This is a genomic window from Methylobacter sp., assembly GCF_030680395.1.
GTDB lineage: Bacteria > Pseudomonadota > Gammaproteobacteria > Methylococcales > Methylomonadaceae > Methylobacter_A.
On record NZ_JAUXVR010000029.1, the window covers coordinates 57,672 to 115,342 of the forward strand.

Annotated in this window: 55 protein-coding genes (1 of these 55 only partly in view); 19 read left to right on the forward strand and 36 right to left on the reverse strand. The window is 49.1% G+C overall.

Features of this window, described 5'->3' with window-relative positions; all coding sequences use genetic code 11:
* From Q8L79_RS12650 to Q8L79_RS12695, 10 genes are all read left to right on the forward strand, one after another.
* Positions 1–799, forward strand: partial view of a YncE family protein gene (locus Q8L79_RS12650; RefSeq protein ID WP_305271802.1) — the 3' portion only. 251 nt of this gene lie to the left of the window's left edge; the window shows 799 of its 1,050 coding nt (coding positions 252–1,050); its start codon lies off the left edge, out of view; its stop codon occupies positions 797–799.
* A 144-nt stretch (positions 800–943) separates the two neighbouring features.
* On the forward strand, positions 944–2,332 hold the full coding sequence (pabB, locus tag Q8L79_RS12655) for an aminodeoxychorismate synthase component I (protein ID WP_305271804.1): 1,389 nt from the start codon (positions 944–946) through the stop codon (positions 2,330–2,332).
* 30 nt (positions 2,333–2,362) lie between these two features.
* Positions 2,363–2,938: a uridylate kinase gene (locus Q8L79_RS12660; protein ID WP_305271806.1), complete on the forward strand. Its 576-nt coding sequence runs from the start codon at positions 2,363–2,365 to the stop codon at positions 2,936–2,938.
* A 206-nt stretch (positions 2,939–3,144) separates the two neighbouring features.
* The gene (locus tag Q8L79_RS12665; protein ID WP_305271808.1) at positions 3,145–4,101 is read left to right on the forward strand and encodes a bile acid:sodium symporter family protein; all 957 of its coding nucleotides are present in this window, start codon (positions 3,145–3,147) and stop codon (positions 4,099–4,101) included.
* A 46-nt stretch (positions 4,102–4,147) separates the two neighbouring features.
* A complete protein-coding gene (locus tag Q8L79_RS12670; protein WP_305271811.1) occupies positions 4,148–4,336 on the forward strand; it encodes a type II toxin-antitoxin system HicA family toxin in 189 nt (62 codons plus the stop codon).
* Positions 4,336–4,734 carry a type II toxin-antitoxin system HicB family antitoxin gene (locus Q8L79_RS12675; protein ID WP_305271812.1) on the forward strand — a complete coding sequence of 133 codons (399 nt, stop codon included), beginning with the start codon at positions 4,336–4,338 and terminating at the stop codon, positions 4,732–4,734. The genes Q8L79_RS12670 and Q8L79_RS12675 overlap by 1 nt, the downstream gene beginning before the upstream one ends.
* A gap of 212 nt (positions 4,735–4,946) precedes the next feature.
* Complete coding sequence (locus Q8L79_RS12680; protein WP_305271814.1) at positions 4,947–6,179, forward strand: SIR2 family protein; 1,233 nt, start codon at positions 4,947–4,949, stop codon at positions 6,177–6,179.
* Positions 6,180–6,446: 267 nt separating this feature from the next.
* On the forward strand, positions 6,447–6,782 hold the full coding sequence (locus tag Q8L79_RS12685) for a type II toxin-antitoxin system RelE/ParE family toxin (RefSeq protein ID WP_305271816.1): 336 nt from the start codon (positions 6,447–6,449) through the stop codon (positions 6,780–6,782).
* A gap of 7 nt (positions 6,783–6,789) precedes the next feature.
* Positions 6,790–7,110: a DNA-binding protein gene (locus tag Q8L79_RS12690; RefSeq protein ID WP_305271818.1), complete on the forward strand. Its 321-nt coding sequence runs from the start codon at positions 6,790–6,792 to the stop codon at positions 7,108–7,110.
* Positions 7,111–7,174: 64 nt separating this feature from the next.
* On the forward strand, positions 7,175–7,489 hold the full coding sequence (locus Q8L79_RS12695) for a helix-turn-helix domain-containing protein (RefSeq protein WP_370869960.1): 315 nt from the start codon (positions 7,175–7,177) through the stop codon (positions 7,487–7,489).
* Between the two features lie 36 nt (positions 7,490–7,525).
* On the opposite strand, the gene uvrA is transcribed toward Q8L79_RS12695, so the two are convergent.
* From uvrA to hemP, 14 genes are all read right to left on the reverse strand, one after another.
* The gene (gene uvrA / locus Q8L79_RS12700; protein WP_305271820.1) at positions 7,526–10,342 is read right to left on the reverse strand and encodes an excinuclease ABC subunit UvrA; all 2,817 of its coding nucleotides are present in this window, start codon (positions 10,340–10,342) and stop codon (positions 7,526–7,528) included.
* A 456-nt stretch (positions 10,343–10,798) separates the two neighbouring features.
* Positions 10,799–12,895, reverse strand: a complete 2,097-nt coding sequence (locus Q8L79_RS12705; RefSeq protein WP_305271822.1) for a TonB-dependent siderophore receptor — start codon at positions 12,893–12,895, stop codon at positions 10,799–10,801.
* 357 nt (positions 12,896–13,252) lie between these two features.
* On the reverse strand, positions 13,253–13,552 hold the full coding sequence (locus Q8L79_RS12710) for a hypothetical protein (RefSeq protein WP_305271824.1): 300 nt from the start codon (positions 13,550–13,552) through the stop codon (positions 13,253–13,255).
* Positions 13,543–14,169 (reverse strand): pyridoxal-phosphate dependent enzyme, encoded by a 627-nt coding sequence (locus Q8L79_RS12715; RefSeq protein WP_305271826.1) that lies wholly within the window; start codon positions 14,167–14,169, stop codon positions 13,543–13,545. Before Q8L79_RS12715 ends, Q8L79_RS12710 begins: the two co-directional genes overlap by 10 nt.
* Positions 14,166–14,552: a hypothetical protein gene (locus Q8L79_RS12720; protein ID WP_305271828.1), complete on the reverse strand. Its 387-nt coding sequence runs from the start codon at positions 14,550–14,552 to the stop codon at positions 14,166–14,168. Before Q8L79_RS12720 ends, Q8L79_RS12715 begins: the two co-directional genes overlap by 4 nt.
* A gap of 149 nt (positions 14,553–14,701) precedes the next feature.
* Positions 14,702–15,823 (reverse strand): 2Fe-2S iron-sulfur cluster-binding protein, encoded by a 1,122-nt coding sequence (locus tag Q8L79_RS12725; protein WP_305271830.1) that lies wholly within the window; start codon positions 15,821–15,823, stop codon positions 14,702–14,704.
* Positions 15,820–16,557: a PepSY domain-containing protein gene (locus Q8L79_RS12730; protein ID WP_305271832.1), complete on the reverse strand. Its 738-nt coding sequence runs from the start codon at positions 16,555–16,557 to the stop codon at positions 15,820–15,822. The genes Q8L79_RS12725 and Q8L79_RS12730 overlap by 4 nt, the downstream gene beginning before the upstream one ends.
* 376 nt (positions 16,558–16,933) lie before the next feature.
* Positions 16,934–17,236, reverse strand: coding sequence for a hypothetical protein (locus Q8L79_RS12735; protein WP_305271834.1), 303 nt, complete (start codon positions 17,234–17,236; stop codon positions 16,934–16,936).
* A gap of 78 nt (positions 17,237–17,314) precedes the next feature.
* Positions 17,315–19,390, reverse strand: a complete 2,076-nt coding sequence (locus Q8L79_RS12740) for a TonB-dependent receptor (RefSeq protein WP_305271836.1) — start codon at positions 19,388–19,390, stop codon at positions 17,315–17,317.
* 250 nt (positions 19,391–19,640) lie between these two features.
* Complete coding sequence (locus Q8L79_RS12745) at positions 19,641–20,069, reverse strand: biopolymer transporter ExbD (protein ID WP_305271838.1); 429 nt, start codon at positions 20,067–20,069, stop codon at positions 19,641–19,643.
* Complete coding sequence (locus tag Q8L79_RS12750; protein ID WP_305271840.1) at positions 20,066–20,809, reverse strand: MotA/TolQ/ExbB proton channel family protein; 744 nt, start codon at positions 20,807–20,809, stop codon at positions 20,066–20,068. Before Q8L79_RS12750 ends, Q8L79_RS12745 begins: the two co-directional genes overlap by 4 nt.
* Before the next feature lie 6 nt (positions 20,810–20,815).
* On the reverse strand, positions 20,816–21,574 hold the full coding sequence (locus Q8L79_RS12755) for an energy transducer TonB (protein ID WP_305271842.1): 759 nt from the start codon (positions 21,572–21,574) through the stop codon (positions 20,816–20,818).
* Positions 21,564–21,812, reverse strand: coding sequence for a hypothetical protein (locus Q8L79_RS12760; protein WP_305271844.1), 249 nt, complete (start codon positions 21,810–21,812; stop codon positions 21,564–21,566). Before Q8L79_RS12760 ends, Q8L79_RS12755 begins: the two co-directional genes overlap by 11 nt.
* 257 nt (positions 21,813–22,069) lie before the next feature.
* Complete coding sequence (gene hemP / locus Q8L79_RS12765; RefSeq protein ID WP_370869964.1) at positions 22,070–22,228, reverse strand: hemin uptake protein HemP; 159 nt, start codon at positions 22,226–22,228, stop codon at positions 22,070–22,072.
* A 584-nt stretch (positions 22,229–22,812) separates the two neighbouring features.
* On the opposite strand from hemP, the gene Q8L79_RS12770 reads away from it, so the two are divergent.
* Together Q8L79_RS12770 and Q8L79_RS12775 are read left to right on the forward strand one after the other, a co-directional pair.
* Complete coding sequence (locus Q8L79_RS12770) at positions 22,813–25,185, forward strand: phosphoketolase (RefSeq protein WP_305271847.1); 2,373 nt, start codon at positions 22,813–22,815, stop codon at positions 25,183–25,185.
* 190 nt (positions 25,186–25,375) lie between these two features.
* Positions 25,376–26,434 carry an acetate/propionate family kinase gene (locus tag Q8L79_RS12775; RefSeq protein ID WP_305271849.1) on the forward strand — a complete coding sequence of 353 codons (1,059 nt, stop codon included), beginning with the start codon at positions 25,376–25,378 and terminating at the stop codon, positions 26,432–26,434.
* Positions 26,435–26,534: 100 nt separating this feature from the next.
* Here Q8L79_RS12775 and Q8L79_RS12780 read toward each other — a convergent pair whose 3' ends face one another.
* From Q8L79_RS12780 to Q8L79_RS12820, 9 genes are all read right to left on the reverse strand, one after another.
* Positions 26,535–26,831, reverse strand: a complete 297-nt coding sequence (locus Q8L79_RS12780; RefSeq protein ID WP_305271851.1) for a hypothetical protein — start codon at positions 26,829–26,831, stop codon at positions 26,535–26,537.
* Entirely contained in the window at positions 26,831–27,064 is a 234-nt protein-coding gene (locus Q8L79_RS12785; RefSeq protein WP_305271853.1) for an addiction module protein, read from the reverse strand. The genes Q8L79_RS12780 and Q8L79_RS12785 overlap by 1 nt, the downstream gene beginning before the upstream one ends.
* Positions 27,065–27,275: 211 nt before the next feature.
* On the reverse strand, positions 27,276–27,482 hold the full coding sequence (locus tag Q8L79_RS12790) for an addiction module protein (RefSeq protein WP_305271855.1): 207 nt from the start codon (positions 27,480–27,482) through the stop codon (positions 27,276–27,278).
* A 254-nt stretch (positions 27,483–27,736) separates the two neighbouring features.
* On the reverse strand, positions 27,737–28,828 hold the full coding sequence (locus Q8L79_RS12795; protein WP_305271857.1) for a bifunctional diguanylate cyclase/phosphodiesterase: 1,092 nt from the start codon (positions 28,826–28,828) through the stop codon (positions 27,737–27,739).
* A 321-nt stretch (positions 28,829–29,149) separates the two neighbouring features.
* The gene (locus Q8L79_RS12800) at positions 29,150–30,961 is read right to left on the reverse strand and encodes a GGDEF domain-containing protein (RefSeq protein ID WP_305271859.1); all 1,812 of its coding nucleotides are present in this window, start codon (positions 30,959–30,961) and stop codon (positions 29,150–29,152) included.
* Between the two features lie 394 nt (positions 30,962–31,355).
* On the reverse strand, positions 31,356–33,674 hold the full coding sequence (locus Q8L79_RS12805; protein WP_305271861.1) for a methyl-accepting chemotaxis protein: 2,319 nt from the start codon (positions 33,672–33,674) through the stop codon (positions 31,356–31,358).
* 892 nt (positions 33,675–34,566) lie between these two features.
* Positions 34,567–35,199, reverse strand: a complete 633-nt coding sequence (locus Q8L79_RS12810; protein WP_305271863.1) for a response regulator transcription factor — start codon at positions 35,197–35,199, stop codon at positions 34,567–34,569.
* Positions 35,192–37,408, reverse strand: a complete 2,217-nt coding sequence (locus Q8L79_RS12815; protein ID WP_305271865.1) for a PAS domain S-box protein — start codon at positions 37,406–37,408, stop codon at positions 35,192–35,194. The genes Q8L79_RS12810 and Q8L79_RS12815 overlap by 8 nt, the downstream gene beginning before the upstream one ends.
* A gap of 425 nt (positions 37,409–37,833) precedes the next feature.
* The gene (locus tag Q8L79_RS12820; RefSeq protein WP_305271867.1) at positions 37,834–38,793 is read right to left on the reverse strand and encodes a helix-turn-helix transcriptional regulator; all 960 of its coding nucleotides are present in this window, start codon (positions 38,791–38,793) and stop codon (positions 37,834–37,836) included.
* Between the two features lie 375 nt (positions 38,794–39,168).
* Here Q8L79_RS12820 and Q8L79_RS12825 point away from each other — a divergent pair, with 375 nt between their 5' ends.
* The 3 genes from Q8L79_RS12825 to smbP all read left to right on the forward strand — a co-directional run bounded on the left by Q8L79_RS12825 (position 39,169) and on the right by smbP (position 43,429).
* Positions 39,169–41,373, forward strand: coding sequence for a TonB-dependent receptor domain-containing protein (locus tag Q8L79_RS12825; RefSeq protein ID WP_305271869.1), 2,205 nt, complete (start codon positions 39,169–39,171; stop codon positions 41,371–41,373).
* Between the two features lie 358 nt (positions 41,374–41,731).
* A complete protein-coding gene (locus Q8L79_RS12830) occupies positions 41,732–42,970 on the forward strand; it encodes an amidohydrolase family protein (RefSeq protein ID WP_305271871.1) in 1,239 nt (412 codons plus the stop codon).
* Between the two features lie 114 nt (positions 42,971–43,084).
* Entirely contained in the window at positions 43,085–43,429 is a 345-nt protein-coding gene (gene smbP, locus Q8L79_RS12835; RefSeq protein ID WP_305271873.1) for a small metal-binding protein SmbP, read from the forward strand.
* 113 nt (positions 43,430–43,542) lie between these two features.
* Here the strand turns inward: smbP and Q8L79_RS12840 are convergent, their stop codons facing one another.
* Entirely contained in the window at positions 43,543–43,854 is a 312-nt protein-coding gene (locus tag Q8L79_RS12840) for an integration host factor subunit beta (RefSeq protein WP_305271875.1), read from the reverse strand.
* A gap of 349 nt (positions 43,855–44,203) precedes the next feature.
* Here Q8L79_RS12840 and Q8L79_RS12845 point away from each other — a divergent pair, with 349 nt between their 5' ends.
* A complete protein-coding gene (locus Q8L79_RS12845; protein ID WP_305271877.1) occupies positions 44,204–44,887 on the forward strand; it encodes a hypothetical protein in 684 nt (227 codons plus the stop codon).
* Positions 44,888–44,944: 57 nt separating this feature from the next.
* On the opposite strand, the gene Q8L79_RS12850 is transcribed toward Q8L79_RS12845, so the two are convergent.
* The 12 genes from Q8L79_RS12850 to Q8L79_RS12905 all read right to left on the reverse strand — a co-directional run bounded on the left by Q8L79_RS12850 (position 44,945) and on the right by Q8L79_RS12905 (position 54,848).
* Positions 44,945–45,136, reverse strand: a complete 192-nt coding sequence (locus tag Q8L79_RS12850; RefSeq protein ID WP_305271879.1) for a hypothetical protein — start codon at positions 45,134–45,136, stop codon at positions 44,945–44,947.
* A 182-nt stretch (positions 45,137–45,318) separates the two neighbouring features.
* A complete protein-coding gene (locus tag Q8L79_RS12855; protein ID WP_305271881.1) occupies positions 45,319–46,359 on the reverse strand; it encodes an MJ1255/VC2487 family glycosyltransferase in 1,041 nt (346 codons plus the stop codon).
* Positions 46,356–46,880, reverse strand: a complete 525-nt coding sequence (locus Q8L79_RS12860; RefSeq protein WP_305271884.1) for a phosphatase PAP2 family protein — start codon at positions 46,878–46,880, stop codon at positions 46,356–46,358. The genes Q8L79_RS12855 and Q8L79_RS12860 overlap by 4 nt, the downstream gene beginning before the upstream one ends.
* Positions 46,881–47,021: 141 nt before the next feature.
* Positions 47,022–47,819, reverse strand: coding sequence for a UDP-2,3-diacylglucosamine diphosphatase (locus Q8L79_RS12865; RefSeq protein ID WP_305271886.1), 798 nt, complete (start codon positions 47,817–47,819; stop codon positions 47,022–47,024).
* Between the two features lie 90 nt (positions 47,820–47,909).
* The gene (locus Q8L79_RS12870) at positions 47,910–48,686 is read right to left on the reverse strand and encodes an alpha/beta fold hydrolase (RefSeq protein WP_305271888.1); all 777 of its coding nucleotides are present in this window, start codon (positions 48,684–48,686) and stop codon (positions 47,910–47,912) included.
* The gene (locus tag Q8L79_RS12875; protein ID WP_305271890.1) at positions 48,679–49,695 is read right to left on the reverse strand and encodes a M14 family zinc carboxypeptidase; all 1,017 of its coding nucleotides are present in this window, start codon (positions 49,693–49,695) and stop codon (positions 48,679–48,681) included. Before Q8L79_RS12875 ends, Q8L79_RS12870 begins: the two co-directional genes overlap by 8 nt.
* A 101-nt stretch (positions 49,696–49,796) precedes the next feature.
* Complete coding sequence (gene pssA / locus Q8L79_RS12880) at positions 49,797–50,309, reverse strand: CDP-diacylglycerol--serine O-phosphatidyltransferase (protein ID WP_305271892.1); 513 nt, start codon at positions 50,307–50,309, stop codon at positions 49,797–49,799.
* A gap of 73 nt (positions 50,310–50,382) precedes the next feature.
* Positions 50,383–51,177: a 1-acyl-sn-glycerol-3-phosphate acyltransferase gene (locus tag Q8L79_RS12885; protein WP_305271894.1), complete on the reverse strand. Its 795-nt coding sequence runs from the start codon at positions 51,175–51,177 to the stop codon at positions 50,383–50,385.
* Between the two features lie 7 nt (positions 51,178–51,184).
* Positions 51,185–52,045, reverse strand: coding sequence for a GNAT family N-acetyltransferase (locus Q8L79_RS12890; RefSeq protein ID WP_305271896.1), 861 nt, complete (start codon positions 52,043–52,045; stop codon positions 51,185–51,187).
* Positions 52,046–52,341: 296 nt separating this feature from the next.
* The gene (locus Q8L79_RS12895) at positions 52,342–53,871 is read right to left on the reverse strand and encodes a carbon-nitrogen hydrolase family protein (protein WP_305271987.1); all 1,530 of its coding nucleotides are present in this window, start codon (positions 53,869–53,871) and stop codon (positions 52,342–52,344) included.
* A 55-nt stretch (positions 53,872–53,926) separates the two neighbouring features.
* Positions 53,927–54,364 (reverse strand): hypothetical protein, encoded by a 438-nt coding sequence (locus tag Q8L79_RS12900; protein WP_305271898.1) that lies wholly within the window; start codon positions 54,362–54,364, stop codon positions 53,927–53,929.
* Between the two features lie 154 nt (positions 54,365–54,518).
* Positions 54,519–54,848 carry a cupin domain-containing protein gene (locus tag Q8L79_RS12905; RefSeq protein ID WP_305271900.1) on the reverse strand — a complete coding sequence of 110 codons (330 nt, stop codon included), beginning with the start codon at positions 54,846–54,848 and terminating at the stop codon, positions 54,519–54,521.
* A gap of 182 nt (positions 54,849–55,030) precedes the next feature.
* Between Q8L79_RS12905 and Q8L79_RS12910 the strand changes: the two genes are divergently transcribed.
* The 3 genes from Q8L79_RS12910 (at position 55,031) to Q8L79_RS12920 (ending at position 57,531) form a co-directional block, all read left to right on the forward strand.
* Positions 55,031–56,290, forward strand: a complete 1,260-nt coding sequence (locus Q8L79_RS12910; protein ID WP_305271989.1) for a TIGR03862 family flavoprotein — start codon at positions 55,031–55,033, stop codon at positions 56,288–56,290.
* Between the two features lie 173 nt (positions 56,291–56,463).
* Complete coding sequence (locus tag Q8L79_RS12915) at positions 56,464–57,306, forward strand: PA4780 family RIO1-like protein kinase (protein ID WP_305271902.1); 843 nt, start codon at positions 56,464–56,466, stop codon at positions 57,304–57,306.
* A 3-nt stretch (positions 57,307–57,309) separates the two neighbouring features.
* The gene (locus Q8L79_RS12920; RefSeq protein ID WP_305271905.1) at positions 57,310–57,531 is read left to right on the forward strand and encodes a VF530 family protein; all 222 of its coding nucleotides are present in this window, start codon (positions 57,310–57,312) and stop codon (positions 57,529–57,531) included.
* Positions 57,532–57,671 lie beyond the last annotated feature (140 nt).

Consider the following 57,671-nt stretch of genomic DNA (forward strand, 5'->3'; position numbering starts at 1 on the left):
TGCCGGTAAACCGGCTGGCGTTGCGGTTGCACCTGACGGCAATAAAGTTTATGTCAGTACGCCGGAAGCCAAAGGCTTTGCCGTTGTCGATACTCAAAAACGCGAAGTCATCGCCAACGTTGCTGTAAATGACGGCACATTGGGTATTGCTGTGGGACCGGACAGCAAGCGGATTTATGTGGCAGACTGGTACAAGAACACCGTTTCGGTTATTAATGCGGACAGTCTGCAGGTAATTAAAACGATTGGCGTCGGCGAATCGCCATCAGGCTTGGTTGTCAGTCCCGATAATCGCTGGTTATATGTCGCCAACCGGATCAGTAATTCAGTTTCCCAGATCGACTTGAAGACATTGACGGTCAAGAAAACCGCACAGGTTGGTACGCACCCGTTTGGACTTACTATTGATTCAAGAGGCGAACGCATTTATGTCGCCAATGTAAAAAGCGATGATGTAACGGTTGTGGAAACGGCAAGGATGAAGCCTATTGCTACCGTAAAGGTCAATATGTTGCCTTATGCAACAGCACTGGCGCTTAACGACAGCCGCCTGTTGGTGACTAATCAGGATGACGGTTCGGTTTCTGTGATCGATACGGAGACGCTAAAGGAAATCGCCCTGATTACTGTGGGTACCAAACCCGAGGGTATCAGCACCCATCCGGATGACCGGCATGTCTACGTGGCTAACTGGTTTGACGGCAATGTTTCGGTAGTCGATGCCAGAACCCTGAAAGTGATCGATACTATTCAAACCGGCGAAGGCAGTCGTGCCTTTGGGCAGTTTATGAGCAAATGATTATGAATAAGCAATAAATAATTTTTTGTAGGGGATTTAGAGCTATGGCCATTAAGGATAGCTCCCCTACAGCCTAACTATTTGAACAATCCCGATTTATTTCGCATTGTTAATGCAAAGCTCATCACAAGCCCCCCAATATAAATGCCGTCACCAAATCAACTCATCGCTCCCCTACCTTATTTTTCCGACAGTGCAGAACTGTTTTCCGCCTGCGTAGATAAAGCTTGGGCCGTTTTTCTGGATAGCGGTTTTCCTCACAGCAATCAGGGTCGATACGATATTATTGCGGCCGAGCCGGTATGCACCTTAATCACGCATGGCGAGATTACCGAGATTACCCGTAACGGCGCGACACTAAAATCAACTAAAAATCCGTTCGATTTAGTTAAGCAACAGCTTTGTTCGTTCCCGGATTTTAAGCTGGAAGCGGGTCTTGACGATTTGCCGTTCAACGGCGGCGCCATCGGTTATTTTGCCTATGATTTAGCCCGCCGACTGGAAGCGCTGCCGACTATGGCCGAAGATGCAGAGCATATTGCCGAGATGGCGGTAGGGATTTACGAGTGGGCCGTCATCGTCGATCATCACCGGCAAAAAAGTTATCTGGCAGGGCATTGCAATCAGCAAAAATGGCAAGCTTTGATCAAGCAGTTCAGCCAACTATCGGCAAGACAGGATCATCATGAGTTTAAGGTCGTCAGCGAGATTAAGTCCAATATGGACAGGGATTCTTATGTTCGTGGCTTTAACCGGATCAAGCATTACCTTAAGGAAGGCGACTGTTATCAGGTGAATCTGGCGCAGCGGTTTGTAGCCGATTGCGAGGGCGATCCGTGGGTAGCCTATCAAGCCTTGCGTAGATTAAATGCAGCCCCGTTCAGTTGCTATCTTAATCTGCCCGAAGTGCAGATTTTAAGCTCATCCCCGGAGCGTTTTTTAAAACTGACCGATGGCGTTGTCGAGACCAAACCCATTAAAGGAACGCGGCCGAGAAAGCAGGATTATGCGGAAGATCAGCAGCAAATAAAAAACCTGGAAGCCAGCAACAAAGACCGGGCGGAAAACCTGATGATCGTCGATTTGCTTAGAAATGACATCAGTAAAACCTGCAAGAACGGTTCAGTCAAAGTGCCGAAGTTATTTGATGTGGAAAGCTACGCCACCGTGCATCATCTGGTCAGCACAGTAACCGGCATACTGGCTGATAATCAGCACGCACTGGATTTGTTAAAAAGCTGCTTTCCGGGCGGATCGATTACCGGCGCACCCAAAATCAGATCCATGGAAATCATAGAAGAGCTTGAGCCCAACCGGCGCGGCATTTATTGCGGGGCTATCGGTTACATCGGTTTCAATGGCAATATGGATACTAATATCGCTATCAGAACACTGGTGCATTCGGAAAACACCATCCGTTTCTGGGCCGGTGGCGGTATCGTCAACGATTCCGTAGCAGAAGAAGAATATCAGGAAAGTTTTGACAAGGCGGCAGCCATGCTCGATTTGTTGCAGAGATTTACGGTAAGGTGATGCACAGTTTAATCGTCGTACGAAGGTAGCGTGATTATTATCAAACTGGGCGGTAGTCTGTCCCGCTCGGATACCCTCGTTAACTGCCTGAGTGCGGTGGAAAAAAACTATCAGGGCAGGGCGGTGGTTATCGTCCCCGGCGGCGGCGCGTTTGCCGATCAGGTTAGATTAGCGCAACAACAGTGGCAATTCGACGATACCACCGCGCATCACATGGCTCTCTTAGCCATGCAGCAAATGGCCTTGATGTTTAAAGGGCTTAAACCGGATTTCTCTATTGTCCCGTCTGTCGAGGCGATTCAAAACCAACTGGACCGGCAAAAAACCGTCATTTGGTCGCCGGATATTATTGAACTTGATAACGCAGGTATTGAGGCAAGCTGGGATATAACCTCAGACAGCTTGGCGGCATGGTTGGCCAAGACACTATCGGCAACCGAACTTATCCTGATAAAGTCAGTCGCTATTGATACCCGCCTTAGTCTTAATCAACTCGCAGAACAACATATAGTCGATAAAACCTTTTGTGAATTTGTCGCGAAGGCCGGGTTTAAAGTACACATCGTTAATGCCCGAAACTATGGGGCTGGAATAATTTTAATCTAAGCCGTTATTCCGGCAGGGAATCACTCCGGGCTATCCTGCCCGGAGCCCTTCGGGTAAATGCAAATCCGTTCCAGACGGATTTGTGCCGGAATCCACGACTGCATGGACAGGAAATGATCCAGTCATTTCTCTGCATTCCCCACATTCATGTAACTTAGCAGTTGCCGAGAACACATGGATGTGAAAAGAAAACTAAAAGGATCTTCATGTTAAATGTTTGGCAAAAAACCTGCATAAAAATAGCCGAATGGTTTTTGTTGTGGATTGTAGCAGGCTGCTTGTGGGCATGGTGGCAACCCGAAGCGTGGATATGGTTCCAGCCTTACATCACAATCGGGCTGGGTGTGATCATGTTAGGCATGGGCCTGACCCTGCGGCTGTCCGATTTTTCAGAAGCATTGCGTATGCCGAAAATTATCGCTATCGGCGTTTTGGCACAGTTTGTCATCATGCCGCTGGCGGCTTACTTTTGGGCAAAAGCCATGGATTTGGAGATAGGTTTGGCGATAGGCTTGATACTGGTCGGCTCCTGTCCCGGCGGCACCGCATCCAATGTAATTTGTTACCTGGCGCGTGCCAATGTGGCCTTGAGCGTCCTGTTGACCATGTGCTCCACTTTCGCCGCCGTAGTAATGACACCGTTACTGACCCAATGGCTGGCGGGCTCCTACTTGCCGGTTGACGGTTGGGGCTTGTTTCGTTCGATGGTTCAGGTGGTATTGATCCCTTTAATCGCGGGATTGTTAATCAATACTGCGCTGGATCGAATACAGCAGCATAAACGCCACACCGTGCGTGCCGCCATACATACAGTCGGTCCTGTCGTCAGCATCGCAGTGATTGTGCTGGTGGTGAGCAGCATTGTGGCGGGCAACAAAATGACGATTGAGCTGGCTGGGCCAAAATTATTCTGTTCGGTTTTTTTACTTCACACCACCGGCTTTGCCTTAGGTTATTTTGTGATGCAGTGGCTGGGTTACGGCAAGGCAGAAAGCCGCACCGTATCAATCGAAGTGGGCATGCAAAACAGCGGACTTGGCGCATCGCTGGCTAAAACGCATTTTGCCGATATGGTGATGGCTCCGGTTCCTGCCGCGATTTCGGCGGTATTTCATTGTTTGATTGGTAGTGCGCTGGCGGGGATTTGGGGTAGAAAAAGATAGCTGCCTTAGATGTCTTGATTTGTGTATTTTTGTGTATAATTAAAATATGAACAGCAAAGACGTGATTAAGCGGTTAGTTCAAGAAGGCTGGATAAATGTGGGCGGTAAAGGCGACCACATCAAATTCAAGCATCCGGATAAGCACGGTCATGTGGTCGTGCCGCATCCACGTAAAGACGTGGCGTTAGGCACATTAAGAAATATTTACCGGCAAGCCGGTTGGGAGTGGCAATAATGTTATATTCAGTTTATGTGCATTTGGGCGATGATAAACACGCGCATGGCGTGACCATTCCCGATTTTCCGGGTTGTTTCTCGGCGGCGGATGATTGGGATTCGTTGCCGGCTAACATTCAGGAGGCTATCGAATTGTATTGCGAAGGGGAAGATATGGACATTCCCGTACCGACCCCGCTGGAACAATTGGTATCCCGCCCGGAATATGAAGGCGGAGCATGGCTGCTGGTGGATGTTGATGTTTCACGTTTATCAACCAAGCCGGTACGAATCAATATTTCCTTGCCGGAAAATTTGGTGCAAAACATCGATAGCTACGCCAAGTCACATCATCTTACCCGTTCCGGTTTTTTGGCGCGTGCGGCGTTGGCGGAAATACAAAAAGGGGGGGCGTAACTTAGCCTGCGTTGTTTAAGCGTTGATGTGCCGGGAATGCATGTTATGCCGAGCATTCTCATGTTTTAACAGGCAGGTAGATTTCGGGTTTGCCAGCCGCTGTTTCAGCATCGGATGTCTTAAATATATCGGGCAACGCAAAGCTGTTGCCCGAGCTATCCGTCCGGAAATGCGGTATTTTACAATAATAAGCAAGAGTTGAGGTTGTGGTAATGTCTCGAAAGAAAAAGATTTTAGTTGTAGTTGGGGCTGGTGCTTCAATAGATTTTGGAATGCCCTCAGTAACAGAAATCAATAAGTTGTTTATCAAATGGGCAAAAGATGAGTTCCCCCTAGCTAGCAATCAGGACGATAACCTTTATTCATTTTTTGAACGAGAAATTGAGAGATATAAGAGGGATCATTTAGCTGGCCACCTTAGGACATGCACTAATTTCGAAGAGGTTTTATATAATATGTACCTCATGCCAGCTTTTTACCCCAACGGAGTTTTTACCTCGTCGATTGGAGCTTTTCTAGGGGTTAGGAAGTTACCGGATATTCGTTATCTTGGCTGGCACAGAACGACTGATTCTCATGTTTTAGGGAGGCTAGCAGAATATTTAATTGAATCATTGCTTAAAGAATTTAGAAAGAGATGCCAAGAAGTTGATAAAAATAAAACAGCTCAATGGAATGACTTTTTGACCAAACTAGACGAAGATTTTGAGTTAGCTATTGTTAGCCTTAATTACGACAATCTTGTGTACCAAGCGTTATCTTCATTGAATACAGGATTCGACCCAGTTGCCAAATTGTTTAAACCAGAAATGATTTGGCAACGCAAAAGTTGGCGATGCTTATTACACCTTCACGGTTCGGTACATTTTGATTTTTGGGAGGGTTTGCGATGGATAGACGATTTAGCTAAAACTTATAACCCAGATTTGGGGGAAGCCAGAGGACGTTCTTCTATAAATACCAAAGAAGGGGCGGTTTTTCCAAGTTCTGAAATTGTGGCTGGATACGGGAAGTTGTCGCGACTATCAAGCCAGCCATTTAGAACGTATTATGCGGAACTGGATAGATTAGTGCATGAGTGTGAAGGGGTTTTATTTCTGGGTTACGGCTTTGCGGATAATCACCTGGACCAAGCATTTTCAAATTTTCGTAACGATCCTAGACGTCCCGTGGTCGTTATAGACAAGGCTAATGGTGACACCATGACGATTCGATCTTCATATGATGTGTCGCCTACTGCTAAATCCGCTGTGCGTCTTTTTTGTAAAGACCCTCTATCAATGAAATGGCTCGATAATGATTTTTCAGAACGGGTTGAACGGTTAAATGAAATAGATGAATTTGAAAGTTCAAATGATCCAAACATACCTTTATCTATTTGGTATGGCGGCATGCAAAAGGCATGCTGTAATTATGAAAAAATTAAGCATATTCTTACCAGCTAGCCCTGTTTGTTGGGCATGCTGTTTATGTTCGAAATTCTCTTGTTGTTGCCGTTCCCACGCTCCGGAGACTGTGAAAGTATTCATGTGGGAAGGGCTTTAGCCTCGACCTTCGGGGCTAAAGCCCTTCCCACGATTAATAAAACAATGATTTACAAGTCACTAAAATATTATGTGTCATATTTCAAGAATACTTTCACAGTCTCTCCGGTGTGAGAACGATAATCTTCGGCCGGTTTGTTTTGAGTCAATGGAAACATATATGTTACTATGAGCTACCAAATCAGAGAATTATTGCTTTCCGATGGAAAAAGCCCCTATGCCGAATGGTTCGCTTCGCTGGATGCTTTGGCTGCTGCCAAGGTTCGGGTAGCTGCTGCCCGCATGGAGCAGGGCAATCTATCCAACGTGGAGTGGTTTCGGGGTATTGGTGAATACAAAATAGATTGGGGCCCAGGCTATCGCATTTATTTAGCAAAAGATGGCTTAAAAATCATCATATTGCTGGGCGGCGGAAGCAAAAAGAGGCAACAGCAAGACATTGATCAGGCTGTCTCACTGTGGGAAGACTACAAACAACGTAAGTTACAAACGCCAAAAAGGTAGGTGAACTATGGCATTGACTCGTGATTTCAAAGAAACTGTTGCTGCACGTGTGCAGACTGATCCGGCTTTTGCGCAAGCACTATTGGATGAGGCTGTGGCTCTGTTTTTCAATGGTGAGCCGGATACAGCCAAATTGATCCTGCGTGACCTGGTGAATGCCACTATGGGTTTTGAATCACTGGCAAAAGACATTCACAAACCGGCCAAGAGTTTGCACAGGATGCTTTCCAAGTCAGGCAATCCGACGATGAGTAATATCTCGGCGATTTTTGTCGCCATTAAACACGCGCTCAAGGTGGAAATCCATACCTCCGTGGTAAATGCCTGATTGATAAAATTAGCCAAAGCCGAGCATGACTCGATGACCGCCAAACAACTACTGGAGATTAAACATGCCCTCGACAACTAAACCAATGACCGACAAAGAACTGGAAGCCTTCGAAGATGGACGTGATTTTCACGCCGACTTGTTGCAGTCCATTCATGAAATGAAGGCCGGACGCGGCACAGTGGTTCACTCCCAAGCGATTGCGGCACGCACAGCCTCAGGCCTGTCGCAGGCTCAATTTGCCGCGCTGTTGGGCGTTTCGGTGCGCACCCTGCAAGAGTGGGAACAGGGTCGCCGCAAACCTACCGGTGCGGCGCAGACACTGCTGCGTGTGGCAGTGGCTCATCCGGAAATGTTGCGTGAGTTAGTGGCTGGATAAAGAGAAGAGCCGCTCCTACTTCTTCGCATATTCCCATCACTTAAAAAACTGCTTCAAATACTCACCAGTATGCGAAGCCACATTCTCGGAAACCTGCTTAGGCGTCCCCTCGGCAACCAACGTTCCGCCGCCATCGCCGCCTTCGGGCCCCATGTCGATAATCCAGTCTGCGGTTTTTATTACATCCAGGTTGTGTTCGATGACGATGACGGTATTGCCGTGATCGCGCAGGGTATGCAGCACAGTCAACAGTTGCTTGATGTCGTGGAAGTGCAGGCCGGTGGTCGGTTCATCCAGTATATATAGGGTTTTGCCGGTGTCGCGTTTGGACAGTTCTTTGGCGAGTTTTACCCGCTGCGCTTCGCCGCCGGACAGGGTGGTCGCGTTCTGTCCCAGAGTGATATAGCTTAAGCCGACCTCAACCAAAGTCTGTAGTTTACGGGCCAGCACCGGTACCGGTTTGAAAAATTCGGCCGCATCTTCTACGGTCATGTCCAGCACTTGGTTGATGGTTTTGCCTTTGTAGCGTATCTCCAGCGTCTCCCGGTTATAGCGTTTGCCGCCGCAACTGTCGCAATGGACGAAAATGTCCGGCAAAAAATGCATTTCGACTTTAATCACGCCGTCGCCTTTGCAGGCTTCACAGCGACCGCCTTTGACGTTAAAACTGAACCGGCCGGGCGAATAACCGCGCGAACGTGCTTCAGGCGTCGCCGAGAACAATTCGCGTATCGGCGTGAACAGGCCGGTATAGGTGGCCGGATTAGAGCGTGGCGTGCGGCCGATCGGGCTTTGGTCTATATCGACGACTTTATCGAAATGCTCCAAACCTTCGATTACATCGCAGGGCGCGGGAATGACGCCGGCACGGTTGATTAACCGTGCCGCATGACAATACAAGGTGTCGTTGATCAGCGTCGATTTGCCGGAACCTGATACGCCGGTGATGCAAGTCAGCAAACCGATAGGGAAAGAAATGTCGACATTTTTCAGGTTATTGCCATGTGCATTGCGGATGACGATCTGTTTATCTTGATCGACAGGCGTTAGTTTTTCAGGCACGGTAATGCCGATTTTTCCCGATAAATACTGGCCGGTTAACGAGTCCGGGTTGTTGATAATGTCATCCAGCGTGCCTTGCGCGATGATTTGCCCGCCATGCACTCCGGCGCCGGGGCCTATATCGACAATATGCTGCGCCGAACGGATCGCATCCTCATCATGTTCGACCACGATAACGGTATTGCCCAGATCGCGCAGGCGAAACAGGGTGTTAAGCAAACGTTGGTTGTCGCGTTGATGCAGGCCTATCGACGGTTCGTCCAGCACATACATCACGCCGACCAGACCTGCGCCGATTTGGCTGGCAAGGCGAATGCGTTGCGCTTCGCCGCCGGAAAGCGTATCGGCGCTACGATCCAGTGTTAAATAGTCGAGGCCTACATTGACCAGAAACTCCAGCCGCTCCTGAATTTCCTTGACGATTTTTGCCGCAACTTCGCCGCGTTTGCCGGTCAGGTTCAGGTGCTTGAAAAAGTCCAAGGATTTGCGGATAGGGAAGCGGGTCAGATGGTGTATCGGCAAATCTTCAACAAACACGTTTCTGGCCGACACGTTAAGCCTTGCGCCCTCGCAAACGTTACAGGGTTTTTGGGATAAATATTTAGCCAGTTCTTCGCGTACCATCTGCGAATCGGTCTCGTGATAACGCCGTTCCATATTGGCGATGATGCCTTCAAAACTATGGCGTTTCTTTTTGACTGATCCTGCTCCGGTCATGAACTTGAATTCAATGGCTTCATGGCCGCTGCCGTAAAGAATAACAGCCTGATGTTCTTTGGACAGCTCGGAAAAAGGCGCTTCCGGGTCGAAGTTATAGTGCTTGGCCAGCGAACAAATGATTTGATAATAATAGGCGTTGCGTCGATCCCAGCCGCGAATCGCGCCTCCGGCAAGACTGATGTCGGGGTTATGGATAATCAGGTCGGGATCGAAATGCTGGCGCACGCCCAAGCCGTCGCAACTGCTGCATGCGCCTTTGGGATTGTTGAACGAGAAGATGCGCGGTTCCAGTTCGGACAGTGAGTAGCCGCAATGAGGGCAGGCGTAGCGCTCGGAAAACATCAATTCGCTTGCGTCATCGATGCAGGCGGCGATGGCGATGCCGTCGGCAATGCGCAGAGCGGTCTCGAAAGATTCGGATAAGCGCAAGGCGATATCTTCGCGGATTTTAAAACGGTCGACGATGACCTCGATAGTGTGTTTCTTTTTTAAATCCAGCACCGGCGGCTCGTCCAGGTCGTACACCGTGCCGTCGATCCGGGCGCGGATGAAGCCCTGGGCGCGCAGGTCGTCAAGCAGCTGGATATGCTCGCCTTTGCGGTCGTTGACCACCGGAGCCAACAGCATCCAGCGCTGGTCTTGAGTTTGCGAGAGCACATGGTCAACCATCTGGCTGACGGTTTGCGCTTCCAGCGAAGCCTGATGCTCGGGGCAACGCGGCGTACCGGCACGGGCATACAGCAGTCTTAAGTAATCGTAGATTTCGGTGATGGTGCCGACGGTGGAACGCGGGTTGTGCGAAGTGGATTTTTGTTCGATGGAAATAGCCGGTGACAGGCCTTCGATGTGGTCGACATCGGGCTTTTCCATAATCGATAAAAACTGGCGGGCGTAGGTAGAAAGGGATTCTACATAGCGTCTTTGGCCTTCGGCATAAATGGTGTCAAAGGCCAGCGATGATTTACCCGAACCGGAAAGCCCGGTGATGACGATGAGTTGATCTCTGGGCAGGTCAAGGTCGATATTTTTCAGGTTATGGGTTCTGGCGCCACGAATGCTGATCGTATCCATTAAATAATTCCGGCAATTTAAACAACCATATAATATACGAGCAAAGCCGTATTAACACAAACGACGCACGCTATTGCAAGGCAGCCTGAAAGGCTTTTTTGTCGTTCAACATTACACAAGGCGCAGACCGGATGTTGCCGGCTTGTGCTCAAACAGGCTTATTCCTTTTGCTTTGGATTGGTAATAAAGCCGATTTTCATAACCCCGGCGCTTTGTGCTGCTGACATGATCCCGGCCGGTTTCCGGTACTACGGTGTAGCTCGCTCGGCGCGTAAATGCAATTCGGGTTGGTTTTTTTTGCGCCTCCGCCACCAGTCGCGAGGCAAGTTCCGCTTCTACAAAGAATGCTCCTGCAACGCGGTACTTTCACCCTCCTTGGCGGTCGAAACTACGCGCTCCGCCAAGAACTATGCTGCATATAACGCCTGTGATTGTCGGCAACGTTGGCAGCGACGATCAGAATTCGACCTTGGCTGTGAGCTTCAGCGCGATCGGTGCGCCGACCCCCAGCAAGCCATTACCTGCGGTGCTCCAGTAATTATTGTTGGTCGCATTGTCGAGCACCGCCTGAACCGTGGTGAGTTTGCCTGCAACCCGGGTCGCATAGCGCGCGCCTAGCGACAGCACTGCGTAATCATCGACGAAAGCCTGGTTTTCGTTGTTGACCGGACGCTTGCCCACGTAATGCACCCCGCTGCTGAGCGCCAGTCCCGGCACGCTTTGCAGGCGATACTCTGCGAACAGGCTGGCGGTTTGCTCCGGCGTGTTATCAGGTGTCTTGCCGAAAGTTGCCGTATTGGCGGCGTTCAGCTGCTTGGCGTCCATGAACATGGCCGACCCGATCAGCGACAGTTGCGGGGTCACTTCGCCGGCGGCCGACAATTCCACGCCCCTGTATTGCGCCATGCCGTTCAGCACAAAGCGGTTGGCCGAGTCTACCGTAGTCGATGCGCGCTTGATGTCGAAATACGCCGCCTGCAGCAATATCCCTTTTCCAAGCTCCGCCTTCACGCCGGCTTCCTTCTGCTCCGACACAGCCGGGGCCAATATCTCGCCATTATTGGCCCGGTTGGCCGGCGCCTGCCCGCTTTCCTCAACCCCTTCGATGTAACTGCCGTAGATAGACACGTTAGTAAGAGGTTTATACATCAGCGCCAGCGATGGATTGATGGTGTCCGCCTTAAAACGCGAGGTAGCCCCGACGCTCTCATAGTCGCTGCCGCGCACTCCCAGCATGGCTTGCCATTTCTCGCCAAGCAAAACGTGATCGGATAAATAGGCGCCGAGGTCCGTTATTTTCGACGGATTTGAAGTGAATGGGACGGTCGGAGAGCGTTGCGCGATGTCAACCGGATTGTACAGGTTTTGCGCCACGTCGAACGTGGAGGAGGAGCGGGGATCCTGGCTGCGCTCATTGCCGGTAACGCCCAGCGACACTTCATGCGTGATCCACTCGCCCGGAAAGCGGGCGAACACTTCGCCGCGAATATTCTCGTTATTCCACTCCGCTCCACGCTGGAAGAAAGTGCGCAGGGTACCCTGGCCGGTGGCGAGATTATAATTTTGGAACTGGGAGAAATTCCGGTCGCGCAAGGTTTCCGCCTTACCGGCCTCGAATAGCAAGGCCCAATCGTCATTGATCGCATAATCGGCCCGCAGCAGCAGATTAGTGGCCTCGGCGTCGTATTTCTGCCATTCTCCGGCGAGATTTTGGCGCGCAACCGGCACGCCGGGCAAAGTGATAACGCCGTTGACCGCCGCAGGCACCTGGATTCCCGCCTGCTCGGAGGCTTCTTTGCGGTAATGTTCAATATCGAATTTCAGGGAAAGTTTATCGTTGACCAGCCAGTCGAAAGCGCCCGAGGTCAGCGCACGGTAACCGGAAAAATTGTCGATGCCGATGTCCTCGCGGCCGCCGAGCAGGTTGACGCGCGCGCCGAATTGCTGCCGGTCGCCGAAGCGCCGCCCCAGATCAATGTGTCCATTTGTCCCGCCGTATTGATTGGCCAGCACCGAAACATTGGTAATGGGGGCATTGCCTGCGCGTTTGGTAACCATGTTGACGATACCCGAGGGCGGCACGAAGCCATAGTAAAGCGACGAAGCGCCTTTGAGCACTTCGACGCGTTCCTTGTTCTCCAGCGGAATGTCGATTAGATTGATGACCGGCAATGATCCGTTCAGCCGGTAATTGCTACGGTTTTCCACCAGAATGCCGCGAATCGAAATATTGTCGTAAGTCGAACCATTCAATTGCGCGCGGGTAACGCCCGCGGTATTACGCAGGGCGCCGAACAGCGTGCTTGCCGCTTGGGCATCGAGCACCTCGCGCGTGACCACGTTGCTGGTCTGCGGAACGTCGAGCGGCGCCATGTCCCGGAACGTGCCGACCTGAACGACATTGGACTTGAAGCTCTTGTTCTGCCCGGTTGTCACATTCACGGTGGAAAGCTGCGTGGCCGGTTCGGCCTGATCCGGCGTCTGGGCGTTTACCTGGGGAAGCAAAAATGCCAGCGTAAGCCCGCTTGCTAGGGTGGGTAAATGAAATTGCATGAATGATACCTCTTTAGGTTGATGCGTATGAAAAATAAGGTGCGCGTGCAAAGTAAGCAGTCGGTTATGGAGCGCGGCTAGGGAAGGTTCCCTGATCGAGTGACAAACCTGGGCGGCAATACTGTTGACTTAAGAGTGCGGGCACCTTCTCCCTTGAGGGAGAAGGTGGGGATGAGGGGGATAAAATAAGCTTTTTTCCTTATTCTGATTTCCCCTCGGCGACTGCTCCCTGCTTTGCTCTACCTCCTGCATAACCCACAAGGATGGGGGGAATGCAGAGAAATGACTGGATCATTTCCTGTCCTTGCAGTCGTCACCCAACCCTCTCCCTCTGGAGAGGGCTTTGTATCGATTAAGTCAACAGCATCGAACCTGGACGGTACCCCCCGTTCGGCGGACTTCCTCATCGTTTTGCCGCAAGCCGATCAACGGGTCGTACTGTGGACGAGAAAAGCGGCGATGCGCTCCGGTCTTGCAGCAGCCATAACGAAATATTGCAATCGGGTAGCGGCGACGGAAACCGATGGCGGGTCGTTTTGGGCGGGTATAAGTCTCCGGTCCGGGCGCGGCGATAAGCTCGACGGATAGTGCCGCCGGAGTCGAGCAAAACAGCCCGTATAACGGATCATTCAGTTGCAAGCGGGCTTTCAGGCGCATGGCGGCTTACCCTCTTGCGCTAATGGGATAGGTGCAAGCCGCGTACGTAAACGGATTTCCTGCCGGAAACGGCGGCTGACGCCCAGCACCAGGTAATCCACCGGCCGATCCAGAGACTTCAAGATCTCTTCGCCCTCGCCGTGGTAGTGGCTTTGCCAGTTACGTTTATTGGCATACTGGTTGATCCATACCGCATCCGGCTGCTCGCGCAACAGGTGTTTGACACGCTCGATACGGGTTTCCAGGTAGCCGTTTTGGCTGTCTTTCTCGGTCACGAGTTCGATATTGCCGCCGTAGCATCGAATGATCTTTAAATTGATCGGCGAGATTTTCGGATCGACTACCGCCGTAAAACGCAAGCCGTGAATGCGGCACGTCATCGCCAAGGCAATGGCGAGGTTGCCCGACGAGCTTTCGATGATATGCGAATCCGGCTGGATAGTGCCTTCGTCCAGACCGCGTTCGATAATATAGCGCGCCGGTCTGTCCTTGACGCTGCCGCCGGGATTGAGCATTTCCAGCTTGGCGAGAACCTCGCATGGCGAATTGCGGAACAAACGCGACAGGCGGACGATGGGCGTTTCCCCGATGCCGTTAAGAATGCTGTGCAAGATCATTGGGCCGCCTTGCTGCGCAATACATTGAGGCCGGGCGCGCCGATGTGGAAGTGGGTGCTGCCGAACCGGCGTAGATTGCGAGCAACCACCGCTCCGGGATTCTTACGGAAGAAGTCAGCCTCTTCAGGCGGCAAGCGCCGCTTTAATGCGCGATAATCTCGTGCGCTAATAGTGACCGGAATATCATTAACGGCGGCTTCGCTACGGAGTAGCTCCGCCGCTTCTTTATGACAGGTTGATTCTTGCATTGCGGTAAAAGTACCTGAGCTTTTCGCTTTCACGGCAGAACGCGGCTGCGGAGTAATCTCCGTAGCTTTGGAATAGGGTGCGTCCGGTAATGTAGCGGTGGTTAGCGGCAGTACTTGATTTTGGTAATAGCGCATAAACATTTTCCTCGTTGAGGTTGTGTTGTTTCTGGCTGGCTATTCACACCCAAGTGATGGCTGGCTAAATAAGGGGATTTCTATCTGTTTAATGTTTGCCTGTTAACGCTGTAGGTGCGACAAATCCGCACCTGAAAAGGACAAGATGCTCATGGTCTAACCAAGCTCAAGTCGCTTTGCGGCGTCACGCAGCAGCTAAGGATTTCATCTTCGGCCAATGCTGCCTCCTTCGGCAATAGCCAGCGGACATTTCCGCTCAGAACCTTGACTCGGCAAACGCCGCAGTGCCCGGCACGGCAATCGCTTTCAACCGCGATTTTTGCCTGCTCCAGTCCGTGCAGCAGGGTTGGCGCTCCTTTAAATTCAAACGCTTCGTATCCCTCCAGAGTAATCCGATAGGTCGTATCGTCGGCGTTGAATTCACCGGGATTGAATCGTTCGAAATGAATGCGTCCGGTTATAATCCCGGATTCTTGGAGCCCTGCGCTAATAGCGTCCATCATCGAAGAACCGGCGCAGAGATAAAAATCCGTTTGCGAAAAATCATTAAGCCGGTGCAGCACAGTTTGCGCATCGAGCCGCCCGCATTGGCCCTGCCAGTCCGGCCCTGGCTTGGAAAGGATCGGCAGGTAGCGGAAGTTTGCGTGTTGCCTTGCGGCGGCAATAAACTCTTTGTGGTAAAGCAAGTCGTCGAAATATCGCGCCGCATAAAAAAGAACGATGCGGCCTTGTTTTAAATCGTTGTCGGCCAGCAGTGCATGCAGCATGGCGCGGATAGGCGTGATACCGATGCCTCCGGCGATCAGCGCGACATCGCCGGATGACTCGTGCAGCGTAAATTCCCCGCGCGGCGGTAACACCCGGATGTTGGAACCGGACTGCATATTCCGATGCAGCCAAGTTGATACCCGTCCGCCGGATACTTGCCGGATTGCAAGTTCATAGCAGGCCGGATTAGGTTGCCAGGAAGCGAGCGAATAGCAGCGCTTAAGCGATGACCGGTTGCCATCCGCTTCAATCAGCAATGTCAGGTATTGCCCGGGCCGATAGCCGGGGAGCATCCGGCCATTGGGATGAGCCAGTGTCAGCGTAAACAGCCCGTCGTTGAAATCTTTGCGCTTCAGGACGGACAGATTGATGGGCATTGCAAGCCGACGGGCGCAGTGCTTGCGCCGGTGAGGTTGCCATGTCAGCCATAGGCCGTGAGCCAAGAACAGGAATAGAGCGCAACCGACAGTCAGGCTCACCGCCCCCAGAATTGCCGCAATCATAAATGCTGCCATCCTGCCGAAGCTAAAGCCTTGCGCCGCTGCCCCATCCACCACAGGTACACACCGGTCAGGGAAAGAAAAATCATGATCCCTCCGAGAATATCGATCCACAGCCATTCCCAGTGTTTGCCCAGGAAGGCCTTGCCCGTGTGTAAATCCATGATGAGCCTGTTCATGGTCAGCGTCTCCTCGCGGACGGCAGGCAGCAAAGCCAGGGCATCGATTGTGACGGCATCTTTTGACCAAGTGCCCCCGCCGTCCCGGCTGACTACCAGTCCGCCGGTTGTCGGGGCAGCGAAAATCGCACCATCCGGCAGGGTGCCTGCCGTGAACACCTCGGTGTCATGGATCCTTCGCCAATCGTTGCCGCCGCCCAGCCAAACACCGGTCTTGGCGCCTACCACGAGCTTATCGGTTGCGCCTGCGATACTGCGCACGTCGCCGCCGCGCAGCGCTTCCACTGCTTCGGCTCGGCCTGCTCTAAGGATGAAAAGGCCGGTCTTTCCGCCGACATACCAAACGCCATCGGCCGCAAGTGCCACCTTAACGACAACCGGCTCCTTCTTGCTTACTGCCATAGCGTAGCCGGGCAGCCAAAGCGCATCAATATCCATCTTGCTTAGTCCAAGCGTTTTGCCGTGTGCGATAAATACGGCAGTGACACCGATAATAAATAGGGGCAGGCTTAATATCACGCTGAGCCATGCATGCCAAGTTCGCCAATTGATTTTCATAGGTTTCCTCTTTGAAGAGTGTTTTTGGTGATTTACTGTCTAAGGTCACCGCTCACCGCTCGTCCGCACAAAAATGGAACACGGATCCGCGCTCCCAGACTCCAGCTCTCATCGTTATACACAGCTTCGTCAAAGAGTCGCGATACCGCATGGATGCTCTCGTTCCCACGCGCTGCGTGGGAACGCCGTCAAGGCGCGCTGCGCCGCGAGTCACAGCATATACGGGACGCAGCGCGTCCAACACTGCATTCCCACGCAGCGCGTGGGAACGAGGGGTAACCTAGGTTTGTACTCCAAACTCCTGATACTTTCACATCAAGGGGGCTTGCCTGTTGCGCAAGCAAATCCCCCTCAATGTATGAACTGAATTCAGGTTTTATTTATCACAGTCTTTTGCTTTTTTGTGACCGTGATGTTTATGCTTCTCCTCCATCGTGGACAGTTGTTCCGGTGTAAGAACTTGCTGCATTTGCGCATGAACTTCATCGCGTAACACTTTGCTCTTCTGTTCTTTCTGTTCAAAAATGGTTTTAACTTTGGCTTGTTGTTCCGCGTTAAGGCTCAGGTCTTTGGTTAAACGTTCGAGTTTTTTATTGACTTCAGCCTGGGTATCCTCAACAGCCATCGCAGTCAGAGGAATGCTTAAAGCCAGTACGATACCGATCAGTTTTTTGTTCATTTTTATTTACCTTTGTTGTTGAAAATGAGTTGTTACAGCAGGGTTTAGTAGGGGCAACCACAAGGGATTGCCCCTACGTTAAAATTGCCATTTCACGCCCGCCAGGAATGTTCGGCCGTAGGTTTCCACTTTTTCGCTGCTCGTCGATCCGTTCACAGCATATTCGTTTTCGGCGCGATGCTCGTCGGTCAGGTTATTGATTTCGGCGAATGCGGAAAATCCCTTGTAGATGTGCTGGTAGGCGGACAGGTCGAAAGTTGATGACGGCAATATGGCTTTAGCGGTGCCATCCGGTTTATCTTCCCACTGCTCGGGAATGTAGTTCCAGGCCAGCGTAAAGGTGGTGCCCCAGGGCGCGTAGTTATAATCGACCCCGGCATTGGTCAGGAAACGCGGTTGGTTCTTGAATGGTCGTTGCTTGCCGGTTTTGTCGGTGAGTTCCGATTCCAGCAGGGTTTCGTTGGCCCAAAGTTTAACGCCGCTCAGAGCATCCAAACCTGTCCAGCCAAGGCCGAGCCGTTGTTCGAGTTCGATGCCGCGGGTCCAGCCATCGCCGACATTTTCCACCTGGAAGATGTCTTTAGTGCCCCGGTTGACGCCGGTATCCACTTCCTCGATGACATCGGAGACCTCCTTGTGAAACAGGTTGATGGCGAAAAACAGGTCGGCAATCGAGTACTCGCCGCCCACATCGAAATTCCAGGAGCGCGCCGGATCCAGATCGGGATTGCCGATTACGATCTTGGTATTGCCGTCGTCCTGTTCGAAAGGCGACAGCTCGTCGAATTTCGGTCGGCTCAGCGATTTGGAAAAGGCGGCGCGCAGACTGAGATCGTCGCGAACCCGGTACAAAAAATGTAATGACGGATTAAGGTCGGTGGTGTTTTTCGAGGCGTTCGCGCCGTCGCCGGTGGCGGACAGCAGCGCCACATGCTCGGCCCTGATGCCGGGCATCAGGCTGATGCGGTCGGTAAACCAAAGATTATCCTGGATGAAAGCCGCATAGTAAGTTTCCTCCAGGGCGTACTTGTCCTTCGGCTTGGTGGCATTGGTCAGCTTGCCCGCTTTGCTGACTTCCTGGGCGAGCTTGCCGCGATCCCGTTCGCGCTGGCGGAATGCCACGCCGAATTTCAATTCCTGCGGCAATCCCAAGGTAAAAGGCGTACGCAGTGAGCTGGCGACATCCCAGGTTTTGTCTTGTTTGTCTTCTTTTTCCAGGGTGGTTTTGTCCAGGGCGAACAGGCCGCTATTGAGCTTGGTCTCCTTGAACACCGGTTTGGTTTTATCCTTGTCTTCCTCGCTTTGATAAAAGCCCGCGCGGGATTCCCACACCGAACCTTGCTTGAAGGTATGGCGATGACTTAGGCCCAGGCCATAGGTGCTCTGAAGGGCGTCTTCATGTTCATTTTCCTGGGTGGCGACTTTGCCCTTTTCCCGCACCGTTTTCGTTTTGGTCGTGTCCTTGTCGAGTTCCAAAACCATCGGCTTAAAATGAAATTCGCCGCCGTCATAAAAGGTAGCCAGATCGCCGAAAAAATTGGTCGATTCCTGGCGTCCGGTTTCATTTTCGTCTTCGGTTTTTCCGGTAGAAAATAACTTGAACTTAGGGCGCACCACGGTATTGTCCTGATAATCGAAAGCGCCGCTGCCGCCGAACCAATCGACCGGCCGGTAACCGAAGCCCAACGAACCGTGAATGATGTCGCCGTCCAAACCGTCATCATGGCCGCCGTAGCCCAGACGCGCTTCCGCCTGGGGTTTGCCCTTGGGTACGGTGCGGGTTTTGACATCCACTTGCCCGGCCAAACCGTCGCTTTCGTACTCCGCGGTTTGATTGCGAATCACCGTGACTTTCTCGACCAGAAAGGACGGAATGCGGTTGACTTGAAACTCGCGCTTTTCGCCTCCGTCCGGCAAACGAACGCCGTCCACCTGAGTGCGGGTGAATTCCTTGTCGAGTCCACGCAGTTGAATATCCTGTGGCTGTCCGGGCGGGCCGCCCATCTGTACGCCCGGCAAGCGCTGAAGCACATCCCCCAGGCGGCGGTTGTTGCGTTGTCCGAATTCCTCGCGCGCGATGCCGGCTTGCGGCACTTCGTTAGACAATCTTTGGTGTTCCAGCAATGTCGATGAAGTTACCCTGGTTTCGGCCAAGGTGATTTCGGCGGCTTTGTAGTCCGTTTGATGCTTTTCTTTTTCGTGTTTTTTCTCTTTGCGGTGCTTCTTTTTATCCTCTGTTTCTTCCGCATCGGATAAAGCAGCAATGCCGCGTTGACGTGCCTTTGCCTGAGTTGGATTGAAGGTTTCATGTAAGAGCCTGTATTTTGTAATAGTTGCTGGCTATACAAGCGATAAGGGCTCTTTGGCTGGCTGGATGTAAGATTGAAAGTGAGTTAGGGCGGTTTTATTTCTTTAGATTCGGATCGGTAATGAAGCCCAGTTTTTCTATTCCTGCATTTTGTGCTGCGGACATCACCATGGCTAATTGCTGATAGTTTGTGGTTTTGTCGGCGCGTAAATGCAGTTCGGGTTGAGGCTTTTTCTGCGCCGCCGCCGTCAGTCGCGAGGCAAGTTCGGTCTCTTCAAATGCCGTGTCATTCCAAAACAGTTTGCCTTCCGCATTAATCGACAGGGTAACAGTGTCGGGCTTTTCCGGGTTAGTTTGGCTGCCGGCTTGCGGCAGGTCGATTTTGATCGAATGCGTCAGCAGCGGCGCGGTAATGATGAAAATGACCAGCAGCACCAGCATGACGTCCACCATCGGCGTGGTGTTGATTTCCGCCATCGGCTGGCTATGGTGATTATCGCTGCCGAATCCGCCTGAACCCATCATAATAAAACCTCCGTTGACGCTAATTCGGTAGCCAATGGTATGCCGGTGGTCAGGTAGGTATGCAGATCGTGCGCGAAAGTCTCTATTTCTCCCATTAACAGGCGGTTGTCGCGTACCAGGGCGTTATAGGCCAGTACGGCGGGAATGGCTACCGCCAGACCGAACGCGGTCATGATCAGGGCTTCGCCGACCGGGCCTGCGACTTTGTCTACCGTCGCTTGACCGCCGACGGCGATAGTGCCGAGGGCATGATAAATTCCCCAGACGGTACCGAACAATCCGATGAAGGGAGCAATACTGCCGACCGAAGCCAATAAGGTGAGGCCCGTTTCCAGTTTCATGGCTTCCTGGCCGATCGTGCGGCGGAGCGCCTGGGCGATAAACTCATCGTGCCGCGAGTGCTGTTGCGGTGCGGTAGCTGTCTGTTCCGCCAGAAGTTGCGTTGTGTAACGCTTATGATGCTCGGCAGCGTTGATGCCTTGTACGGCAAGACGTGCAAACGGATTTTCCGCTTTCTTTAAATCTTCAGTCATGGCGGTTGAGGGTAGGGTTGAAGCGTCCCAAAAACGCGCCAAGAAACGCATACTGCTGCTTTTTAAACGCCGTGACTGTATCGCTTTGATGACCATTAAAGTCCAGCTTCCTATGGACATGGCTAACAGCCCCACCGCTACGGTAATAGACACGGCGCCGCCTTGACTGATGAATTTCAGGTTGTCTAAGAGATATTCTGCTTGCATGATGACTTATCCTTCTATTGAAAATCTGACCGGTACAACGACCGATGCACTAACCGATTGCTCGCCGCGTTTGGCGGGAACAAATTGCCATTTCTTGACGGCCTCCAGCGCAGCCTGATCAAGGCGGTTTGAACCGCTGCTGGTTTGCAATACTACAGAGCTGGCTGCGCCGTCTTCCGTCACCTCAACACGCAACAACACCAAGCCTTGTTCGCCCAGTCGCCGCGACAGTGACGGATAGCGGGGGGGCGGGTTATTTAAATAAGCGGCATTGAAGTTTGGCGACTGAAATGTCTGCGTATCAATATTTTTGCTTGCCGGCTTTGTCGCTGATTCGGCAGCGGGCGAGCTTGTCGGCGTTGCGGGCAGGGAGGTTTGTTCCACAGGCGGAGCGGTTGGCAGACTTGCTGGCTTTACGGCCGGTACAACAGGTTTCCTGACCGGTGTTTTGACTGGTTTCTTGACGGGTTTTTGCGGCTTTTCTATCGACGCCGGGGGAGGCGTCGGCTTTTGCGGCGCTGCTTGCAGCTCACTCAGCAAGCTAACCATGATGGGTTCGGGGAGTGTTTCGACGGGTAAAGGCTGCGGTTGTGGCCGCAATGCCGCAAACACCGCCAGATGCGCGCACAGCACCAGACTCAGCGCAAGCCATGGTGATTTACTGATATCTGTAGTTCCGCCGTAAGTCATATTCCCCAGCAACGGGGCAGGACGGGTTTCAAGAAAATAGAAAGAGGCTGTGGGGAAGATCATTTTAGTGAACACGGCCGATCCTCCTTACTTGCTGCGTAGTGTCATTTCCCGCTGTTGCATCATGGATTTTGGCAAGCCGTACCTTGGCGTGGTTTAAGACCGAGCTAAGTACTTGTAGCGATTCATAATTGGTGCGTATCGTTGAGGTACCGAAATTGATCTCCAAGGTGCCGCAATCAGGGCAAAATACCACGCGACATTCACCGCTATTAGAGAGGCTCACTTTTTTATGCTGTTTATTTGAATTCATTGATTTCACCATTCAAATGTTAGGCAGGAGAAAGTCTGCCGAAGCTGCTGTGTGCAGCGTTTAGACAACACTGCATACTTGCAGTGCGCGCTTCTAATATTGGCTGGCTACCAATACCTGAATGTATTGGATGGCTGGCTATTTATTTTTACTTTTTGCATTTTATTGTCGGCATGCTCATTCCTCAATATCAGGAGGAGAGGTTGACTGCAGGTGAGGAGAAAATAGCCTGCCGACAATAAAATGCAATAATCGAATTATTTGGTCAGGATCAACTTTCCCTGACGAGTCAAGCGCAACCGGTATTCCTCACCGACATGTTCTATAACAATCTCGCGCGCTGTGCCAAACAGCTCCGTGCTTTGTAAACGCTGTCGCACCGGCTGTGATCCTGTCACTGTCGGCACTTCCACCATCTCGGGTGGTCGTAAAGCCGGTGTTATGTCCTGCTTTGTAGAAAGCATTATGTCTAATGGTTCGAGTGTAGAGAAAGGTTGTTTGTCCATGGGTACAAATAGTAATGATTATCATTTGGCAAGTCAATACTTGTTGATAATTATTCTTATTTAAATCCTGCGCTTGTAACACACGCTTAATCAGTCAGTGAAATCAATCAGCATTGAGTCAAGAAAAGATGATTTATATCAATTGCATGGGCTGACTTGAATTGATGCAGATATGTGGCGGGGTAGGGCAAGCGGTTCATTTTTGCCCGGCTTTTTAATCGGCAAATGGCGGACAGAGAACAACACTGTTTGTGTGTTTTAATAACTTACAAGTTCGTGATTGCTGAAAACACCCGTACAAGCCGATTAAAATTGGAAAAAACGAATAAATGTAGGAACATGATGGTACAAAAATTGATGTCTAAGTGTTACTTTCAAATTATTTTTAGAGCGATTACTCGGCAATCTCAGTCGATCGTCATACAGGCGTAACGGAGAGAGGGTTTAATGTCGAGAGTTCTGTTCCCTATAAAACAAACCCGGATATATAAGTTATGACCACCGAAGCGACAAAGCTACCTCAAGAAGAAATCAGTAAGATTGATGCCTACTGGCGCGCCTGCAACTACCTTGCGGCAGGCATGATTTATTTACGCGACAATCCGCTACTGCGCGAGCCGCTCAAGATGGAGCATGTGAAGAGTCGCTTGCTGGGGCATTGGGGTTCAAGTCCCGGTCTTTCCTTTACTTATATCCATCTCAACCGGTTGATCAACAAGTACGATCTGAATGCCATTTTTCTGGCCGGTCCGGGACATGGTGCACCGGGCGTACTCGGTCCGGTCTACCTGGAAGGCGCTTACAGCGAAATTTATCCGAACAAGAGCGAAGACGAACACGGCATGCGCCAGTTCTTCAAAGAGTTTTCCTTTCCGGGCGGTATCGGCAGCCACTGCACACCGGAAACACCGGGCTCGATCCATGAAGGCGGCGAACTCGGCTACAGCGTCTCGCATGCGTTCGGCGCAGCTTACGACAATCCGGATTTGATCGTTGCGGTGATGGTCGGCGACGGCGAATCCGAAACCGCACCTCTGGCTACTTCCTGGCATTCCAACAAATTCCTGAACCCGATCCGCGACGGCGCGGTGCTGCCGATCCTGCATCTCAACGGTTACAAGATCAACAACCCGACCATTTTGTCGCGCATCTCGCATGAGGAGCTGGAAAACCTGTTCAAGGGCTATGGCTGGACGCCTCATTTTGTGGAGGGCAGCGACCCGGACACCATGCACCAAGCCATGGCCGCTACAATGGAACAGTGTGTTCTGGAAATCCGCCGTATCCAGCAGGAAGCGCGTAGCAGCGACAAGCCTGTCCGCCCGCGTTGGCCGATGATCGTGTTGCGCTCGCCCAAAGGTTGGACCGGGCCGAAAGAGGTTGACGGCAAGAAAGTGGAAGGCTTCTGGCGCGCTCACCAAGTGCCGCTGGGCAACGTGCGCGATACCCCGGAGCATTTTAAGCAGTTGGAAGACTGGCTGCGCAGCTACAAACCGGAACAACTGTTCGACCGGGACGGCCGCTTGTTACCCGAACTTAAAGCGCTGGCGCCGAAAGGCGCACTGCGTATGAGCGCCAACCCTCACGCCAACGGCGGCCTGTTACGCAAAGCCCTGCATATGCCGGACTGCCGCGAGTATGCAGCCGTCGTGACCAAACCGGGGACCACCAGCGCCGAAAACACGCGTCCGCTGGGCAAGTTCCTGCGCGACATCATGCGTCTGAACATGAACAATTTCCGCGTGTTCGGCCCCGACGAAAACAGCTCGAACAAGCTGGACGACGTGTATGAAGCTAGCAAAAAAACCTGGCTGGCCGACTATCTGCCGGAAGATTCCGACGGCGGCGAATTGTCGCCGGACGGACGGGTGATGGAAATGCTGTCCGAACATACCCTGGAAGGCTGGCTGGAAGGCTATTTGCTGACCGGTCGTCACGGCTTCTTTTCCACCTACGAAGCTTTTGTACACGTGATCGATTCGATGTTCAACCAGCATGCCAAATGGTTGGCGATGTCCAAGGAAGTCCCTTGGCGCGCGCCGGTATCATCGCTTAACCTGCTGATTACCTCCACCGTATGGCGTCAGGATCACAACGGCTTTACCCATCAGGACCCGGGCTTTCTCGACGTGGTGGTCAACAAAAGCCCCGAGGTGACGCGCATCTATCTGCCGCCTGACGTGAACTGCTTGTTGTCGGTTGCCGATCATTGCTTGAAAAGCACCGATTACATCAATGTTATCGTTTGCGACAAACAAAAGCATCTGCAATTTTTGGATATGGATGCGGCGATCAAACACTGCACCAAAGGTATCGGCATCTGGGGTTGGGCAAGTAACGACCAAGGCGTCGAACCGGATCTGGTGATAGCCAGTGCCGGGGATATTCCTACCAAGGAAGCATTGGCTGCGGTGGTGTTGCTGCGCCAGAATTTCCCCGCGCTCAAGATTCGCTTTATCAACGTGGTCGACCTTTACAAGTTGACGCCTGAAACAGAACACCCGCACGGTTTATCGGACAAGGATTTCGACAGCCTGTTCACGTTGGACAAACCTATCCTTTTCAATTTTCACGGTTATCCCTGGTTGATCCATCGCCTTGCCTATCGTCGCAATAACCACAAGAACCTGCATGTGCGCGGTTACAAGGAAAAAGGCAGCATCAATACACCGCTGGAACTTGCGATCCAGAACGAGATCGACCGTTTCAGCCTGGTGATCGATGCAATCAATCGCGTTCCGGCTTTGCGCGTGGCGGGCGCTCATGTGAAAGAAAGCATGCGGGACAAACAGATTGAATGCCGCAATTACGCTTATGAGCACGGCACCGATTTGCCCGAAGTCGACAACTGGGTATGGCCGTATTGATGAACCTGGAAAAGATAATTTATCCACAAAAATCACAAAAAACACGAAAAATGAAATACCAGGCTGTCGACTGCATGGGGGCAGGTGGTAGAGCACTGCATGGAACAATTGCCGAAGATAGTTGCCCAAAGGATGAATGGCTGAACCGGTTTTATTTCGTGTTTTTCGTGGGCGAATCTCCGTTTTTACGATGAACCGTTCAGTCCTAACCATCAACAGCGGTTCGTCTTCCCTCAAGGCGAGCCTGTTTTCCGCTAAGGGTACGCGATGCAACTTCCGCTATGAGCATGTACATGATCAACGGGAAGCGTTCGACCAACTGCTGCATGATTTGGCGGGTGAAATGCCGGAGCTGGTGGGGCATCGTTTTGTTCATGGCGGCGAGAATAGCGATCCGGCAATGAAGGTCGATGCCGCCGAACGTTCCAGGCTGGAACAGTTGATTCATCTTGCCCCACTGCATTTGCCGGGCAACCTGCTTGGACTGGATTTATGCCTGCAACATTTCAATACGCCGCAAATCGTCTGCTTCGATACCGCTTTTCATGCTGCCATGCCCGAGTTGGCCAAGCGCCTGCCGATTCCAAACGAGCTTGGCTTACACCGTTTTGGTTTTCACGGACTCAATTATGCTTACATCGCTGAAATTCTTGAGGGGATTTTGGGCGATGTAGCTTATAAAAAAATTATCGTCGCACACTTGGGTAGCGGTGCCAGTCTGTGCCTGATGGAAAACCTGAAATCCGTGGACACCACGATGGGTTATACCCCGGCGGGCGGCATCCCGATGGGAACCCGAAGCGGCGACCTTGATCCCGGCGTGATGCTGGAACTGGCGAAGCGGTATGATCCCGAACAATTGAGCGATGTGGTGTTTCACAAGATGGGGTTGATGGCTTTGTCCGCGGGTGAAAGTTCGGAAATGAATGAGCTGCTTTCGAGTAACAGTGAAAATGCCCAATTTGCCGTCGACTATTTTTGCCGTCAGGTGAGGGCGGCGATCGGCGGTTTTGCGGCAAAAGCGGGCGGTATCGATGCGCTGGTTTTTACCGGCGGCATTGGTGAACATTCGGCAGAAGTCCGTGAAAAAATCTGCGATCCCTTGGCTTTTCTGGGGATTACTTTAGATAACACTGCCAACCATTCCGGGATGAATGAAATCGGCCTCGCCGGTCACAAGCCGGTGCTGATTGTTCCGGCCGATGAGGAAGTGATGATTCGCAATCTTTGCTTAAGTGTTTGTCCGTAGATAGTCAAACGTCCAGGACGGAATAGACATTCCGACAGGGATTCTATAAAACCAGCCAGCCCTCTCTTGGTTCAGAATTGATACCCCGGTTTTATCGCTATTAGCTACCAAACCGCTCCAGCCAAACACCCGGCTCACGATGTTGATGGAAGAATGAAATCACCAGCAACTCATTTGGGCTTGGCAGATAAATGAGTGTGTAAGGAAATTTACGAAATAGCACCCGATAAAAACATTCTTCAATGCGCAAATGCCCATAAGGATTACGAAGTGCAGATGCAACAGCCGCGTCAGCAGCACGGGCGAACTCAAATCCAAGCCCCAGTGCTTTTGACTCATACCAAGCCTGAGCCTCCAGAAGCTCTTGCGCTGCCTCTGGACGGAGCACCACCTGCATTAGGTTCGATCGGAAAACAACTTAGCCCGAACCTGTTCCCACGGAACTGCTGAGGAAGGATCGGCTTGGTGCTCAGCAACACGACGATGCAACTCAGCCTTTTGAGTTTGAGACAAGCCAAGGGCATCATCAGGCGCTTCCGCAGCAATACTGTCCCATATGTCCTCGACGAGCTGGATGCGTTCAGAAACGGACAGTTTCATGTATTCAGTGGTGACGGTAGAAGGATTCATGGAAGTATTATCAGGGCTAAAAATTTAACGAAAGTGATTAGGTCTAAAAAAACCGCTTTAGTCATAGTATATGCTGCCTTTTTCATACGAGACAAGCTGCATAGGCTGTGCATCATGCGTCTTTCCGATGTCGCTGAGACTCTAAAATCCACAAATGGTGCGCGGTGCGCACCCTACGGGGCTGACCGGAGAACCTGAACTTTCATTCAAATTACGAACGTAATGCTTTCTTGGCTTGCTGCCAATCCAGCACGTCATTGTCTCCGGAGAGAAATTTTTTTTCAGTCTCTATGAGTTCGGTTTCATGCCAAGACGGGCTGGAGAGATTATCTTCGTCACTGACCAAATCCCCCCAAAGCGCCTCGATAATCTTTAGCTTTTCTACGGCGGATAACTTGTGAAGTTCTTCGATGCTCATATAGGAAGTACCTGTGATTGATATTGCGTCTTTACCACGAACAGCTTAACCTTAAAGGAAAAGCACTGGTCTTGCAATCACACCTTCCGTCGACTCGGCAACAATGCGGCGGAAAGGACCGGCTCGTTAGCTTTGTAGGTCAACAGTTTTTTCGTTGCCTGACTTTAGCTCATTTGATTATATGGCATCAATAACATGCCCTTAGCTTAATCGCAGTCGCAGCGCGTGAGAACGAGAAAGCTATGTAGGCCGGGTTACGACGCTACGCTAACCCGATCTGCGATCAGTTCTTCAAATTCATTCAACGGCATCGGCTTGCCAAACAAGTAGCCTTGATAGGAGGAGCAACCCAGCTGTTTTAGGCAGGCAAATTGCTGTTCGGATTCCACGCCTCCGGCAATCACGTCGATCCCCAGTTTATGGGTCATGTCTATGATGGTTTTTACGATCATTGCATCGCAACTGTCTATGGCGATGTCGCGCATCAGAAATTGATCGATCTTTAACTGATCGATGGGTAATTTTTTAAGATGACTTAATGAAGAATAACCCGTACCGAAATTATCCATTGAAAACCGGACGCCAAGCCGTTTCAGCGCCTTCATTTTTTCGATGGTGTTGGAAATGCCGTGCAACATCAGACTTTCGGTCAGTTCCAGTTTTAGCCGTGCCGCGTTGATGCCGGTTTTTTCCAGTATCCGGCGCAGTTGGTCAACGAATTTTGGATGGCTGAATTGACGCGGGCTGATGTTGACGGAAAGCAGTAAATCCTGTTTAAGCGGGTCGCTCTGCCACAGTTTGAGTTGTTCGCAGGCGGTTTGCAGCACCCAGGTATCGATGAGCAGGATCAGGTCTGATTGTTCCGCTATGGGGATGAACTGATCCGGGGCAATCAGCCCGTATTGCGGATGTTCCCAGCGCAACAGGGCTTCTACACCGAACATTTGACGATCGCTGTCTACCTGAGTTTGGTAGTAAAGCATAAACTGGCGTTTTTCTAACGCAAGGCGTAGCTCGGATTTCAACGACATCCGATTATGCTCAGGATCGGTTCGTCTCTTTTTGTGCGCTAAGGAAGGCGTTATATCTGTCTTGCCGTACCAATCAAGGTCAAGCTGTTTGAAAAGACTTTGGGTCAGCTGATGAGTGATTAGTTTGCGTCCTTCTCTATTCTTGAACAGGACAGCATCGGGGATCGTATTGATCAGTTGGGTCAGTTGTGTATTGAATATATGTTGTTTGCCCTCGTTCTTATGCAATGCTCCCATTGCGTTGATTTGTTTTTTTATTAAGGCGTATTGATCCTGCCTTGCGCTTAATATTTTTTTATTCAGTTTTTTTGTCATAACTTTCTCGCGAGGGCTGGGGTTGTCATCGGTAGTCGGTGCAGCAAAGAAGATTTCATTATTCAATCGCCATTGGCAACAGCGTGCAGTTGAGGCTTCGATTTGGATGTCGCTACGTTTTCAATATTGCGGAGGGCATTACTACCGTTAGTTCTTATGGTTTACCAACACGGTGTCGCGCGCTGTATTGGATAAATTAATTAAACTGATGATGGCAAGAAAACCAAACAGAATGCGGGATTTGAAATTGATATATTTAAACATTTTGAACCTTTTCAGAGCGCGTTTAATGTTTTACCTGCACGGAGTGACGCATCAGGATTACTTAACGGCATGCAATTTGGTTGTTGAGCTATGTGTAAGGGATTGAAAGTTTTCTGAATTCTTTACGGTCATTCGTTTGTTAATAAATAAACTATTGCCTGCGATTTTTTTGGCCATTTTTTTTGCCTCGGACGCTAAATCGGCTATATCGACATGGGACTGACACTGACCGGTTGCTACAGGGTCTACCAGTCCGATGGACAGACTGATCAGGGGGAAAAAGCATTTTTCTCCCGCCCTGTTTTCAGTATGAATGCCGCCGGATTTTATATCGCTGTTACGGTAATAGGATGGGACAGTATTTTTAAAGGCTTCCAGTATGTTTTCGCAGCGGATTAACCAGTCATCGCAGGTAAAAATCACAATAAAATCATCACCGCCTATATGTCCGACCCGACCGCTCTCCGCCGGAATGTAGTTAATTAGCACATTGGCAACGGCTTTGATGATGTCATCGCCCGCATCGTAGCTGTAAATATCATTAAAGGGTTTGAAGTTATCAAGATCAAAATAGCCGAAACCGAAAGGTATTTTGTTGGCCAGTAATTGATTGATCTGAATATTGATGGGAACGCTACCCGGCAATAAGGTAAGGGGATTGGCGTGCCTGGCATTATCAATTTGCTGGCGGGTAAATTCGGCGAGTAAATCCAGCAGCGTGCCTATGCCCATATAGGCCCCGTTATCGGTAATGATAAAGGCCGAGTCGTTAGTCATTAATGATGTCAGTTGTTTACTGACTAAATCGATGGGCATGTTTTTATCAATACATAACGGTGTATTTTCAATAAACATTTTTATGGGATTCTTTCCATGTAAGTCAATACCATATCGATTGGAGAACAGTTTGGTGAGGAATTTGTCACGAAAAATAATGCCCGAAGCCGTATTGTCATCGACCAATGGCAGTATGGTTAGTTCACTGTTGTGATGAAACAGATTCATCACGTCACTGATAGTGGTTTTTGATGAAATAGGCGTGATGTCTCTGATGATATGAACTGCCGTTACGGCGTTATTAAATGGAACCGTTTTGTAATCCTTGGTCTGGACGGTAGCAAACAGTAAAGTGTCTATTTTCTCTGCGGGAATAGCCGTTGGCTTGGCAAAATAATAGCCTTGGGCATGGGTTATGCCAAGTTTTTCTATGGCCTTAAATTCTTCTTCTGATTCGATACCTTCGGCAATGACGTTGCAATTGAGAGAGACCGCCATGCTTTGAATTGAACGAACAAAATTAAGTTTGATCTGATCGTCATCAAGGCCGTGGATAAAGTGTTTATCTATTTTGACATATTCAGGCAGTAATTCAGCCCAGAGTCTTAGCCCTGAATAACCGGCGCCCAAGTCGTCCAAGGCAATCTCAAAACCCATGCCCCGGTAGTGTTTGGCCGAGGCGCGCATGATTTCGTAGTTATCGGACGGCTTGTGTTCGGTTAATTCAATAATGACAGAATGCGGATTGACGCCGTAGTGGTCGAGTAACCTGAGTGTTTCGCCTTTTTTAAATTCCGGTTGCAGTAGCACCAAAGGACTGGCGTTAATAAACAGTTTTTCTTTAATGCCCAGGTCGGCGTAGCGCTGTATGGTTATTTCCCGGCAGAGGAACTCCAGTCTTGTGCTTAAATTAAAGCGTTCGGCAGTGGTGAATAAGTTAAACGGGCTGTGTAGCGGGCTATCGGATGGGCCGCGAATTAGTGCTTCGTAACCCATGATTCTCTTTTGAGTCAAGGAAACAATAGGTTGGAAATACGGGGTTAATAGTTTGCCGTCAAGGATACTGATTATTTCTTTGCGTAGATCCGGCATCTGATAGAGCCCCTATGCAAGTTGAGGTTAGCAGCAGGATAGAGGGCTTTTATGACGGGGATATTTCTTCATGATGACATGAATATTTCAGTACATGATTCGAGACAGAGAAGTGTTGTGTATTTTATTGATAAGTATATAAAAAATATACTTTAGTCGGTGGCTTGGGATTAATAATACACCCCGGCTGAACCTACCGCAGGAGTCAGTCGGCTTGGTGTTTTTAAACGATATTTAGCAGTATGCCGGACACGGTAAAGTCGCCGAGCAGCGGATAATGGGTGCCTTTAAAAATCGATCATCGGATCTCTCAATTCTTAGAAGCACCAGGTTATCATCTGGTTTGACCGATTTTGCGCCGGAGACAATTCGATAAGCGGTCTTATGTCTCAGATCAAAACTCTTCCCACTCGTCGTCATTGTTTTTTGCATTGCCATGTGACGCGGTTTTTACATGCGCCGGCTTCACTATTGGAACTACTGGCGCTTTACTTCGCGCGATTGCTTTAACGGGTGCAGAATTATTCTTCGAATTTACTTTAAAGAAATTGAGTAACTTGGTCATGCTGGCAGACTGTTCACTCATGGAAATACTGCCGGCCGCTGCTTGTTCCGCTAAAGCTGCATTTTGCTGGGTAATATCGTCCATTTGAGAAACTGCTTGATTGACTTGCTCGATACCCGCCGATTGTTCCGAGCTGGCACTGGCAATGTGCGCCACAATCTCGCCAACCTTCGCGACACTTTCGACAATTTCAGTTAGCGCCGCACCTGTTTCGTTAACAAACGAGGTACCGGCACGGACTTTTTGGACACTGTTCTGAATCAGGTCATTACTTTGTTTGGCGGCATTGGCACTTCGCTGGGCCAGGTTACGTACTTCTGTTGCAACAACCGAAAAACCGCGACCTTGCTCTCCCGCCCTGGCAGCTTCTACGGAAGCATTCAATGCGAGTAAATTAGTCTGGAAGGCAATTTCATCAATCACACCAATAATTTCAGCAATCTTATTACTGCTTTCATTAATTTCCTGCATCGCAGCGATAGCTGATTTAACTACATCGCCGCCTTTTTGCGCTAATTGACTTGCCGAATTAACAACCTCTGTCGCTTGAACGGTATTTTGTGCATTATTTTTTACGGTACTGGCAAGCTGTTCCATACTCGCAGCGGTTTCTTCCAGGCTGGCCGCCTGTTGTTCGGCACGACTGGAAAGGTTGTTATTGCCGCTGGCCATTTCCTGCGATGAACTGTCTATAAAATCAGCCGCATCCCTGATTTGAATAATAAATTCGCTCAATTTTTCCAGGGTGCCATTGATATTATTCTTGCACTCGGCATAGACGCCTTGATAGTCATTGGTAATCGTACTGGTTAAATCGCCTTGGGACATGTTTTCCATGACCCTGTTAATATCACTAAAGGCGCATTCTATGACGTCCGTTAATTCATTGATGCCGGACGACAACATTTTGGTAAACCCTTGTTTATCGCTCATGTTGATGCGGCTGCCGAGGTCGCCCGCTTTAACATCCTGCACCAATTGTCCAATCTCTTGTTCAATTAGAATGTCTTGTGTTCTATTTTTCCATTCCGCAACAAAACCGATGCGCTCGCCTTCACCATCAATGACAGGACTGGCAATAACATTAATATGTTGACCTCCAATAACCAGCTCTGAACTATAAGGTTCTTTTAAGTTTTCCAACAGTCGGCGTTGATGAGCGGGATCCTTGTGAAAACTGTCGATACTCGCGTCCATCAGTTTATCGACATTGAAGTCCGGTAACTGTTGGCGAATATCATTCTCCGCAGCCTTGAACATGCGTTCAACGCTATCGTTGGTGTAAATAATTTCAAGATTGGTATTGGTCACCATGACACCGGATTGGACATTATCCAGCGCCTGATTAATTCGTATGGCTTTTGCGGTATCGTCTCTGGATTGTGCCAAATCCAAACTCAAATTTACTTCCATCGAGTACAAGGCGCGCTGAAAATCACCGATCAGGTCATTTCGGGTTAAGTCCTGCACATTGCCGAACCTTTTCTCGGCCAGACGATAAAAAATACCGATGGTTTTATTTAACATCGTGGTGAAGTTTTTGATTACATTGAAACCTATCGCCGATGCAATCATGACCGACGCTGCAACAGCAGCCAGCAGCAAATGGTCCTGCGCTAAAAACAACAGGTACATCAAGTAGAAAACGGGAACCAAGAGCACCGCCAGCGCTACTGTCATTTTTTTCCAGACATCCATTTCCTTGATGGATTTAACCATTGCGGCTAAACCGGTAGGTCTTATTGTTGCCGTCTTGGCATCAAGCTGCCGGTATAGCCGCTCTGCTTTTTCAATATTTTCCCGGCTTGGCGCGCGTCGAACGGAAAGATATTCATGAACCTTGCCATTTTTAAAAACAGGCATTGCATTCGCATCTACCCAATAATAATCGCCGGATTTAGCTCTGTTTTTTACCAGGCCATTCCAGGGTCTAAGCGCTTTTAAAGTCCGCCATAAATCTTCAAAGGCGGCCGCCGGCATGTCGGGATGACGAACAATATTATGTTCAGCGCCTATCAGTTCATCGCGGGTATAACCGCTGATATTGATAAATTCATCGTTGACGTAAGTAATAACTCCTTTTAAATCGGTTCGTGTAATCAGCAACCCACCTTTTTTCATCAGGATTTCCTGATTAGTTACAGGCATATTTATTTTCATCCTTTCCCCTCACAAACTCTAATGTTCGTTTTATTATTGATATTCATCTTGATTCAACTGTTCTAATTTTAATAATTTATCCATATCGAGCGTAGCGTCATCCTGCTTGTATTAATGGACATCATCGTGTTATTCCTCTTTTGGCAGCATTAAAATTCTTCCCAATCGATACTATTAATAAATGTGATTGTGGTTTCAGCTTGACTTGATTGCTACTGAACTTTTATGTGCGCTCATTCCGGTCAGTATTGTTTCTTTAGAGTGAAAAAGGAAGGTGCCCGAATAATCATCCACTTTAAAACCCTATTATAATCAACAGGCTTTGCGCTTGTTTTTTGGTGATTCCAGTCGCTACGACTTGCATCTATTCGGGTGAAGGTTTGATGGGTTCGATACCGGATGCTTGCTCAATTAAGGCAATGTTGATTTTGAGTCATCATGATAGTGACAAATACGGCAATATTTTACGGAGATAAAAGCGCGGCAATAAAACAGCCTGTAAAAATTTGTCTCGTTGACTATTTGTGAGTTTTTCAACCGTACTTTGCGCCAATCAACTTGTTTCCACATTTATTATTGATATACATTAAATTAAGTCATTACCCAGTAATATTTCCATGTTTTCTTGTTCAAGCTTAAGAAAAGCATCATGAAATAATTCATCTTGTATATTCATTTTATTATCCGCCAAATCATAACGGTTAGAAATCAGCTAATCGCTATCAAATCGATAAGACTTACAAGAGACTATATGTAAGAATATTCCTACATAAAAAACAGCGAGCTAACTTTCGGCGGGGGTTGCTGACACGATACAGAGGGAATAAATAGAGTGCACTGCGAATGGTATCAGGATAACTTCAGCGAACAGTATGAAGCCTTAATCAAGCAAATCATTCTTAAAGGCATAATGGATAATTTCGGCATTTTTGGACATATTCATTTTTTTCATGAGACGGGTTCTATACGTGCTGATAGTCTTGACGCTGAGCGTCATCTGCTGGGCAAGGTCGGTAATGCTTTTACCTGCACAAATACCGCAAAAAACCTGAAACTCGCGATCGGTCAGCGTGGTATGCAACGGTATTTTCTGGTTCGTATTCAATTCTGCAATCAGTTTTTCAGTCATCGCCGGGCTGATATATTTCCCCCCCTTAGCGACTTTTCGAATCGCCTCGACCAATTGCTCGGGCGCACTTTCTTTGGTGAGATAGCCGTCAGCACCGGCGCGCAGCATTCTGATCGCATATTGATCTTCCGGATACATGCTCAAGATCAGGATGGGTAGGTGCGGAGATTGATGCTTCGCCAGCTTAATCAATTCCATCACATTTTTACCCGGCATGGCGATGTCGAGCAGCATGATATTCCAACCCTCGTCCCGGATAAACTTTAAAGCCTCATCGCCCGAACCCGCTTCACCGAACACCTCCATATCGGGAATATCGGCGAGGATTTGCTTGAGTCCCCGCCTGACGATGGCATGATCGTCGACAATTAATACTTTAATCATGGTAACCGTCGCTTTCGGATGACTTTAAATGCATGTTCAAGACCAGTGAGGTTCCTTTTTCCGGTTTACTGACGATGATGACTTCGCCGCCAAAATGACGGGCGCGCTCATGCATGCCCAGAATGCCGTATTTACCGGATTTGTGCATCTGCGCCTTAGTCATGCCGCAGCCGTTATCCGTTATTTTCATCATCAGACTGTTTGCACCTGTTTCAACATCAAGCGTTACATGGGTTGCTCCGGAATGTTGAGCAATATTGGTTAATGCTTCCTGCATAATTCGGAAAACGGCGATGTCCCGGCCTTCATCCATGACAATATCATTTTCCTGAACCGTTAAAACGCATTGAATACCGTTTTGCCGTTTAAATTCATCAAGCTTCCACTCGATGGCCGCTAATAAGCCTAGATGATCCAGAATACTCGGTCTAAGATCGGCAATGATTTTTCTGACCGAACCAATGCCATCGTTTAAATGCAGATTCATCACCGCAATTTTTTCATGACATAAGGACAAATCTGCCGGTATCTGTTTCTGCAACCAGCTTAAATCCATTTTGTGCGCGGTCAGAAGACTGCCCAATTCATCATGAATTTCCCGTGCGATTCGGGTTCTCTCGTCTTCCCTGACGGTCTCCAGGTGGCCGGATAAATCCCGTAACGCTTCCTCAGCCTTCTTGCGTTCGGTTATATCATGCACCGTGCCGATAAAAAAATGACGCTGATCCACGTAGAACCGACTGACGCCGAGTTCCATAGGAAAAATCGAGCTGTCTTTTCTGAGTCCGCTCACCTCGCGTCTGATGTCGATTATTTTAGCTTTTCCGTTGCTCAGATAGTTTTTTAAATAGGAATCGTGTCGACTCCGGTCGGGCTCAGGCATCAGTTTGTTAATATTATGACCTGTCAATTCCTCGGCGGAATAACCGAAAAGCCTTTCGGCAGACGGATTAAGTTTCTCAATGAATCCATGTTCATCAATAATGATAATGCCGTCGGATACATTATTAAAAACAGAGCGTATCCTCGTTTCGCTTTTACCTAGCGCATCTTCCATTTCGACGCGATGAGTCACGTCGTTCAGCACGCCGACGTAGTGGGTAATCCTGCCTTGTTGATCCTGTATCGGCGAAATATAGATTTCGTTCCAGAACAGACTGCCGTCTTTGCGATAGTTGCGCAAAATGGCATGGGCATCGCGCTTACTTTGCAATGCGGCGCGCAATTCATGAATATCTTCTTGATCGCTATCGTTATTTTGCATAATACGACAATTATGGCCTAACAGTTCCTGCAGGGAATACCCCGTCATGCGTAAGAAGGCTTTATTGGCATAAATAATGGCATAATCCGTGTCCGCCAAACCGGTAATGACAATGCCGTTACTGCTGGAATCAATGGCATGCTGCATCAAATACAATTTTTCTTCAACGTTACGGCGGGCGGTGATGTCTTGCATGACGCCGTATATTTGTATGACTTTACCGCTGATGAGATCGCGAACCGGCAATGAATGATCGCTAAAATAGCGAACTTCACTGCCATTAATAATGCCCCGGTACTCGCTGGTATCTTCGCGCCCCGTCAGTAGTTTGTTAAATCGATCCTTAATAATCGGCATATCGTCAGGATGGATCGGCAATACCCAATCGCGAGCCGGGTTTGACTCGCCCTGAAATGCGGCATCGCCGATAAGCCGTTTTAAAGGTTCCGTGACCCATTCGAATACCGGTTTGCCCTCCGGGGAAATGCGTATGAAATAAGCGAAATCCCGTGTGAATCGGGAAATGAAAGGGTCCCTTCTTTCATGTAACTGGAATTTGTTGTCGTTTTTGCAATGCTCTTTTTTTGTTTTAAACAGGCTTTGTTCTATTGCGTCGGGTAAAGAATGACGATTGCGTTTGACGACATAATCGGCCATGCCGATCTTGATCGCAGCGGCCGCTATGTCTTCGTTTCCAGCGTCGGTCAACATGATGACAGGCAGGCAGGCATAGCGGGATTGGATTTCCTTAAATAAAGTCAATCCGTCTGTCCAATCGAGCCGATATTCGGTAATCGCCAGATCAAAACCGGCTTCGGTGATTTTCTCGTCAAACGCCTCGCGGCTGCTAACCTGAACGATATCGGCGTCGGCAAACACACAGCGCAATGTTTTTAAAGTTAGGGAACGCTCAACGGCATCATTATCGATAATCAGGAATTTCATGCTTTCTCAGGTGCATCTGTTGTGTTGGGTTAGGCCATTGTAACTTTAATTACGCTGCATCGGTTGTTGCTGGAAGGATAGATAACGAAGTTGACCTGATTTAGCAAGATGCTTCAGCCAACCAACCGTAGAGACGCGATTTATCGCGTCTATCGATTTATCGCGTATCCAATCGTTGCGCCTTTTCCGGATTTTGGGTCAAACTGGAGAGCAGACGCGATAAATCGCGTCTCTACAGGTCGCATTTTTTGGAATTAGCTGTTGGTATATCGAATATTTTGTCTCTGACTGAAGCATCTTGCCAATCAGGAAAGTTTTTAACAAAATGAAAAAAAACATTTGTTCCTTTTACCACGGAGAAAAAACATAAAACTCCGTGTCCTTCGTGCCTTCGTGGTGAATAATGCTTTTTGCTACGGACTATCTTAGTGCTTTTTTGAAATGGCCTTGGGTGAAATCCCAAAATGTTTAACAAACGCAGTGCTGAAATTGCTGGCATGACTGTAGCCAACCCGATCTGCGGCAACACCCACCTGACACTGTCCCGATTCCAGCAATTGATAGGCATTATTCATCCTGATTTCCAACAGCAAACCGTAAGGCGTGTTGTTAAAAAAGTGATGAAATAGCTTTTTTAATTTGAATTGATTGGTTCCCGCCCGTTTTGACAGCTCTTCCACTGACGGCGGGTTCTTGAATTCATGGAATAAAATATCCCGCGCCGACTTTGCGATAGCGGCATCTTTTTGATTGAATTCCGCTGAATTTCGACGCTTGTCTTCGCACAGGTGGCTTAACTCAAAAGCCAACAGCGACATGATTTGTCCATGCATGAATATCCGGTTGGTTTCCCTGGATTCGTTGCAGTTCAATAACTGTTGCGCAGCGCATATCGCCTGTGGAGAGATAGGCCGATAGCTTAATAATTGAATGCCGTTTTTGTTAAACAGCTGGGTAGTCTTATGTTCGCCAACATATCGGTTCAGCCAATTCTTAGTCAGTGCGAAACGAAGCTGCATCGTCGGTTTATGGGCTTGGTATTGCCGTTCGCCAACACTTGAACGCATGGTTGTTATCGACGTGTAGCCCTCGTTAAAAACAACTTCATCGCCGTTTTTTTCGGCAAATCGGGATTGCCCTTTTAAGCCTAGCGTAACCACCAGTCTCGGCTCCTGATAGTCTGTTTTGCTCAAAACAGCCAGGTCTTTTGACGGCGTGTAGCGGGTTTCTATATAGCTTAAGTCTTGGTCAAGCTGGAATATGGCTGAGCGGCCCACGCCTAAATCTTCCGGTAAGGACTGATGCAGGCAGTTTTTTTGCTGGTGAAATTGCAGTTCGTCGCTGCTGATGCGCCACCGTTTCGCTGTTGTTTGCTGTGTTTCCATTATGACTCGTTTGGTTTTGTGACTATAAAACATCCAGGTTATTACTGACCAAATCCTAAGCACAAACTGCGCCTTGACTTGTTATCGCATTATTTTCATGGCGTTAATGGTTTTTTGGGGGGCGATAAAAAACATTCCGGTGTAAAAAGTACGGCATATCACACACTAAATTGAAGAAACCGGGTCATATCGCGCAATCCTACTTTTGGCATACGAAATACTCCTTTTGCCATACGAATGCGCGAGGAAATCGCTGTCGGTATTGGGTAGTATCTCCGCACCGTATTCGAGCCAAAGCCAAGTGTTGCTTTGACTGTCGAATAAAAAATTCTCAGCCAATACTGAGGCGTGTTTCTTTACTACGTTGGAATTATCATGAAATTCATACGCTCCAATCGACCTGTTTCGCTTTTACAGCTAAGCAGCCCCCTGGTTATTTCCTTTTTACTGGTTAATTCCAGCAGCGCAGTGATGGCGCAAGAGCAGCCGAAAACAGTTAAAGCAGAGAAAAAAACGACCGAAGCACAATCTCCCATCGAACTTAAAACAATGGAAGTGACGGAAAAAAGCGACCGGAAACTTGAAACGGCAAGCGCAGAAGTCGCTCTTTCGCCGGGCGGCGTCAGCCTGGTTAATATCAATGAGTTGCATGACCGTAATGTATCCAGCGTAGCGGATTTCTTCCGCTACGTGCCCGGTGTTTGGGCGACCAGCCAAAGCGGCAACGACGAAGTGTTTATAACCAGCCGCGGTTCGAATCTGGATGCCAACAACTTTGCCGGGAGCGGCGTTAAGTTGCTGCAAGACGGCCTGCCGGTCACGGCCGCTGACGGCAACAACCACAACCGCATGATCGATCCGCTGGCCTCCAGTTTCGCAACCGTTGCCCGCGGCGGCAATGCGTTTAAGTACGGCGCCAGCGCCTTGGGCGGCGCCATCGATTTTACCTCGCCCACCGCTCAGGACAGTCCTACCGCGCGGCTCTCACTCAGCGGCGGCAGTTTCGGCCAGTTTCTCGGTCGCGGCACGGTCAGCAAGGTTTTCAATGACAGCTTCGACGGCTTATTGACTCTGGAAGGCAAAGAATGGGACGGCTACCGCGACCATAACAAACAGGATCGCTTTGGCCTTTACAGCAACTTCGGCTGGCAAATCTCCGATTCCGTGGTTAACCGTACCTTTGTCAGCTACATTAAAAATAATCAGCAGTTGCCGGGGCAGTTGACCAGGGCGCAATTCGACGCCAACCCCTATCAGGCCAGCAGCCAGGCTATCGGCGGCAATTATCAGTTGAATACCGAGACCGAGCGCGTTGCCAACAAAACAACCTGGACCATTGACGACAAAAGTTCGTTCGATGTCGGTTTTTCTTTTGAAAACCAGCATCTTTATCATCCGATCGTCGATACGGTGCATTTTTTTCCCGGCGATACGGCAGACAGGTTTAGTCTGCTGGTCGATTCAGTCCAACAGGACTGGGGTACGTCCGCCCGCTACAACCTGCGTCTGGACAGTCATGAATTATTGCTGGGCGTGAATTACGGCACCAACTCGGATAAAGGCGGCAACTACACGAATGTCGGCGGCGTGCGTGGGCCTATGACCAATCAAATCACCAAGGAAGCAGCCGATAACGTCGAAATTTTTGCCCAGGATCACTGGCATATTACCGATAAATGGACGCTGACACCCGCGTTGCAAGGCGTGTTTGCGCACCGTGAAGTCAATAATACCAGGCTGCCGATTCCTCAGGACGCCAACTTCAATGTGTATTCTCAAGGCGGCAACCACAGCAATGACTATAGCGGCATTAATCCCAGTTTAGGCTTGATGTATAACCTGACCAAGAGCGCCAGCCTTTATGGAAATGTCAGCCGTTTATACGCACCGCCGACTAACTACAACATATCGGACAACATCACCGCAGGCTTAGGCACTACCAACCTGAAGGCAATGGAGGGCACTTCTGTCGAAATAGGCACGCGCGGCACTCAAAAACTCGGCAACTTAAACACGGTGAACTGGGATTTGTCGCTGTATTATTCATGGCTTAATAACGAGATTCTATCCACGACCCCGCCCGGCGGTTCTGCCAAGGCGGCGAACTTTGATAATACCATTCACGCAGGCATTGAAGGTTTAATCGGCGGCAGCTTTGCCCTGGATGGCAAGGGTACGCATACCATCAAACCCATGCTGACCTACACTATCAACCATTTCAATTTTGATAATGACCGCACTTACGGCAACAATGCGTTACCGGCAGCGCCCAAATATTTTTTAAAGGGCGAGGCGCTCTATCACCATGCGAACGGCTTTTTTATGGGGCCTACTTTCGATGTGGTCGGCAAGCGTTGGGGAGACTACGCGAATACCTATAAGATTGATGCTTACGGTCTGCTCGGCATGCGTACCGGCTGGTCCAATGATCATTACAAGGTGTTTCTCGAAGGCCGGAACCTGCTCGACACCAAATACGTTGCCAATACCAATATTATGAACACCGCAACAGCAACCGATGCGATGTTAAACGCGGGAGCACCGCTGTCTTTCTATGGCGGCATAGAAATCACTTATTAACTTGGTCGTTGTTTCTCGTTCCCACGCGCTGCGTCAAGGCCATTAAGTTAAGCGTTGTAGGAGCGGGCCGCGCCCGCGATGAAAGCGCTGCAACTTTGCAATCGTCGTCCAAATGTCGCGGGCGCGGCCCGCTCCTACGGCGTCATTGTCTTCTTAACTTTGGCAGTGACTCGCTACGTGAGAATGCAGTCAAGGTGCGCTACGAACGGTGAATTGCCGACAATGCGCAAAACATAAACTTTTCTAAATACATGACGTAGAGCGGGAATAAAGCAAAACAAACTTTATGCATCCAAAGCCGAACATCCCTAACACTTTATTGATTGAACAACGCAGGCTCCGTTTAAAAGGACATGAAATGCAAAATCGCCTGATAATGAAAATACACGCCCTCATCAAACCGTTATTGTTTTTAACCTTAACGGCCGTTGCCTCATTTCCGATTATCGCTCAAGAAACGGCACCCGTTCTTATTCATGCCGCGCGCGTTTTCGACGGCAATAATATGAGGACGAATACCTCGGTATTGGTGGTCGGCGGGCTTATCGCCCAAATCGACGCCCGCGAGACATTCAAGTCCGGTGCGGCAAAAGTCATCGATTTGGGCGATGCAACCTTGCTGCCGGGTTTCATCGAATTGCATGGACATATGGCCTATCAACATATTCCGGCCGATACCGTTCTAAAGCACGGCATCACCACGATCCGGGACGTAGGCGGGCCGTTGCACCCGCCTTATGGCGGCGACGGCAGCTTGCGTGTGCTGACCTCCGGGCCGATTATCACCGCGCCCGGCGGTTATCCGATACCTGAATTGGGGGCTGAAAATATCGCCATAGCCGTTGCCACCGAACAGCAAGCGCGGGAAACTGTCCGCACCCTTATTAACGGCGGCGCGGTCGTGATTAAGGTCGCGTTGGAGCCGGGCGGCGAAGCGGGCGCGCCGTGGGCCTCGGGTCATCATCATGCCGATGGCGGTCCCCATCGCAAGACTTCCCGCTCAAAAAAGCGATGGCCGCTATTATCCGAACATATCGTCAGGGCGATAGTCGATGAAGCCCATCGACAGGGACGCAAAGTGGCGGCGCATATCGGCGAGGCAAAAGGCGCAAAGATAGCCGTTGATGCCGGCATTGATGAATGGGCGCATGTGCCTTGCGACATTATTCCGGATGCGTTGCTGAAAAAAGCGGTATCGCAACAGGTAAAAACAATCACCACGCTGGATACCTTATCCAAGTGTACGGGGGCCGCTCACAATGCCCGCGCTTTTGCGGCATTGGGCGGGGCGCTTTTATACGGTGCCGAGATTGCGCATCCCGACATTCCCTGGGGCATTGATGCGCAGGAGCTTATCGCTATGATGCATCTGGCAAACATGCAGCCGATTGAGGTCTTGCGTAGCGCGACATCGAAATCAGGCCGGTATTTGAATAGTCCGCTGCTGGGCACTCTGCAACCGGGCGCCCCGGCCGATATGATTGCCGTCAAAGGCGACCCTACGCATGCGCTAAAAATACTCGAATATCCCGATCTTGTAGTGTCGGGCGGAAGCATTATCCTCAACAATTTTGAAAGGAGTGTCACAATGCCTTAATGTACACGACCGCCTGAATGCCTTACACTAACGTCAACCATAATGCTCAAATGTCTTATATGACGATAGCCGTTACGGGGATGCAACATTGCTAATCATTTAAGGAAAATTCTCATGAAATTAAAATCTATTACTGTATTAATGGCTGCCATCGCTCTTGGCTTAAGCTCACAGGCTAACGCTACCGAACATCATACAGCGCAAGCACTGGAGCATTCGGCTATGGCTACGGCACATGGACAAGACGGTCATGCCGACCAACTGCTTAAGCATGCTGAAGAAGGTCTAAAACATGCCGAAGCGGCTGAAAAGGAACATGCTGAGGCGCATGTGCATATGACTGATGCGGTTAAGCATTTAAAAGAAGCTATAGCTCACGCTAAACAAGGACATGCCGATGTCGGTACCAAGCATACCGAAGAAGCAATGACCCATATGCGTCAATCCATCGGTCAATAAAAAACCGGTATGATGAACGGTGGTTGAGAACTTTCTTGACCACCGCCTGGTGCTGTAATCATCCCTGATATAAGACCGCCTATTGGAATTCGTTCAAGCCGTTTTAGTAAAAACTAGGCTTTCTGTTTAATCTCGCAGCTTGTTCTTAACAAATCCACTCGCTGCCGTAGCTCTCTGCCCGGTTTGAAATAAGGTGAATACCGGGCCGGCAACTTTAATTCCGCTCCGGTTCTGGGGTTTCGGCCTGTAAAAGGCGGGTGGTAATGCAGGGAAAAACTGCCAAAGCCCCGGATTTCTATTCTATCGTTAGCGGTCAACGCTTTACTCATCTGCTCGATCATGCAGCCAACGGCCAGTTCCACCGCTTTCCGCTCTAAATGCGGCCATTTTTTAGCCAATAGGTCGATGAGTTCCGATTTAGTCATGTTAGCTCCTGTGTTGGGTTGAAAGTCAGATAGGGTTGTACGGCATATGACCTATTTTGCTGTGTTAAATGCCTTGGAAGTCCGGATAATGATTTGTTTAAGTCCAGTATTTATGCAGCCTGTAAGCATTTTTATAACGCAAACTTAAATGTTAAGCATGTATCGTGCCAATTTGCGCGGCTTATTGTCGCGCGTCAATCGGTCACATTTTCAAGGCCGATTTTATTCATTAGAATATTTGCAACTCTTGTGATTGCTCCCTTATTCAGGGAATTAGAGTTTAGCTATCCTTCCTCTTTAAATGCGGCCGGCAGCCCTGACCGCATCTTTTTAGCTTACGGGTGAAATCATGAAACGGAATTACCAGACGGATACATCCTATACCATTAACGATCACGATTTGATCAGACAAATAGCCTTCCATGAGGCGGGTCACGCTGCCGCCATTTATCTTTACAATAAACAAAAGCAACTGCCCTCGGTGTATTTTCAAATCACTATTAAGGCATTGGATTGTCAAAAAGACAGTTCTTTGGATAACCGCTTGGCTTATGATCATTTTGCCGCAGTCGTGGAAGGAGGCCGCCTGATTCAAAGCCTGCCGGTTGCGCTGATTGAAAGCACCCATTATTTCTCGGCCGCTGAGCAAGATGCCTATCAGACTGCTTTTGAAGCGGATATGATCAATTTATTGGCAGGGCCTCTGGCGGAAGCAAAACATGTGGCTCTTCGTGATGATGAGCAGTTTAATGCCCGACTGGTTAACATTGATGCCTTGCATTATTACGGCGGCACATCCGACCTTGAAAAGGTTTATGAGTATCTGGATATTTTTATTGCAGCCGGAAGTCGGCACGAAGAAAAGCTGGTTGAGCTGTTTGACAAAGCCTTTGAGTTCATAAGCTCACACACTCATTGGAAGGCTATTGAGTGTCTGGCGGACTATATTCTTAACAACAAGGAAAATATAATCAGCTGCGAGGAGGCGATTGCCGTACTGGACGAAAGCGGGTGGCCGCGGACGAAGTATTAGTCTTTTGTCGAGGAAAAGGCAAAGGTCTCAGGCTGCGCTATGTTTTGCAAGTGCAGGTTAAAAATGAATCATTAAGCAGTCGATATGGGTAGTCGATGAAATGAGGATGATGTCGCCGTATTCGGGGTGTTTGACACATTTGGCAGCAATCATTCCGGCACAGTCACATCGCTCAATTTCGTCGTAAACTTCGTCGGAAATTGCTGCATATTGCCGTACCGTAAGGGGGGTTATCTTTGCTACTTTCATTTGTATACTCTCCGATAGATTAAAAAGTGAGCATAGCCGGTAGTGCTATTTTGTTTATGAATATTCTCATTTATTATTGAAACTCAAGGTTAGCTAACGCATCAATGTAAGCAGTTCTGCATATTGAAAAATGATCTGACGATTTCTTCATCACGCCGCGTACTTCGTTTCACTCTCCTCCTTCATTGCTTAATCTGCAAAACCTCCACAGTACTCCAGACAGCTTCAATAAAATCCGTATCCATTTCAGGCATACCGTTCTGTATCCATTGCACCAGCACTTTGGCAATATTGGGATAGGTAATATGGACGGCGCGGTTGTCATGCAGCCAGTGTTCAATAACTGAGCTGTCCATATCATGCATGATGTGCCCGTAACCTAACTGCTGTAAGGCGGCGGCATTGGAGATTTGTTCCATTTGCGCATGCAGCGGTTTAGCCAGGATTCTTTTGCCCAGTTGCAGCGATTCACTGGCCAGCTCAAATCCGGCATTGCTGATAATACCGGCGCAATCGTATAAATCTTTCTGGAAACCGTTGCGCGACAGCGAATTGCAGGTGATGTGGGCGAATTTGGATGGAACCGGTTCCGGCGAATAAATATGAAAGTCAAAATTTTTAAAGGGCGACAAAAGCCGGATGACTTCATTCTGGTCTTCGAAAGGAAGGTACACAATGATCTTGTTTTTGATAATGCTTTTTGGCGTTTCGGGCGTGTCGATAATGGGCGGTAAAATGGGCTGGCCAAAATGATGCCAGTGTAAACCGACACCCACATCAGCCGGGGCAAAATACTTTATAACTTGATTGGCGATAGGATCCGATCCCTCTCTGGGGATTTTATGGTTAAACGCATATTGATGTCCGATGCCCAAAACAGGCTTTTTCTGGTTTTTTGCCGCCCAGGCGGTAACCGGTTCAAAATCGCTGATGACCAGATTATAGCTGCTTAAATCCAGTGATTTTATATCTTTTATAAAAGTAATGGGTTTGGCATCGCATGCGGTTTTCAAATAGCTGACTTGGCCTTTCTCGGTATGAAAGGTCAGGCCGGTGCGTGATTGATAGCCGTTAAAGACTTCCATATCGAAATACTTATCCGCAGGGCGGCCGGTAAATTGAAAGGTAACGTCAATTCCGGCGGCATAAAGTTCTTTCGCCATCACCCGCGCGCGAGTGATGTGGCCGTTACCGGTGCCCTGTACGCCATAAAAAATATTCATATTACGATTTGTCCCAAACTAAAGAGCGCTGTACCGATGCCCAAGATGACGCCTACCAACGTATCGGTCGGGAAATGCACGCCCAGCACCACGCGGGAGAAACCGACCAATGCCGCCCAACAATAAAGAAGGATCATTAAGGGGGGTAAGTAATAACCGAGCAAAGTCGCCATCATGAAAGCGGCGGACGTATGGCCGGATGGAAAACTGAATTGATCCGAGGGCGTAATAATGCTGCGAAAGTTTTGTAAAGCAGCTTGCGGCCGATTGCGTTTCAGGCTGTTTTTTAATACAAAATAGATGGGTCTTTCGATTAAAAAAGCCAACAGAACAGCATGCAAAAAGGGGCTTTCAAAACCCTCACTCCAATATAGCAAGCCTATGATGACCAGATACAGCGGGCCGTCGCCGGTTTTCGATATATAGCGGCTGGCCTTGGTCAAGGTGCCGTGTATTCTGGCATTGATCAGCCAGGTGAACATGAAAACGTCGTATTTATGGATGGAATAGAGCAGTTTCATATCTTTATCCTCTTGAGAGAAACTCTACAAAAGCCGGTTGCGATCTTTTGCGGGGACGAAAGGCGTTAACCTTCAAGGCAAAGCATAAAACTCTTCTGTGACAAAGATATGAACGTTTGTTTAAGTTTTTGTGACAAAGACTTACGCTACTTGTGCATATTCGGGTTGCGGCTCAAGCTGCTGATCCAGCAGTTGCTGACTTTCTTCCAGCCAGTGGACAATGGACAGCTGTCCGGCTTCATCTTCGATCAATGCGGTGCAACTTTCCACCCAGTCGCCGCAATTGCAGTAGGTTTTACCGAATTCCATTTCAGTTATGTCGGCGTGATGGATGTGTCCGCAAATAATCCCGTCCACATGCCTTTTTTGCGCTTCCAGGCTTAGGATATGCTGATAGTTATCCATGAAACTGATGATGTTTTTGACCTTGTGCTTTAAAAATGCGGAGATGGACCAGTATTTGAAGCCCATTTTTGAGCGCAACACATTCAGCCAGCGGTTGATGACCAACAATACCTCATAAGCCTCGCCGCCGATGTAAGCCAGATTTTTATTGTGACAGACGATGCTGTCGAATTCATCGCCGTGCAGAACCAGGAACTTGCGGCCGTCCCGGGTGGTATGAATGGCATTGAGCTGTATATCAACACCGTTAAAATGCATCCCGGCATGTTTGCGGAACGGCTCGTCGTGATTGCCGGGTATATAAATGACCCGTGTGCCTTTTTTGGCCTTGTCGATCACCCGTTGCACAATGTCGCCGTGCAGGGCAGGCCAATAAAAGCCGGATTTGAATTTCCACAAATCGATAATGTCACCGACCAGATAGAGATAGTCGCATTCGACATTATCGAGAAAATCCCTCAGCTGTTCAGCCTTGCAGCCTTTAGTGCCCAGATGGGTGTCTGAGATCCAAATTGAACGATACTTTAATGTCATGCTATCCACCTTTAACAAGTTTCGATGGTAGCTAAAATACCCTTGAATTATTACAGGAAGTTAACTGTTTGATGACGTTTCCATTAAGTTTCAGCGGCCTGCTTCAATGTCTACCCACTCTTTCAGTTGCAGCACCACCCACGCGCCGTCATCCAACGTCAGGTCGTGGCCTGCCCAAAGATGTCTGCGAAGTTCCAGATTCCACTTTTTGTGTATCGCCTCTGAGCAGGCCGGCGCAACCAGTCGATCGCCTAGTCCGTTTAATAATAAAACCGGTTGCTTCGGTTTTATCTTGCCGGGCCGATAAGTTGCAGCCGCTATAATCTGGCGGACGCTGTTTTTAAGGCTTATGGGGCGTTCATTTTGTATCTTTTCCCAGACGCGAATGGTTTGTTTCCGCTGATTTCGGCGGTTGCTTGTCAACCGCAAGATTCCCGATTCCCGGTTATGCAAGTCGCGCATCATCGCCAATGCGACAAAGTCTCGGTAACTTTGCCAGCGTAGCCGGTGATAAAAGGGACTCACATCGGCAAAACTGGTGTTCATCAGGGTTGCGCCGCAAATATCCTCGGGATAGCGGCGCATCCACTCCCAGGCCACCATCGCTCCCAGCGAAAGCGCAAGAATCGTTGCCGGTTGTTGTATGGCACCCCTATCCAGCGCATCGTGGCGTACGCTGTCGGTTATCGCCTTGATCGTGTTCGGACTGGTTTCCCGATGAAAGCAACCGGTGCCGGGCAAATCCAGCAGCGTTATTTGAGCCTCCGGAAATGCCGATTTTAAAAGAGGAACAAAATCGCCCCAATGTCCCGACTCACGCGCCAAGCCTCTCAGCAGTATCCAGTTTTTTCCTGGCGCTTTATTCATACCAAAGACCTGAGGCCTTTTTTTCATAGGCTGCCTTTTGTCGCGGCTTCAGCTGTGTCCATTGTTCCGGATACAAAAGGCTGCGGTATAAAAAGTCAAACAGCATGAAATGCCGCCGAAAAATCCGTTGCTGACGGTGCGGCAGCAGCGGATGGAACAAGCCGTGCCGCGAGAATAGATGCATCGGACTTTTGCGCAGCCAAAGCCATGAGCCCATTTCCAGTGTCAACGGCAGGAATAAGCGTTCGGCCTCAAAGCGTTGCACAAAATCATCGAACAGGTAATCCCACAGGTCGCCGTTAATCATATATTCCTGACAGGTCGGTTCAATCCTGTAGATATGGTGTTGATAGCAACGATCAAACAGTTCTTTTAAGGCCAAGGTTTCGGCAATAAAGGCAAACGGGGTCTTGCGCGAGGCGTAGGGAAACCATAGTCGATCCTGAATGCCGAATCCCGAGTGCAAATCCAGGGCGATCGACAACGGAGAATTGAACATGTGTTGTTGTACAACGCGGCATAAAGCTTGAGCTTCCTTTTCCATTTTGGATTCATCGCCGCGATACCAGGGCAGGCGGGGAGTGAGGCGGTGGCCGCTGAAAATACGGGTTGCGCCTATGCCTTCCACAGGCGAGTTGCGCATCAGGTCGACGCCGTTGCCATTGCAACGCGTGCCCAGATAAACGCCGACCGGATTGACGAGGGGGACAAAAACCAGTCGGGATTTTTCCAGCCGGGCCAGAAATTCCTGATCCCAGTCCAATAGCTGACTGATGGTTTCCATATAGGACAGGATCACTTCGGAACCGATTTTCTCCAGTCCATGTACGCCGCCGAAAAAGGCCAATACAGGCACATCGGGCTGAGTCGATCCCAGGGTAATGCAATGAATGGGGAATTCATGATCCTGGTATTGGATCTTTTCTATGACCTCGGTTTGGGCTCGGTCTCCTAATTGCTCAATAATGCGTTCAAGTTGTTCGAGTTCAGGGAATTTAATGGCAGTCATAAAACCGAATCAGTATTTATAGTCAAATACAGCACTATTTCCCAAAAAACCGGTTGCGACAATAATTCTTTTTTCATACTGGATTCATGCAAGGGAGGTGATCAGAATATCCGCGCTATTTTAAAAGTAGAAATCATCAGGAAACCCTGAATTAAAAAGACTATCGGCCAATAATTCAGGCTTTGAGGGAAGCTGCCAAAAAGCAGGAAAAGGACCGGAAACAGGACACCGTTCACGGTAATAGGCACGCCCTCGAAGCCCGTTCCGTCTGAAATATTATAGCGAGCGAGCCGAAGCATGCCGCAGGCGATAAAGAACAAGGCCACTGCGATGCCTAACATACCGGGAGAGCTCAGTGAGTAAAATAACAAGGCGGGAGCAACGCCAAAGGATACCAGATCGGACATGGAATCGATTTGTTTGCCGAAAAGATTCTTTTGATGCAGTAGACCGGCTATTTTTCCATCAAGCACATCAAACACCACCGCCAAAAACAGCAGCAATGCGCTTAAGTAAAAAGAACCGTCAATGGCGAACAAAATCGAAAGGACGCCGCAGCACAGATTTCCAACGGTAAAAATATCAGCAATTTTCATTAAACTTAAAATTTTCATAGCGTATCCTGTGGTTAACGTTATAACTGTTGCAAGCTTATAGCAGGCTCATGACAGGGTGATGAATTGAACCTTAAGATGATTTTAAACGCTGTTGATCCGAATTACCCGCCGGTACACCTTCTGAAATTTTTTCCCATATCCTGTCTCGTGCTTCAAGGCTGACGGTATGACGGTCTTTTCCCGAGCTGTTAATAACAGGGAGAAAACTAAGCCGCACCTCGATTTTATCCAAAGCCAGCATCCTGATTAAATGCGGCACAAAGGCATCGTCACCGACAAAAGGCGCATGTTCTTTGGCTGTGCCTTGGTATTGAAGGACTACGGGTTGAACAGTTGACTTGGTTAGTAAGGCAGGTTGAAATAAAGAGGAATGAAAGTGCAAAACCTCGTCGCCTTTAGTCGTCGTCCCTTCAGGAAAAGCAATAATGTTGCTGTTTTGTTTTAACAACCAGACCATTTTTTCGGCGGTAGTCCGGATATGCTGTTTATCGCCGCGACGGATAAAAATAGTGCCTGCTTGTCGGGCCAGATAACCGATGACCGGCCAGTTTGAAATGTCGCTCTTGGCAATAAAACAGGCCGGTAAATATTGGCCGATCACGATGATGTCCAACCAGGAGATGTGATTGCTAATTAGGATGGCGCGTCGTTCCGGCAACTCGCCATCTTTGATTATATGCAGGTTAACAATCGAGCTGAACTTTCGTAGCCAGCGGGTTTTGATTGCATCCTTTTTGACTTTGGCGTCGCGCGTTGAATATAAAAAACTCAGTGCCGGGAAAACACCCGTAGCTATGATGAGTCCATTGGTAAACAGGACGACAACCAGGAACAGTTTATAGTACAGCCGTATTTTCGATTTCATTGCCGGCCTACTGCGCCACGCCAGTTCCCGATTGGCTTGCGGTATACACTCCATCCCTGGAGATATAGCCGCGCATGTAGTGTTTGCTGTAACGCTCTTGCAATTGGTCGAGCGGTAATAACATAAATAAATCCATGCAGTTAAAATCTTTATCCCAGCAAGGTTCGCCGCAGACCATAGCGCCGAAACGAAAATAAGCCTTTAATAAAGGAGGAATACCCGACTCGTCCCGAGCGCATCTTAATTCGCTGGGTACCGGGATGCTGGGATTGACTTGAATAGAGGAGGGCGCAATATTTTTGGCATCGATATTCCGGTAAACCGCATCGACGGCAAAACCGCTGGGCCCCGGAGTAATGCTGGCACAACCGAGCAAATAATTAAACTGTCCTTCAAGCGCGTATTGAACCAGTGCCGACCAAAGCGTAGTTAGCACCGCGCTGCCGCGATAATCAGGGTCAACGCAAGTTCGGCCTATTTCCAAAAAACGGCCGGGTAACGTTAATACCTGATCCAGATTGAATTCGCTTTGAGAATAAAAACGGCCAAGGCGTTCCGCCTGATCTTGATTAAGCAATCGCGTGTAACCGACTATTTTTTTATTGACGTTGTCATACACAATCAAATGATCGCAATAATTATCCACCTCATCATAATCCAGTCCTTCCGATTCGGTCTTGAGCTTGGCGCCCATTTCTTTGGCGAACACACGGAAACGCAACGCCTGGGCTTCTTTTATTAACGTTTCTGAGTCTGCCTCCGCGCCAGCTCCCGGCAGGTTTCCGGCATACACACCATCCCTGGCGATAACAAAAGATTCCAATCGCTTGGAAGACTTGAACTGTATTGCTGCGTCTGTTTTTTTCATGGGTATCCACATGGCTAAATAAAGATGTGGATACCTTAATGAATAAAGGTGTCAGTTTTGTGTCGAACTCATGAACATCAAATGACAGAATAGTTAAGTTTTGATGACAGGCTATTTGCGATGTTGAGTTGAATGTAACTTCTCATTACTCTCAGGCCGCATTCAGAATCAAATCGGCTAAGCACGGAATGCTGGTAACAGGTGATTAAAAGTCATTTATTCACCACAAAGATACGAAGAAATAGAACTTCGTATCTTTGTGGTGATAATTTCTTATAAAAGGTTTAACCGATTTTTCAAAACCACTCTAAACGATATAAATCCGGGCGCCGATTCGCAAGATTACGTGCAGCGCCGCGAGTACGGACTTGTTTTAATAAATCCAGGTTAACATCGGCAATCAAAGTCATTTCGGTGTTTGGCGTCGCTTCCGCTAATATCGCATCATGCGGAAATGAAAAGTCGCTGGGACTGAAAATGGCCGCTTGCGCGTATTGGATATCCATGTTTTCAGCGTACGGCAAATTGCCGACACTGCCGGTAATCGCCACAAAACATTCATTTTCAATGGCGCGGGCGTGAGAGCAATAGCGTACCCGTTGATAGGCATTCTTGGTGTCGGTCCAGAAGGGGACAAAAATAATTTGCGCGCCCTGGATAGTCGCCAAGCGGGCAAGTTCGGGGAATTCGGAATCGTAACAGATTAATACCGCGATTTTTCCGCAATCGGTATCGAACACTTTTAACGCATCGCCGCCTTTAACGCCCCAACAACTGACCTCGTCAATGGTGACATGGATTTTGTATTGGGCTTCAAAGGTGCCGTCGCGCCTGAGCAGCCACGACACGTTATAGAGTTCATGGGCGCTATACTCGGGCATGGAACCGGCAATAATATTGATATTGTAAGACATGGCCATTTCCAGTAAGCCATTCCTGATTTCACTGGTAAAACCCGCCAAGGCGCGAATGGCATCGGGAGGGCTTTTATCATTAAACAAGCCCATCAGCGGCGCGCTCATGTATTCGGGGAAGAGCACAAAATCGGCATGGTAACCGGCTACCGCATCAATGAAAAATTCGGCATGCTTGAGCAATTCTTCGACGCTGGTCAAGGTTCGCATCTGCCATTGTACAACGCCTAAACGGATGACATTTTTGGAGCTGCCTAGCGATGGCGTTTTATCGACATAATCAAGATTGACCCATTCAAGCAGGGTAGCAAACCCCTTCGAATCGACATCGACAGGCAGATAGCCGGTTAACAGCTTACGTACATGGAAACCGTTAAACAGCTGAAATGAAAGCACCGGATCATAAATTTCCCGATTTTTGACCTCTTCGATATAACGCACCGGCGTTAAGGTATCGGCGTATTTGGCATAGCCGGGAATCCGTCCACCGGCAATAAATCGACGCAGGTTCAGGTTGCGGCATAACTCTTTGCGCGCATCGTACAATCTTCGGCCCAAGCGCAAGCCTCGATACTTTGGGTGGACAAAAATATCGACGCCATACAAGGTGTCGCCGAGTGGGTCATGATGAGTCAGATAACCATTACTGGTAATTTGAGCATAGGTGTGGACATCGCCAAAGCGGGCATAATCAACGACCATGCTTAATGCAGCGGCCACTAACTGGCCATTATCTTCAATGACAATCTGCCCTTGAGGAAAACGGGTGATTTGGGACGTATACTGGTCTTTCTTCCAGGCCCCACCCAAATTACCGTAGACATGCTCCATTAAAACCGCAATATTAGCGTAATCGTCAAGGGTCAGATGCCGAAGTAAAAGCTTATGTTTTTTGATCTTGTCTTTTTTCATAGCCAAAAAGTATAACTTTGCTTTTTGACGGCTTTATTACAATGTAATTAATCCATTATTTTTTTGAAGAATTCGGGCGGCCTGTTTTAACTTTTTCAACCTGTTCGATGGCTTGTTTGAGTTCGGCAAGGCTCAATTGGGTAAGCAACTGGAGTCCTGCACGAAGAAGTTCGCCTTTTTTAACATGGATTCCCTCTGCCAGGCAGGTTTGCTTGAGTTCTGAAATTTTCAGGTAATCATGTTCCGGAAAAGAAAAGCTATCCCTGATTACTTTTTCTTTAATGGATTTTCTTTTTTTAACCGACGTTTCCGCTTCTTTTTCAGGTATCTCAACGGCTTCTTTGACTTCCGTGGTATTACCGGCTTTTGCTATTGATGGCTTTTTTGAGGTTTTTTTGTTTGCTTTATGCTCTGTTAATGCTTCGGTAATCGGTTGATTTTCCGGCTGTTCAGTTGCAGTTTTTGGGGATTTAGGTTGTCTTGGGTTCATCATTATTCTCCGTTATACTTAAATAAAAAAACAGTATATACCGTTTATACTGTTTTTTATGGCTGTATTTTGTTAAATAAATCTTACTTGACCCAATGTAGGCAATGCAGGATCAGCGCGGCGTGCCGAAAACTCGAATGAGGCCGTTAATGTTACCTCAGTGCAGATGAGCAGCCAGCCAGATGGTGTGAAGGTCGGGCGGGGTCCATTCAACCCGGTGTCGGGTGTGTGCCGGAATCAGCAGATAATCACCGGCATTCAAATGGAAGGTTTGATGGTCTTTTTCGTAAAGGAGTATGGCCTCTCCATGAAGCAGCAGTACCCATTCATCCCAATCTTGATCGTACCATTGTCCTGCCGGTGTAATATGACCTTGGGATATAATGCGTTCAATTCGAATATTATCCCGATTGAAGATGCATTCAATGAGCTCTTCCGATAATTGATTCGGTATGTTTTTAAAAATGTTGGCGTTAACAGGATTCATCTGGTTTTTGAGCCGATAGTGGGTTTTATTTTATGAATTCAAGGACAAAATGGTATTGTATAATAGCTATTGTTTGTCATGCAGAGACTCTGTTAAGTAATGGAAACTTCGAGTTATGAATCAATTTAATTGTAGAGAGCAAGACAATCAGTAATACCTTGATAAACCTAACAGCGCCAGAGATGGCGGTCGAGACTGCCGGGAACCAAGGCCGCTACCGAACCGTTGCGATTATCGGCGGCGGTCCGGCCGGATTGATGGCAGCGGAAGTTTTAAGTCAAGCGGGTGTGACGGTCGATCTTTACGATGCCATGCCTTCCGTGGGGCGAAAATTTCTGATCGCTGGAAAAGGCGGAATGAATATCACCCACTCAGAGCCGTTCGATAAGTTTTTGTCCCGCTACGGCTCCCGTCAATCCTATATTAAACCGATGCTTGATAGGTTTGGACCCGAGGCTTTAAGAGCATGGGTACAGGGTTTAGGTATTGAAACTTTCATCGGTTCGTCAGGAAAAGTATTTCCTGTTGATATGAAAGCTGCGCCTTTGTTACGTGCATGGTTGCCTCGATTGCGTGTAAAGGGTGTGAGTTTTTATATGCGTCATCAATGGCTGGGCTGGGATGATGGCGAGGATAGAGCGCTGCGTTTTTTAACGCCGGAGGGTGAGCGGAAAGTCAGTGCAGATGCCGTGGTGCTGGCTTTGGGCGGCGGTAGCTGGGCGCGACTGGGTTCTACAGGCGCGTGGGTGCCGTTGCTGGCTCAACGCGGAGTTTCGGTTGAGCCGCTACAGCCTTCAAACTGCGGGTTTGATGTGGCTTGGAGCGAGTTCTTTCGCAGTCGTTTTGCCGGACAGCCTTTGAAGTCAGTGCAAGCGTCTTTTACCAATTCGGCCGGAGCTGAATTTTGTCAGCCGGGCGAATTGGTCGTCACTGCGGATGGTGTTGAGGGGAGCTTGATTTATAAGATGTCTGCCTTGTTGCGCGAACAGATTGCGGTATCGGGAACGGCGTTGATTTATCTTGATCTCGCTCCCGACAAGGATAAACAGTTTCTTATCGACAGAATTTCGCAGCCGCGCGGCAAGCACAGTATGGCAAATCATCTTCGCAAGCGAATTGGTATCGACAGCTTAAAGGCCGGCTTGCTGAGGGAAGCTTTATCGAAGGAGAATTTCGATGATCCTGTTCATCTTTGCGAAGCTATCAAGGCGCTGCCGGTTAAACTGCTTGCCGCAAGGCCGATTGATGAGGCAATCAGCAGTGCGGGCGGCGTTACCTTTGAGGCGCTCGACGAGCGATTAATGGTACGTTCCATGCCGGGCGTGTTCTGCGCCGGTGAAATGCTGGACTGGGAAGCGCCGACCGGCGGCTATTTGTTAACCGCCTGTTTTGCTAGCGGGCGTGTTGCAGGGGAGGGCGTATTGGCCTGGTTGCAGGATTGAATGTAAAAATTGATTACAAAGCGATGTTAAAGGCAAATCGCTAACCCTATCGACGTTGCACATCATAAAATAAACTAAAATATGAACGAAAGAATTACCGGATCAAAGTCTATGTCGAAGAAAAAGGCCGCTAATGTTTTTAACTTTTACCAAGATAGCGTATAAGGGCGGCTATGAAAACTCCAAAAAGTATTGAACCGCTGGTGCGGGACGGCCTCGTCGACGAGGTTATTCGTCCGTTAAAGAGCGGTAAAGAGGCCGCTGTCTACGTGGTACTCTCCGAAGGCGAGATACGCTGCGCCAAAGTCTATAAAGATGTTAACCAACGCGGTTTTCACAAACAGGCCCAGTACCAGGAAGGGCGCAAGGTGAGAAACAGCCGTCAGGCTCGTGCGATGGAGAAAAACAGCCGGTTTGGGCGGCAGCAGCAGGAAGAGGTGTGGCAAAATGCCGAAGTGGATGCGTTGTACCGTCTTGCCGCCGCCGGTGTGCGCGTTCCGCAGCCCTACAACTTTGTCGAAGGGGTGTTATTGATGGAGTTGGTGACTGATGAACACGGCAGCGCTGCGCCCAGATTGAACGATCTTGAATTGAGCCGGGAGCAAGCTCTTGAATACCACGGCTTGCTGATTAAGGAAGTGGTTAGGATGCTTTGCGTCGGACTTGTACACGGCGATCTTTCCGAATACAACATATTGGTTGACGCCAACGGCCCGGTCATCATCGATCTGCCGCAAGCTGTCGACGCGGCGGCGAATAATAATGCCGCCAGAATGCTGGAACGCGATGTCGATAATCTGGCCGATTATTTTGGCCGTTTTGCTCCCGAACTGCTTACTACCGAGTATGGCAAAGAGATCTGGAAACTTTATGAGACAGGCGATTTGACTCCGCAAGTTGAATTGACCGGCCGATTTAAGGCCAGCAGCAAAGTGGCGGATGTTGGTAGTATCATGCGGGAGATCAATGATGCCAGAGATGAAGCGATACGTCGTCGCTATGAACATGAAGATTAGATTATGAGTGACAAACAACCGGGAAATCCACTGCATGGCGTTACCTTGGAAAGGATACTCGAAGAGCTGGTAGCCGATTACGGCTGGGCCGAACTGGGCAGGTTGATCGACATCCGGTGTTTTAATAACGATCCCAGCATTAAGTCGAGTTTGAAGTTTTTAAGAAAGACCGAGTGGGCCAGAAAGCAGGTTGAAGAGTTGTATCTCTCAAAAAAAGAAGGTTGAATATTTTTATCCTAATAAACGGATAGCTGGGTTGGGCGACATCTTTTCGTCGTCCAACATTTTGGCTGACACAGTTAATGAAAAAATCCTGAGATTATTGTCCAGATAATGATTATTAGCGATGATATATGGAAACCAAT

Bases quoted from the DNA above. Each gene is read 5' to 3' on its own strand.
- Q8L79_RS12820 (WP_305271867.1), bottom strand. From the start codon at position 38,793: ATGGAAACACAGCAAACAACAGCGAAACGGTGGCGCATCAGCAGCGAC.
- smbP (WP_305271873.1), top strand. From the start codon at position 43,085: ATGAAATTAAAATCTATTACTGTATTAATGGCTGCCATCGCTCTTGGC.
- Q8L79_RS12805 (WP_305271861.1), bottom strand. From the start codon at position 33,674: ATGCCTGTAACTAATCAGGAAATCCTGATGAAAAAAGGTGGGTTGCTG.
- Q8L79_RS12795 (WP_305271857.1), bottom strand. From the start codon at position 28,828: ATGACAAAAAAACTGAATAAAAAAATATTAAGCGCAAGGCAGGATCAA.
- Q8L79_RS12850 (WP_305271879.1), bottom strand. From the start codon at position 45,136: ATGAAAGTAGCAAAGATAACCCCCCTTACGGTACGGCAATATGCAGCA.
- Q8L79_RS12750 (WP_305271840.1), bottom strand. From the start codon at position 20,809: ATGCAAGCAGAATATCTCTTAGACAACCTGAAATTCATCAGTCAAGGC.
- Q8L79_RS12870 (WP_305271888.1), bottom strand. From the start codon at position 48,686: ATGAATAAAGCGCCAGGAAAAAACTGGATACTGCTGAGAGGCTTGGCG.
- Q8L79_RS12825 (WP_305271869.1), top strand. From the start codon at position 39,169: ATGAAATTCATACGCTCCAATCGACCTGTTTCGCTTTTACAGCTAAGC.
- Q8L79_RS12810 (WP_305271863.1), bottom strand. From the start codon at position 35,199: ATGATTAAAGTATTAATTGTCGACGATCATGCCATCGTCAGGCGGGGA.
- Q8L79_RS12845 (WP_305271877.1), top strand. From the start codon at position 44,204: ATGAAACGGAATTACCAGACGGATACATCCTATACCATTAACGATCAC.
- Q8L79_RS12800 (WP_305271859.1), bottom strand. From the start codon at position 30,961: ATGCCGGATCTACGCAAAGAAATAATCAGTATCCTTGACGGCAAACTA.
- Q8L79_RS12705 (WP_305271822.1), bottom strand. From the start codon at position 12,895: ATGCAATTTCATTTACCCACCCTAGCAAGCGGGCTTACGCTGGCATTT.
- Q8L79_RS12855 (WP_305271881.1), bottom strand. From the start codon at position 46,359: ATGAATATTTTTTATGGCGTACAGGGCACCGGTAACGGCCACATCACT.
- Q8L79_RS12730 (WP_305271832.1), bottom strand. From the start codon at position 16,557: ATGAAAATCAATTGGCGAACTTGGCATGCATGGCTCAGCGTGATATTA.
- Q8L79_RS12670 (WP_305271811.1), top strand. From the start codon at position 4,148: ATGAACAGCAAAGACGTGATTAAGCGGTTAGTTCAAGAAGGCTGGATA.
- Q8L79_RS12695 (WP_370869960.1), top strand. From the start codon at position 7,175: ATGCCCTCGACAACTAAACCAATGACCGACAAAGAACTGGAAGCCTTC.
- Q8L79_RS12865 (WP_305271886.1), bottom strand. From the start codon at position 47,819: ATGACATTAAAGTATCGTTCAATTTGGATCTCAGACACCCATCTGGGC.
- Q8L79_RS12715 (WP_305271826.1), bottom strand. From the start codon at position 14,169: ATGATCTTGCACAGCATTCTTAACGGCATCGGGGAAACGCCCATCGTC.
- Q8L79_RS12890 (WP_305271896.1), bottom strand. From the start codon at position 52,045: ATGAAAAAAACAGACGCAGCAATACAGTTCAAGTCTTCCAAGCGATTG.
- Q8L79_RS12885 (WP_305271894.1), bottom strand. From the start codon at position 51,177: ATGAAATCGAAAATACGGCTGTACTATAAACTGTTCCTGGTTGTCGTC.
- Q8L79_RS12895 (WP_305271987.1), bottom strand. From the start codon at position 53,871: ATGAAAAAAGACAAGATCAAAAAACATAAGCTTTTACTTCGGCATCTG.
- Q8L79_RS12785 (WP_305271853.1), bottom strand. From the start codon at position 27,064: ATGAATCCTTCTACCGTCACCACTGAATACATGAAACTGTCCGTTTCT.
- Q8L79_RS12735 (WP_305271834.1), bottom strand. From the start codon at position 17,236: ATGAACAAAAAACTGATCGGTATCGTACTGGCTTTAAGCATTCCTCTG.
- Q8L79_RS12685 (WP_305271816.1), top strand. From the start codon at position 6,447: ATGAGCTACCAAATCAGAGAATTATTGCTTTCCGATGGAAAAAGCCCC.
- Q8L79_RS12860 (WP_305271884.1), bottom strand. From the start codon at position 46,880: ATGAAACTGCTCTATTCCATCCATAAATACGACGTTTTCATGTTCACC.
- Q8L79_RS12920 (WP_305271905.1), top strand. From the start codon at position 57,310: ATGAGTGACAAACAACCGGGAAATCCACTGCATGGCGTTACCTTGGAA.
- Q8L79_RS12910 (WP_305271989.1), top strand. From the start codon at position 55,031: ATGGCGGTCGAGACTGCCGGGAACCAAGGCCGCTACCGAACCGTTGCG.
- Q8L79_RS12840 (WP_305271875.1), bottom strand. From the start codon at position 43,854: ATGACTAAATCGGAACTCATCGACCTATTGGCTAAAAAATGGCCGCAT.
- Q8L79_RS12905 (WP_305271900.1), bottom strand. From the start codon at position 54,848: ATGAATCCTGTTAACGCCAACATTTTTAAAAACATACCGAATCAATTA.
- Q8L79_RS12775 (WP_305271849.1), top strand. From the start codon at position 25,376: ATGAACCGTTCAGTCCTAACCATCAACAGCGGTTCGTCTTCCCTCAAG.
- Q8L79_RS12690 (WP_305271818.1), top strand. From the start codon at position 6,790: ATGGCATTGACTCGTGATTTCAAAGAAACTGTTGCTGCACGTGTGCAG.
- Q8L79_RS12760 (WP_305271844.1), bottom strand. From the start codon at position 21,812: ATGAATTCAAATAAACAGCATAAAAAAGTGAGCCTCTCTAATAGCGGT.
- Q8L79_RS12665 (WP_305271808.1), top strand. From the start codon at position 3,145: ATGTTAAATGTTTGGCAAAAAACCTGCATAAAAATAGCCGAATGGTTT.
- hemP (WP_370869964.1), bottom strand. From the start codon at position 22,228: ATGGTGGAAGTGCCGACAGTGACAGGATCACAGCCGGTGCGACAGCGT.
- Q8L79_RS12815 (WP_305271865.1), bottom strand. From the start codon at position 37,408: ATGAAATTCCTGATTATCGATAATGATGCCGTTGAGCGTTCCCTAACT.
- Q8L79_RS12780 (WP_305271851.1), bottom strand. From the start codon at position 26,831: ATGCAGGTGGTGCTCCGTCCAGAGGCAGCGCAAGAGCTTCTGGAGGCT.
- Q8L79_RS12680 (WP_305271814.1), top strand. From the start codon at position 4,947: ATGTCTCGAAAGAAAAAGATTTTAGTTGTAGTTGGGGCTGGTGCTTCA.
- Q8L79_RS12720 (WP_305271828.1), bottom strand. From the start codon at position 14,552: ATGCGCTATTACCAAAATCAAGTACTGCCGCTAACCACCGCTACATTA.
- Q8L79_RS12710 (WP_305271824.1), bottom strand. From the start codon at position 13,552: ATGCGCCTGAAAGCCCGCTTGCAACTGAATGATCCGTTATACGGGCTG.
- Q8L79_RS12830 (WP_305271871.1), top strand. From the start codon at position 41,732: ATGCAAAATCGCCTGATAATGAAAATACACGCCCTCATCAAACCGTTA.
- Q8L79_RS12725 (WP_305271830.1), bottom strand. From the start codon at position 15,823: ATGATTGCGGCAATTCTGGGGGCGGTGAGCCTGACTGTCGGTTGCGCT.
- pabB (WP_305271804.1), top strand. From the start codon at position 944: ATGCCGTCACCAAATCAACTCATCGCTCCCCTACCTTATTTTTCCGAC.
- Q8L79_RS12900 (WP_305271898.1), bottom strand. From the start codon at position 54,364: ATGATGAACCCAAGACAACCTAAATCCCCAAAAACTGCAACTGAACAG.
- Q8L79_RS12915 (WP_305271902.1), top strand. From the start codon at position 56,464: ATGAAAACTCCAAAAAGTATTGAACCGCTGGTGCGGGACGGCCTCGTC.
- Q8L79_RS12770 (WP_305271847.1), top strand. From the start codon at position 22,813: ATGACCACCGAAGCGACAAAGCTACCTCAAGAAGAAATCAGTAAGATT.
- Q8L79_RS12875 (WP_305271890.1), bottom strand. From the start codon at position 49,695: ATGACTGCCATTAAATTCCCTGAACTCGAACAACTTGAACGCATTATT.
- Q8L79_RS12675 (WP_305271812.1), top strand. From the start codon at position 4,336: ATGTTATATTCAGTTTATGTGCATTTGGGCGATGATAAACACGCGCAT.
- pssA (WP_305271892.1), bottom strand. From the start codon at position 50,309: ATGAAAATTTTAAGTTTAATGAAAATTGCTGATATTTTTACCGTTGGA.
- Q8L79_RS12790 (WP_305271855.1), bottom strand. From the start codon at position 27,482: ATGAGCATCGAAGAACTTCACAAGTTATCCGCCGTAGAAAAGCTAAAG.
- uvrA (WP_305271820.1), bottom strand. From the start codon at position 10,342: ATGGATACGATCAGCATTCGTGGCGCCAGAACCCATAACCTGAAAAAT.
- Q8L79_RS12745 (WP_305271838.1), bottom strand. From the start codon at position 20,069: ATGATGGGTTCAGGCGGATTCGGCAGCGATAATCACCATAGCCAGCCG.